Source organism: Streptomyces sp. NPDC044044, from assembly GCF_056434405.1.
In genome coordinates this window covers 568,358-626,028 of record NZ_JBWKFG010000007.1, presented here as the reverse complement: position 1 = coordinate 626,028, position 57,671 = coordinate 568,358, and the positions used below count along the sequence as shown (strand labels likewise).

The window sequence follows — 57,671 nt, the reverse complement described above, 5'->3', positions numbered from 1 at the left end:
CGGCTACCAGCAATTAACTTGCACGTGTGGCGGCGATCGGCGGCAGGAAGTGGGATGGACCGCAAGTGAACCTGCGCTAGCCTGGCCGAATGAGCAGCCGCCCTGTCAGACGCCCCCGGGACCGCAGGGAGACGATCATCAGGAAGGCGGCTGAGCTCTTTCACGAGAAGGGCTTCCACGGCGTCTCCCTGGCGGAGATCGCCTCCGCGGTCGGCATCTCGGCGCCCGCCCTGTACCGGCACTTCAGCGGCAAGCCCGATCTCCTCGCCAAGGTGCTCTCGGACACCTACGACCGCCTCCAGGTCGTGGTGGGCGCCGCGGACAGCGCGGAGGACGCGATGCGCGGCCTGGCCGAAGTCGTGGCCGAACGCAGGGAACTCGCCGTGCTGTGGCAGCGAGAGGCGCGCCATCTCCCCGAGGACCGCAAGGGCGAGACCCGGCAGCAGATGCGCGACCTCGGCGACAGCATCGCCCTTCTCCTCCGCCGGGACCGGCCGGAGCTCTCCGAGGCGGGTGCCGACGTGCTGACCTGGGCAGCGCTCAGTGTGTCCGCCAGCCCCGGCCATCACGGCGTGGTCTGCTCCACCGGCCGGCTTCAGGAGCGGATCGCGGAGCTGTCGGTCACGTTGCTCCGCCACGGCGTCGTGCACGACGACGAGCCCGCCGCGCCGGCGCCCGGCACGGGTGGCGGCCTTGCGCTGGCCTCACGCAGAGAGACCCTGGTCGGCGCGGCCACCAAGCTGTTCGGCACCAGGGGCTTCCATCAGGTCAGCCTCAACGACATCGGCGCGGCCGCCGGGATCGCGGGGCCGAGCGTCTACAAGCACTTCTCCAGCAAGGGCGAGATCCTCTTCGAAATGCTGAACCGGGGTGCGGCGGTGCTGCAGCTCGGGGTGGCCAGGGCGATGTCCACCGCACGCACGCCGGAGGAGGCGCTCGACGGGCTCGCGCGCGGCTACGTGGAGATGTGCAGCGCGCACACCGACCTGATCGCCGCCCTCGTCACCGAGGTGCTCCACCTACCCGACGACCAGCGCCACACGATCCGCCGCATCCAGCACGAGTTCGTGGCCGAGTGGGTCGAGCTCCTCTCCAAGGTCCGCCCGGAACTGGACCAGACGGACGCCCAGCTGACCGTGCACGGCGTGCTGGGCATGATCAACGACGTACTCAGAATCCCACGCTTCCGTACCCGGCCCGGCCTGGAGGAAGAACTGACCGGCCTGTCCCACCTGCTTCTGATCGGCCGCTGACACACGCCGGGGCGCGGGCTCACCAGGAAACGGGCAGCGTCTTCACCCCGTACACAATGCTCCCCGTGCTGAACTCGATCTCCTCCTCCGGCACCGCGAGGCGCAGTCCGGGCAGTCGGCGCAGCAGCGTCTCCACGATGATGCGCAACTCGGCGCGCGCCAGCGGCTGTCCGAGGCACTGATGGACACCGAAGCCGAAGGCGAGATGGCGGCGTGCGTCGCGCGTGAGGTCGAGCTGTGAGGGGTGGGCGCAGCCCTCAGCGCCGAACAGGGCCTCGTCCCGGTTGGCGGTGGACAGCATGCAGATCACCGCGTCGCCTGCGGCCAAGGACGTCCCCGCGATCTCCACGGGCTCCTTGGCCACCCGGGCAAGACCCAGATGGATGATCGTGAGGTGGCGGAGCAACTCCTCGACGGCCGCCGGGATCAGCTCCGGGCGCTCGCGCAGCAGCGTGGCCTGCTTCGGGTCGCGCAGCAGCGCCAGGGTGCACATGGCGCTCATGTTGGCCGTGCTCTCGTGGCCGGTGACCAGGAGCAGGAAGCCCAGGGATGCGGTCTCCTGCGGGGTGAGGTCGTCGCGTGCCACCAGCCGGCTGAGGATGTCGTCACCGGGCTTTCGCTGCTTGTCGGCGGCGAGTTGAGCCAGGTAGGACATGAGCTCGTGGTGGGCGCGGGCGGCCTGTGCGTGGGTGGTGCTGTTGTCGAGGAGGGTCCGGCTCAGGGACTGGAAGAGGTCGTGGTCCTGGTACGGGACGCCGAGCATCAGGCAGATGACCAGGGACGGGACCGGCAGCGCGAAGTCGCCGACCAGGTCGGCAGGCGCGCCCTTCGCAACCATGCGGTCGATGGCCTCGTCGACGATGCGCTGGATGCCGGGCCGCAGTGCCTCGATGCGCTTCACCAGGAAGTCCTTGGTGACCATGCGCCGCAGTCGGGCGTGCTCGGGGTCGTCCATGCGGATGAAGCTCGGTCTGGCGGTGGCCAGTTCACGCTGGCCCGGGGAGAGGAAGGGGAAGCCGGGGGTGCGGGCGTCGGCGCTGAAGCGGGCGTCGGCCAGGACGGAACGCACTTCCTGGTATCCGGTGATCAGCCAGCACGGCGAGCCGTCCGGCAGCACGGTGCGGGTGAGGGGCCGTTCCGCCGCCGCCTCCAGGTAGGCGGGCGGTGGGTCATAGGGGCAACTGCCGTATGCCGCCGGGAGGGTGAGGGCGGGTGCCGTGGAGGTGAGTGACATGGGGCAGGGCTCTCCGTGGGTGGGGGAGGGGTGAGGGCTTACGACTTGGGCGTGAGGGTGATCGCCCCACCGGGACACAGCGCGGCGGCAAGCCGGAGGCTGTGCTGCGCCGCCGATGCCCGGTCCCGATGTCCGGGGCGCAGCATGACGAGGCCGTCGTCGTCGTTCTGCTCGAAGACATCGGGCGCGGTGATGACGCACTGGCCCGAGCTGCAGCACAGCTCGCGGTCGACGCGTACGTCGAAGACCTGGTCCTCCGGCGCCGCGTGGGCGTGAGCGTGAGCGTCGGTGTGGGTGTGGGCGTGGTCCGGCAGTTCGGTGGTGGCCCCGCGGCTGTCGAGAGCGGCTTCCGCACGGCCGGGAGCTGCGCCGGGGCCGTCGGGCGGCGTACGCAGGGTGCGCAGAGTCATGCACATCATGGCCGACTGCCCTGCCAGGACCAGGAGTTCGACCAGCTGGTCGGAGCGCAGCCGCCGGGCGAGGCGCTCCCATGCGGCATCCGGTACGTCGGCGCGGTCGGCCAGTGCGTCGACGGCCTGGAGCAGCGCCAGGTCGTCGGGGTCCCAGGCGTGGGTCTCCAGTGGTGCGGCGGTGGCGGCCGTCTCCTCGGCGCACAGTCCCGCGTGCCCGGCCTGGGGCGTGTGGCGGTCGTGGACGAACCCGGAGTCGAGGCGGTGTGCGGTGCGCAGGATGGTCAGTTCGCGATCGCGCGCGGACAGGGTGCCGTCGTGGGTGAGGATCCGGGCGAGCGCCAACCAGGCCTCGGCCAGCGGCAGATGATGGGCCAGGGTGCCGAACAGGTTGATCCGGCCGGGACCGTCCTTGCTGGACGCGTCCAGTACCGCGTGCAGGGCGGGCGGCCACTCCTCCGGAGGTACGGGGGCGATGCGGGGCTGCCTGTCGGAAGGGTCCCCGGGCGTGTCGGCGGCGAGGGTCCGGGTCCGAGCGGGGGAGGAGAGAGTCATCGTGGGGCTCCGTACAGAGGGCGGGTCGGTCGGCACGAGGCGCGCGGCGGTTTCACCATTCGCACAGGACCAGGCCGCTGCTCGCGCCACTGGCGAAGCCGAACAGGCCCACCAGGTCGCCGCGTCGCAGCCTGCCTGCCTGGAGAGCGGTGGCCAGCTGGAGGGGAATGGTGTTGGTGGCGACGTTGCCGTGGGTGGGGAAGGTGGTCAGGATCTGCCCGGGATCCACGCCGACCCAGTCGCAGGCGACCTTGGTGAAGGCCACCGAAGGCTGGTGGATGCAGGCGAGGTCCAGGTCGCCTGCCTTCACCCCGAGGTCGTGCAGGGCGCCGCGCACCTTCTCGGGCATGCCCTCGAAGGACGCCACCAACGCGGCGGAGTCGATGCGCAGATGGCCCAGGGTGCGGTGCTGGGCGTAGGGATTGGGCAGTGTCGCGGCCTGCCAGCCCCAGGAGTTGGCGAAGAACCGGCTGCCGAGGATGCCGGGCCGCTCGGCGGCCTCGACCAGGACGGCGGACCCCATGTCGCCGGTGCTCAGGCTCGGCAGCGCGTGCAGGACGTCGGCGGCGTCATCCACCGACCAGCGGCTCTCGCGGGTGCTGACCTCGCCGGTGGTGACGAGGACGCGGCGGTACCGGCCGGTCCTGATGAACGCGTCGGCGACCTCCAGGGCGTTGAGCACGCCGTTGCAGGCGTTCTTCAGATCGAAGACGGGACAGCCGAGGCCCAGCTTGGCGGCGACGACATGGGCCGTGGCCGGTTCCTCCATGTCGGCGAGGATGCCGGCGAACAGCAACAGGTCGATGTCACCCGGTTCGGTGCCGTGCTCGTCGAACAGGGTGCGGGCGGCGTGTGCGGCGAGGTCGGAGGGCTGCTCGTCGGCGGGCGCGACGCAGCGGCTCTGGAGCCCGTACATGTGCCGCAGGACGCCGGGGGACAGGGTGATGCCGGGGTTGTGGGCCCGGAAGCGGTCCTCGGCCTCGGCCACGGTCTGCCGGCCGGGAGGAATGTGGACGCTGGCGTGGGCGAGCGCGCTGTACACGGTCACAGGGGAGGTGACTTTCTGAGGGTGGAGAGGTAGGTGCGGGGAGGTGGCGCGGGGTCAGGGCGCGCGCAGGACGAGCACCACGTTGTGCCCGCCGAATCCGAAGGAATGGCTGGCCGCGGCCCGTACGGTCTGCCGGCGGGGCCGGTCAAGGACGCAGTCCAGGGGGAACGCGAGCGTGTCGGTCGTGAGGTTGGCGACGGGCGGGACGGCGGAGTCGCGGATCGTGAGGGCCGTCAGGGCCGCCTCGACGGCGCCGGCCGCGCCGAGGCTGTGCCCGAGGACGCCCTTGGCGGAGGTCACGGTGGGCCCGTGGGGCAGGACACGCGCGATGACATCGGCCTCGGTCCGGTCGTTCAACGGGGTCGATGTGCCATGGGCGTTGACATGATCGACGTCCCCCGGCGCGAGCCCGGCCTCACCGATGGCGGTGCGCAGCGCCGCCTCCGCCATCGCGCCGCCGGGCGCGGGTGCCGTGGGGTGGTGGGCGTCCGAGCTCAGTCCGACGCCGGCGAGCTGGGCGTACTGTTGCTGCCCGCGTGCTCTCGCGTCCTCGGTGCGTTCGAGTACGAGGACGGCAGCGGCCTCGGAGATGACGAAGCCGTCACGGTCGGCGGCGAACGGCCTGGAGGCCTTCGAGGGATCGTCCGTACGGGAGGAGAGAGCGCCCATCCGCTGGAAGCCGGCGGTCACGACCGGGCTGATCGCGGCCTCGGTGCCGCCGGCCACCGCGATGTCGCAGGCACCCGAGAGCAACAGGTCACGGGCGACGGCCAGGGCGCTGGCCCCCGAGGCGCAGGCGGTTTCCGTGGCCAGGGAAGGCCCGCGTGCGCCCAGGTCGAGCAGGACCTCGCCGGCGGCCATGTTCGAGATCAGCATCGGGATCAGGACGGGGGACACCAGGTCGGGGCCCGCCTGCATGCGCAGGGTCTGCTCCTCCAGGTGGGCCGCGCCGGCGAGACCCGAACCGATGACGACGGCAACCCGCGCGCCGTCCCAGTGGGCCGGATCCAGGCCCGCGTCGGCCACCGCCTCACGCGCCGCGAGCACGGCGAGCTGGGAGAACCGGCCCATCCGCCACGCCTTGCCGCCGCCGATCCTGGCCTGCTCCGGGGTCATCTCCGGGATGCGGCAGGAGAAGTCGACCGGAAGTGCCTTGAGCTGGGGATCGCGGGCTGCCGTGGACTCACCGCGCAGTACGCCCGTCCAGGTCGCCTCGCGGCCTACACCGGCCGGGGTGATGAGCCCCAGGCCGGTGATGGCGACCGCACGGTTGTCAGCCGTCACAGCGCGCCTGCCGCGGTGCTCTTGGCGGCCAGGGTGGCGGTGAGCTCGGCGACCGTGGTGCTCTTGGTCGCCTCGTGCTCCTGCACCTCGACGGCCAGCTCTTCCTGCAGAGCCAGGGCGAGTTCGGCGAGGGCCAAGGAGTCCAGGTCGAGGCTCTCCAGCGTGGCCTCGGGGAGGATGAGGTCCTGGGGGACCTCGAACTTTCCGGTCAGTACGGAGTGGATCGCGGTGTCGATCGAAGACATGGCTGTGCCCTTCAGATGATGGAACGGGTTACAGGGAGCGGGAAACATGGGAGGGGGAGAGCAGCGGAGCGCTAAGTGCCGGAAGGACGGAAAGTGCGGGAGGCGCGGGAGAACTGCCGCTCAGGCGGAGCGCATTGAGCCACCGACGCCGTGGACCGACGGAACCGGGGCGAGGCGGGGCCACAGCAGGGCGGCGGAGCCCCAGGTGAGCCCGGCTCCGAACGAGGTGAGCAGGACGCGTTCCCCGGTATGGAGGCGGCCGTCTCCGGCTGCGTCGGCCAGTGCCAGCGGAATGGAGGCGGCCCCGGTGTTGCCGACGCGGTCGATGTTGGCGATCTGCCGGCCGGCGGGCAGCGGGATGCGGTCGGCCACGGCGCTCAGGATGCGTGCGTTGGCCTGATGCGCCACGAACCGGTCGACGTCGTCCACCGACCAGCCGACGTTCTTCAGCAGCACCTGTGAGGAGAGCGTCATGCGGGTGACGGCATGTTGGAACACGTCACGTCCTCGCATCCGGAAGTGCAGGTCCGCCGGGGTGTAGCGGTCGGGCGCCGAGCGGGCGAGCGCGCCACCGCCCGGCACTTCGATCAGGTCATGGCCTGCGCCGTCACTGCCCAGGTCGAAGCCGAGGATGCTGCCCGGCTCGCCCAGTTCGCCGCGGCGCAGCACCACCGCTCCCGCCCCGTCCGCGAAGACGACCCCGGCACCACGGTCGTCCGGGGCGATCAGCGTCGAGTACACCTCGGCCGCGACGACCAGGACCCGGTGGGCGATCCCTGCCCCGATCACACCGGCGGCGGTGGCGAGCGCGTAGACGAATCCGCTGCACGCGGCGGCCACGTCCCAGGCCGCGACCTGGCCGAGGCCGAGCCGGTGCGCCAGTTGCGGCGCCATGGCGGGCATCGGCCGGTCGGGGGTGGACGTGGCCACGATGACCGCGTCGACGGGGTGAGGGTTGACCGCGTCGAGCCCGTGGAGGGGCGCGGCGGCGGCCACATCGAGTGCGCGGACCGCGGCCTGGAGTGCGAGGTCACCGGTCGACACTCCGGGGGCGACCCAGTGGCGTGTTCCGATGCCGGTGCGACGGCGCACCCAGGCGTCGTCGGTCTCCCAGGCGGGGGGCAGCTCGTTGTTGTGCACCGCTCGCGGCGGCACGACACCGGCGAGGCCCTCGAGCACAGCCGTTCGCCGGCTCCGCCAAGGAGCATCGCTGAGCCTCAACTCGCCTGTAGAGCACAAGAGTTCGCCAGACACCCACACCTCACCCGGGATCGCGTCCTGCTGGAATCGGCATGACCTTATGGGCGCAAAGGATCTTGGGAAGAATGACGTGGTCTTCGAACGAAAGACCTAGGCGCGGGAATTGCCGGTGATTGCGCAGCTCACACGGGCCGATGCAGGAACGTTACGGCCGCTGCGCCGAACGGGAGTCACGCCAAGGGGTGAAGATTTGCCGCTATTGCGGTGCAGGCATGACGCCGAGGGGAGCCGAGGGGAGCGGCAAAGCAGGAGGGCAGGAGACGCCTGGGGCGTCCTCGTCCCGGTCAGTCAACGACCGGCCCGGCCTGCGATGCCGACGCCGGTACCGGGATGTTGTTGAACGTGTTGAATTCGGTGGGCGGGAAGTCGGCGCCCGCCTGTGGCGAGGAGCCCTGACCAGGTGCTGAGCCGCCATGACGGGCAGGACGTCCGCGGACGGCGTCCGCCTCGGTGGTGCTCGGCCGGGACGGACCGTGAACGGCGAGGAGCTGCGCGACAAGCAAGGGATCGTTCATGTCTCCATGCTCGACGACGCGTTCGGCGCGCGCATGTCGTGGCGTCGCACGGCGCGCCGCTCAAGCCGGTTGCGCCGAGCGGATGCGGGCGATCTCCCGGGCGGCCCTGACCGAGGCGATGGTGGCGTTCATCTCCGCGGCGGCATCCGCGGCAGCCGACATCGCCTCGCTGTGGCCCTCGGCGTGGTGCAGCCAGCCTCTGGCGAGCAGCGTGAGCAGGACCGCGCGCGCTTCCTGCACGGGCCGCGCTTCGAGCGACGCGGTGAGCGCCGCGTGGGCCTCACCTGGTTCACCGAGGCGATGCAGCACGGCGGCCTCCTGATAGTGCAGGGCCGCCGCCGAGTAGACCGCGAAGGGATCCTCGCCGCCGGCGTCGTGCGGCAGTAACCGGGACGCGGTCTCCAGCCAGTTCAGCGCGGCCGGCCGCTCCCCGGTCGCCGCGTACACCCGGGCCGCCTGCGCGGCGACGTAGGCGCGCACCGGGCTCGACGTGTGGCGGGAGACCTCCAGGGCGCGGTTCAGATATCCCGTCGCGAGGGCGGTCCCGCCCTGCAGCAGGGCGCTCTCGCTCAACTGCCGCAGTGCGATGGCCTGGACGGCCTTGTCCTCCGCATGGTCGGCGAGCGCTTCGGCGGCGGTCAGCGCACCCTGCGCCTCCTGGGTGCGGCATGCGTCGGTGTAGCTGCCGGCCAGCAGAACGGCGGTGCGTGCGACATGCACGAGGCCCGCCCTCGACTCCGCCCCCATGAACGGGGCGCCGCCCCCGGGGCCGAAGGCGGACTGCAGGTAGGCGAGCAGCACCGGCCCGGTGTGTCTTCCGCCCAGAGCGGCTGTCTGCCCCACGAAGAACCGCTCGGCCCCTCGCCAGAGCTGCTCGTGCCAGGCGGGAACGCTGCGGTCCTCGCTGTCGGGACGGGGACGCTGTTCGGGTACGCGGGTGCGGGGTGCCCCGTCGCCGCTTTCGGGCTCCTGGCCGCTGTTCGTGTCGAGGCCGGGGATGGCGGCGATGAGTGCGGCCGCGCCTTTGAGTGCCGGTGGCCGCCTGTCGGCAAACCCCAACTCCACCGGCGTGATCAGACGCCCGAGCCGTTGTGTGAAGAGCCCGCACAGCAGCTCGGGCACCGGACTGCGAGGGCGGGAGCCGCGCACCCAGTGCGCCACCGTCGTCCGGTCGTAGGTGGTCCCCAGATCGCGTCGGCACGCGTCCGAGTTGACGCGGCGGGCCAGCGCTTCGTACGTCCAGCCGGCTTCTCGGATCAGGCTCAGCAGGGAGTCGTTCGGCGTAACCATGGACTCACTCCGTCACTACGAGGGCGGGAGAGCGGGAGGAACCTCTCCCCGGCTCTATGAACCTCCCCCGGCCCAACGGGCCCGTCGGCGTACGGTTTCGCGCCTCCCGGATCCCTGCACGACAGTTCCACGACCGTGGTCGAGGGCAGCGGTACCGGACCGGTCAGCCGGCGAACGCTGCCCGGAAGTACGGGCGTGTGAGGTGAAGCACAGTGATCACGCGTGGGCCCGAAACGGTCAGAAGACGGAGCGTGAGCAGAGCGAAACGGGCACGGCCGCCCCGTGGTGCTCCGCGCCTCGGACACGGAGTGTGGTGCGTCAGATACTCAGGAGTCAGATGTCGCGGTCGCGAACTGCGGCGATTGATGCCAGGTGGCGGAGGCGTCGGGCATTCGCGGAGGCATATACATCGGCGCGTTTACCGCACCGGGTAAGGCGCCCCGAGCGCCACTTGTGAAGTGTGGTTCTGCTTCCGCTTGCCACAAAAAGAGAGTCTGGTGCGGGCTACACCCGCTCGGTTACTGTTGGCCGGGCGAGGGGCCAGGGGTATCGCGTTTGATCCGGCCGTGCCCCCTCGTCCGCACACTGAATCGGTCTTCTCGGAGCGCCGCTCCTGTGGTCCTCCGTATCGATCCCGGCGACTGCTCGGGGCCTATATATAGGAGGGATGAGCATGCGCCGGTCGCGACGTAAGGCCCGGCACTCGCAGGCGTGTCGCCTTGGCTAACATGTGAAGACCAAAGGGTGCCGTTCCTGCACCCGAACGCAATTCACTGTGTTCCTGAACGGGTTATGTCGCTGAGCACCTCTCGACTGATGCGTGGCGAACCCTGACCAACGCGGAAATCGAACCCGGCCTGCGCCTCGTGGAGTCGGCCGGGGGTTAGTGCGCCGCTCTTCGTGCGCCCCGCGCCCGTATCCGCGCCCGTCCCCTCACCAGCGTTGCGCACCACTCGGCCGATGGAGTCTTGAGCGGTGCGACAGGCGTCGCCCCTGCGGGACGGCGCGACCACCCCCCCTTTGGCCAGGGCTTCCCTGGCTCCACCCCCACACCCTGGCTCCGCTCCAGGCATACCACCGGTGTTCCCGTGCAGGCCCAAGAGCTCCCACGGCGCGGTCGACGCACTCGTTTCAGCCCCCTATTCATGCGGCGCGTCAGCGTGGTGACGCATGAGGGGCTGGATTTTAACGGGATCCGTATGGCCGGAACGTGACGGTCGAATGGCGAGTTATTGATGAACGGGTGCTGCCGCAATTCCGTCCGCCCGCATGCGAGCCACCCCTGCGCGATGGGGCAAAAGGCGCTGCACGATAGGGCAGGAGCCGCTTGGGGACAGGACGGCAGGCGAGCCCGCCGCTCTCCTGGGCGCGCCGATAGCCAGGTAAATTTTGGAAGTCCGTACGGTAAATCGCGCGAGCGGGCACGGCTCTGACCCGCGCTTACGCGGCTCCTACGAGCGTTTTCCGCCTGTGACAGACCGAAAATAGACCGCAGTTGACAATTTCTGGATATCTGGCTTTGACTTGCGCTCGTTGTCGCGGCAAGTGGCCGAGAAAGTATCGAGCTCATTCAGGCCAACGATGCATGTATCCAGTTCCAGTTGGATGACCGACGAAGGCAGAGGCTGCCATGCGCTTATCAGAAGGGCTGCACACCGGCACTGTCGCCGTCATCGGGGTCGCGTCCGCGGCACCGGTGCGGGCGGAGCGCGATCACGGTGTACTTGTCGAGCTGACCGGTGTGCCGCTGCCCGCGGGCCGGACGGACGAACTGGAGTCGGCGTGGACGGCCTGCGAGGACGCGGGCATCGGCGCGGACGACCGCGCAGGCGTCGGCGTCCATCTGGCCGCCGGCACCGATGGCGCGGACGACGCGGGCGAGCTGGCACGCGTGCTCGGCCTGCACGGCCCCTGCCGGACCGGACACGACCCTCTCGCCGATGCCGTCGCCGCCCTGAGTTCCGGTGAGTGCGACCTGGCGCTGGTCGGGACGGACGGTGCTTTCGCCGTGCTCACGCGAGGGGACAGCGCACGGACCGCGACCTTCGCCTACCGGCTCGACACCGACCACGCATGGTCCGACGGCGTTCCCGCGCTGGTCGAGGCCGCGTTGCGCTCGGGAAGGGCCGAGCCCGGCCGCGCCGCGCCGGACGGACCCGCCGTCCCGATCACCTTGTCGGCGCACAACCAGGATGCGCTGCGGGCGCGGGCCGCTGACCTGCACTCGCTGATCGAGGCCGAGCCGACCCTGCCGCTCGTCGACCTCGCCTTCTCGCTCGCCACCACCCGCCCCGCTCTCGCCCACCGCGCCGTGCTGGTCGGCGGGGACCGTACCCGGCTCGCCGATGAGCTGCTCGCCGTCAGCGAGGGGCGAATACCGGTGCCGGGGCTCGCGGCCGGAGGACCGGCGCGTGCCGCGGCAGACGACGTCGCCTTTGTGTTCCCCGGTCACGGGCCGCAGTGGCTGGGCATGGCCGACGAACTCCTCGCCACGTCGCCGGTGTTCGCCGAGCAACTGCATGCCTGTGCGGAAGCCCTCACGCCGTTCGTGGACTGGCCCGTCATCGACGTGCTGCGCGGCAGGACGGACACGCCTTCCCTCGACCGCCCGGACGTGGCGCAGCCCGCACTCTGGGCGATGATGGTGTCCCTGTCCGCGCTGTGGCGCTCATGGGGAGTGCAGCCGGGTGCCGTGATCGGCTCCAGCGTCGGCGAGATCCCGGCCGCGACGGTCGCGGGCGCGCTGTCCGTCGAGGACGGCGCGCGGGCCGTGGCCCTGTTCAGCCAGGCGCAGGTGCACCTCCTCGAACGCGGGGTGATGCTCTCCGTACTGGCGTCCGCCGACGAGGTACGTGAGCGGCTCACCCGGTACGAGGGCCTCGACCTGGCCGCCGTGCACGCGCCCACGTCGGTCCTGGTCTCCGGCGACGAGGACGCGGCCACCCAACTCCTCGCCGACCTGGCCGCGGACGGGATCAGGGCCAGAGGCATCGCGATCCGTCTCGCGGCCCACGGCCGCCAGGTCGACTCCGTGCTCGACATGCTGCGCGCCGACCTCGCCCCCATCACCCCCCGCCCGACGGACGTACCGATCTACACGGCCACCACGGGCGCGAGGGTCGACCCGCTGACGCTCACCGCGGACCACTGGTGCCGCAACGTGCGCGGCACCGCTGACTTCCAGAGCGCCACACGCGCCGTCCTGGCCGCCGGGCACCGACTGCTGCTCGAGCCGAGCCCCCACCCCGTGCTCACCCGGGCCGTGCAGGAGACCGCCGAGGACGCCGCCGTGGAGGCCGCCGTCGTCGGCACCCTGCGCAGGGACCGTGGCGGCGCCGACCAGATGACCGCCGCGCTCGCCGAACTGCACACGCACGGCGTGCTCCCCGACTGGAACGCGGTGTTCGCGGGCCTGGACGCACGCGCGGTGCCGCTGCCCGCCTACCCGCTGCACGCGGCGCCCGGTGCCGTCCCCGCCCCGTCCTTCGACGACCGGCTCGCGGACGCCCCCGACCGCGCCGACTTCCTGCTCGACCTGGTCCGCGCGCAGGTGGCCGCCGTCGTCGGGCACACCGGGCCCGCCCCCGACGCGGACGCGCCGCTCCTCGAACTGGGCGTCGACTCGGCGGGCGCGGTGCGGCTGCGCAACCTGCTGAACGCGGCCACCGGCCTGAACCTGCCCGTGTCGGCGGTGTTCGACACACCGACGTGCCGTGGCCTCGCCGAGCGCATCGACCGGGCCCTGCTCGGTGCACCGGCCGATGACGACCAGCCGTCCGCCTTCGCGGTGGCCGGGGACGACGAGCCGATCGCCGTCGTCGCGATGAGCTGCCGCCTGCCCGGCGGAGTGCGCAGCCCCGAGGACCTGTGGGAGCTGCTGTCCACGGGCGGCGACGGCATCACCGCGTTCCCCACCGACCGGGGCTGGGACCTGGACGGGCGCTACGACGAGGACGCCGAGCGGGCCGGCGGCTACTACCAGCGCGAGGCCGGATTCCTGCACGACGTCGACAAGTTCGACCCGGAGTTCTTCGGGATATCGCCGCGCGAGGCACTGGCGATGGACCCGCAGCAGCGGCTTCTCCTCGAAATCGGCTGGGAGGCGATCGAGCGCGCGGGCATCGAGCCGACGGGCCTGAGGGGCAGTCAGGCAGGCGTGTTCGTGGGCGCGATGACGATGGACTACGGGCCGAGGCTGCACGAGGCCCCCGCTGACCTCGAGGGCTATCTGCTCACCGGCAACACCGCGAGCGTCGCGTCCGGCAGGCTCTCCTACTCGTTCGGGTTCAACGGACCCGCCGTCACCCTCGACACGGCATGCTCCTCGTCGCTGGCCGCCCTGCACCTGGCCGTCCAGTCGCTGCGGCGCGGCGAGTGCCCCATCGCCCTCGCGGGCGGCGTCACGGTCATGCCGTCGCCGGGCATGTTCGTGGAGTTCAGCAGGCAGCGCGCGCTCGCCCCCGACGGTCGCTGCAAGGCCTTCTCGGCGAGTGCCGACGGGTTCGGCCTCGCCGAGGGCGCCACCATGGTGCTTCTGGAGCGCCTTTCCGACGCGCGCCGCAACGGACACCCCGTACTCGCGCTGATCAAGGGCACCGCGATCAACCAGGACGGCGCGTCCAACGGACTCACCGCCCCCAGCGGCCCCGCGCAGCGCAGGGTCATCCGGCAGGCGCTCGCCGACGCGGGCGTCACGGCCGCCGAGGTCGACGCCGTCGAGGCGCACGGCACCGGCACCCGCCTCGGCGACCCGATCGAGGCGGACGCCCTTCTCGCCACCTACGGCCGTGAGCGCCCCGTGGACCGGCCGCTGCTGCTCGGCTCGGTGAAGTCCAACATCGGTCACACGCAGGCGGCTTCGGGCGTCGCGGGCCTGATCAAGATGGTGCTCGCGCTGCGGCACGGCGTACTGCCCGAAAGCCTGCACATCACCGAACCCACCCCGCACGTGGACTGGGCATCGGGCGCCGTGTCGCTGGTCACCGAGACCACGCCGTGGCCCGACGCCGGGCGCCCCCGTCGGGCCGCCGTTTCCTCGTTCGGCATCAGCGGCACCAACGCCCACGCCGTGCTCGAACAGGCGCCGGAAGAGACTCCGGTCGACCCGCTGCCGACCTCCGGCCCTGTCCCTCTGGTGTTCTCCGCGCGCACGGAGGAAGCCCTCCGCGCCCACGCCGCCCAACTTGCCCCCGCTGTAGAGGGGTTGGAGTCGGCAGATGTGGCGGATGCCTTGCTGTCGCGGTCGGTGTTCGATCACCGGGCCGTGGTGGTTTCGGGTGGTGCCGATGCGTTGGCGGCGGTTGCCGGTGGTTCGGAGTCGGCTCGTGTGGCGATCGGTGTGGCGCGGCCTGCGGGCAAGGTGGCGTTCGTGTTCCCGGGTCAGGGTTCGCAGTGGCTGGGCATGGGTGCGGAGCTGGCGGAGTCGTCGCCGGTGTTCCGCGCTTCCCTTGACGCGTGCGCTGATGCGCTCGCCCCGTATGTGGACTGGTCGTTGCACGAGGTGCTGAATGATGGCGCCGCGTTGGAGCGGGTGGATGTCGTGCAGCCCGCTTTGTGGGCGGTGATGGTGTCGCTGGCGGCGTTGTGGCGTTCGTACGGTGTGGAGCCGGACGCGGTGGTGGGCCACAGCCAGGGCGAGATCGCCGCCGCGCATGTGGCGGGGGCGCTGTCGCTGGAGGATGCGGCCAAGGTGGTCGCGCTGCGCAGCAAGGCGATCCTGGCGCTCTCGGGTCAGGGCGGGATGGTGTCCCTTTCGGTGACGGCTGATGCCGCGCGTGAGCGGATCGCGCGGTGGGACGGACGCATATCGCTCGCCGCCGTCAACGGCCCGGGTTCGGTGGTCGTGGCGGGTGATGCCGACGCCCTGGACGAGCTGATGGAGTCCTGCGCCGCCGACGAGATCCGGGCACGTCGTATCCCCGTCGACTACGCGTCCCACTCGCCGCACGTGGAGCGCATCCAGGACGAACTGGCCGCTGTACTGGCCGGGATTGAGCCGATGGCCGCGAGCGTGCCGATGCTCTCCACGGTGACGGGGGAGTGGCTGACCGGAACCGAGGTCGGCGCCGACTACTGGTACCAGAACCTGCGGAACACCGTGCGGTTCGAAGAGGCCACCCGCGGCCTGCTCGACCGGGGCATCGGCGCGTTCGTCGAGTGCAGCCCGCACCCCGTGCTCACCTTCGGGGTGCGCGAGACGCTGGACGCGACCGACGCCGACGCCGTCGTCGTGGGCACGCTGCGCCGGACCGACGGCGGCCTCGACCGCTTCCTGCTCTCCGCCGCCGAGGCATACGTGGAGGGCCTGCCGTTCGACTGGCGTGCCGTGGTGCCCGCGGGGCGGCCCGTCGACCTGCCCACCTACCCCTTCCAGCGCAGGCGGTTCTGGCTCGACGAGACCGCCCGCCCGTCCACGGCAGGCGATCCCGCCCTTGAGGAGTTCTGGTCCTCGGTGGAGCGGGGCGACCTCGCCACGACGCTGGACGTGCCCGCCGACGCGCCGCTCTCCGACGTGCTGGCAAGCCTGGGCGACTGGCGCCGCCGCAGGCAGGAGCGCTCCACCGTCGACGCGTGGCGCTACCGGGTCACTTGGGAGGCGCTCGGCACCGCCGCCACCCCGGCCCTGTCCGGCACCTGGCTCGTGATCGGCTCGCCGTCCGAGGCGGAGCACCCGTGGCATACGGCGGCCGTCGACGCGCTGCGCGCCCACGGCGCCGACGTCCTGGAGGTCGAAGGATCGGCGGATTCGCTGCGCGCCGTGGACGTCGTACCCAGCGGTGTGCTCTCCCTCCTGGCCTTCGACGAACGGCCCGACCCCGCGGCGCCTACCGTCCCGAGGGGACTGTCCGGCACGCTGGAGCTGGTACGGGCACTCGGTGACGCCGGGATCGGCGCACCGCTGTGGATGGCGACGACGGGCGCGGTGTCCGTCGGCCGGTCCGACCCGCTGACCCACCCGACACAGAGCCAGGTGTGGGGCCTTGGCCTCGCCTTCGGCCTGGAACAGCCGGGCCGCTGGGGCGGCATCGTCGACCTGCCCGTGACCCCCGACACCAGGACCGCGACGCGTCTCGCCGCCGCCCTGGCCGGACTCGCGGACGAGGACCAGCTGGCCATCCGCGCCTCCGGGTTGTCGGCGCGACGGCTGACCCCTGCCCCCGCCCCGGCCGCGGCACCCGCCTGGCACGCCACGGGCACCGTACTGATCACCGGCGGCACCGGCGCCATCGGCGGCCACGTGGCCCGCTGGCTCGCGGGCAACGGCGCCGAGCACATCGTCCTGACCAGCCGCAGTGGCGCCGACGCCCCCGGCGCGCAGGAGCTGGAGGCCGAGCTGACCGGACTCGGCGTCCGGACCACCATCGCCGCGTGCGACGCCGCCGACCGTGCCGCGCTCGCCGACCTGTTCGCCCGGCTCGACGCCGAAGGCACCCCGATCCGCTCGGTCTTCCACGCGGCGGGCACCGTTCCGTCCCTGCCGCTGGCCGAGACGGAGACCTCGGATCTCGCGTACGCCCTGGAGGCGAAGGCCGTCGGCGCGGCCCACCTCGACGAGCTGTGCGCAGGACGCGAGCTCGACGCGTTCGTGCTGTTCTCCTCCGGGTCCGCGGTGTGGGGCAGCGGCGAACTGGGCGCCTATGGCGCCGCCAACGCCTTCCTCGACGGCCTCGCGCAGCGCCGCCACGCCGAAGGCCTGCCCGCCACCTCGGTCTCCTGGGGCATGTGGGCCGGCGGCGGCATGGTGACCGGCGACCTCGACGACCAGCTGCGCCGCAGGGGCATGCGTCCCATGCGGCCGGAACTCGCGGTCGGCGCGCTCGCCGCCGCCCTCACGGCGGGCGAGACGACCGTGACGGTCGCCGACGTCGACTGGGCCCGCTTCACCCCCGGCTTCACGGCGGCCCGTTCACGCCCCCTGATCAGCGAGATACCCGACGTCGTCGCCCTCGCCGCGCAGGACGCGGCGGAACAGCCTGCCTCCGGCGGTGCGCTCGCCGACCGCCTGACCGGGCTCGCCGAGGCCGACCAGCACCGGCTCCTGCTCGACCTGGTCCGCGGCCACGCGGCGACGGTGCTCGGCCACGAAGGACCCGACACCGTCACGCCGGACCGCGCCTTCCGCGAGCTGGGCTTCGACTCCCTCACCGCCATCGAGCTCCGCAAGCGCCTCAACACCGCCACCGGCGTACGTCTGCCCGCGACCGTCGTCTTCGACCACCCGACGCCGGACGCGCTGGCCGACCACCTGTACTCCGTGGTCCTGGGCGAGCGGCAGTCCGCCGCCCCGGCCCCGGCCGCCGCCCGCGCCGCCGACGATCCGATCGCGGTGGTGGCGATGAGCTGCCGCTTCCCCGGCGGCGTACGCGGCCCCGAGGACCTGTGGTCGCTCGTCCTGGGCGGACATGACGCCGTCGGCCCGTTCCCCGACGACCGTGGCTGGGACCCCGACCGGCTGTACCCGGCCGACGCGGAGGCACAGGGCCGCAGCCGTACGTTCGAGGGTGCCTTCATGGACGACGCGGGCGGGTTCGACGCGGGCTTCTTCGGCATCGCCCCGCGCGAGGCCCTCGCGATGGACCCGCAGCAGCGGCAGGTGCTCGAACTGGCCTGGGAGGCCTTCGAGCGGGCGGGCATCGACCCGTCCTCCGTACGCGACAGCCTCACCGGCGTGTTCGTCGGCGCCTCACCGCAGAGCTACGCGGGCACCCTGGAACAGGCCACGCCCGAGATGGACGGCTACCGGCTCACCGGCGACGCGCTGAGCGTCGTGTCCGGCCGCATCGCCTACTCGCTCGGCCTGCGCGGGCCCGCCGTCACCGTGGACACCGCGTGCTCGTCCTCGCTGGTCGCCCTGCACCTCGCGGTGCAGGCGCTGCGGTCGGGGGAGTGCTCGATGGCCCTGGCGGGCGGCACGGCGATCATGGTGACGCCGACGCCCTTCGCCGAGTTCAGCCTGCAGGGCGGCCTGGCCCCCGACGGCCGGTGCAAGCCCTTCGCCGATGCCGCCGACGGCGTCGGCTGGGGCGAGGGCGCGGGCCTGATCCTCCTCGAACGGCTCTCCGACGCACGGGCCAACGGCCACGAAGTACTCGCTGTCGTCCGGGGTTCCGCCACCAACCAGGACGGCGCGTCGAACGGCCTTTCCGCACCGAACGGGCCCGCGCAGCAGCAGGTCATCCGCGCGGCGCTCGCGAACGCGGGCCTGTCCACCGCGGACGTGGACGCCGTCGAGGGCCACGGCACGGGCACCAAGCTGGGCGACCCCATCGAGGCACAGGCGCTCCTCGCCACCTACGGCCAGGACCGTCCCGCCGACCGGCCGCTGCTGCTCGGCGCCCTGAAGTCCAACATCGGCCACACCCAGGCGGCTTCGGGCATCGCGGGCGTCATCAAGATGGTGCAGGCGATGCGGCACGGCGTACTGCCCCGCACCCTCCACCTCGACCGCCCATCCGACCACGTGGACTGGACGACCGGCGCCGTGGAACTCCTCGCCGACCAGCGGCCGTGGCCCGAGGCCGGCCGGCCCAGGCGCGCAGCCGTCTCCGCGTTCGGCGTCAGCGGCACCAACGGCCACGTCATCCTCGAACAGGGCGAACCCGCCCCCGAGGCCCCGGCCACGGCCCTCGCCGACGAACCCGGCGGCCGCACCCTGGCGTGGGCGCTGTCCGCCCGCGACACCGCCGCGCTGCGCGAGCAGGCCGTCCGCCTGGCGGCCACCGTGGACGCACGGCCCGAACTGTCGCCGGTGGACGTCGCCGCGACGCTCACGACCGGGCGAGCCGCACTCGACCACCGCGCGGTCGTACTCGGCACGGGAACACCCGAACTGCGCGCCGGTCTCGACGCGCTGGCCGAAGGCGCCGACGCCCCGGGCGTGGTGCGCGGGGCCCCCGACGGCGGCAGGCTCGCCGTGCTGTTCTCCGGCCAGGGCTCCCAGCGCATCGGCATGGGCCGCGGCCTGTACGAGGCGCACCCCGCGTTCGCCGACGCGCTCGACGAGGCGTTCGCCCACCTCGACCCGCACCTCGACGTGCCGCTGCGCGACGTGGTGTTCGGCGACGACCAGGCCCTGCTCGACCGCACCGAGTACGCCCAGCCCGCGCTGTTCGCCGTAGAGGTCGCGCTGTACCGGCTGTGGGAGTCCTGGGGCCTCAAGCCCGACGCGCTCGCAGGACACTCGATCGGCGAACTGGCCGCCGCGCACGTGGCGGGCGTCTTCTCGCTGGCCGACGCCTGCACGATCGTCGCCGCCCGCGGCGCGCTCATGCAGGCGCTGCCCGCCGGAGGCGTCATGGTCGCCGTACAGGCCACCGAGGCGGAGATCGCACCGGAGTGCTCCGAGCACGTCGGCATCGCCGCCATCAACGGCCCGGACTCACTGGTCCTTTCCGGCAGCGAACCCGAGGTGCGCGAGCTCGCCGACCGCCTCAAGGCGCAGGGGCGCAAGGTCACCGGACTGCGGGTCAGCCACGCGTTCCACTCACCGCTGATGGAGCCGATGCTCGCGGAGTTCCGCCGCGTCGTGGCGGGCGCGACCGCCAACCCGCCCACGCTGCCGATCGTCTCCACCCTCACCGGCGCGCCGGTCGACGCCGATGAACTCGCCGCACCGGACCACTGGGTCCAGCACGTGCGCCGGCCCGTACGGTTCGCCGACGGCGTCACCACCCTCGTCGCGCAGGGCGTGACCACGATGGTGGAGGTCGGACCCGGCAGCGTGCTCACCGCGATGGGCCAGGACAGCGCACCCTCCGCCGTGTTCGTGCCCACGCTGCGCTCCGACAGGCCCGAACCGGACACACTGGCGCTCGCCGCCGCGCAGCTCCACGTCCGGGGCGCACGCCTCGACCTGGCCGCCGCGCTCGGCGGCCGGGGCACCCGCGTCGACCTGCCCACCTACGCCTTCCAGCACGACCGTTACTGGCTGACCGCGGCCGTCGCCCCCGCGGGCGACGGGGCGACCGCGGCACTCGGTGTCGCCACCGGCGACCACCCGCTGCTGCGCGCCGCGGTCGCGCTGCCCGACTCCGACGGCGTCGTGTTCACCGGCAGGCTGTCCACGCGGACCCAGCCGTGGCTCGCCGACCACGGCGTCGGCGACCAGGTGCTGTTCCCCGGCACGGGCTTCCTCGACCTCGCCCTGCACGCCGCGGGCCACTGCGGTCTCGACACCGTGGAGGAACTGACCCTGCAGGCCCCGCTGGCCCTGCCCGAGCGAGGCGCCCGCGTCCTGCGGGTCACGGTCGGCGCGGAGAGCGACGACAGGCGGAGCGTCCGGGTGCACTCACGGGCCGAGGACGCCGACCGGGACGCGCCGTGGACCGAACACGCCACCGGCACGCTCACCACGAGCGACGCCCCGGCGACCGAGCTCGCCGTGTGGCCGCCGCAGGGCGCGACACCGATGGACGCCGACGACGTCTACGACCGCCTCACCGAACTCGGCTACGGCTACGGCCCGGTGTTCCGTGCGCTGCGCGCGGCCTGGCGCCTCGGCTCCGACGTGTACGTAGAGGTGTCCCTGCCCGACGGGACCGGCGGCGAGGGCTTCAGCGTGCACCCCGCCCTGCTCGACGCAGCCCTGCACGCGCCGGTGCTGCGCGCTCTGGAGGAGACCGGCGGCGGCCCCCGGCTGCCGTTCGCCTTCACCGGGGTGCGGCTGCACGCCGTCGGCGCCTCGACGCTGCGGGTGCGCTGGTCGCCCAAGGGACAGGACGGGCAGAACGAGATGTCGCTGGCCGTCGCGGACCCGTCCGGCAGGCCCGTCGCGACCGTCGACTCGCTCGTGATGCGACCGGTGGAGCTCCACAAGGCCGCATCACGCACCGCCGACGCCCTGTTCGCACTGGAGTGGACGCCTGCCGACGGAGCGACAGGGGAGAGGCCGGTCAGGCTCGCCGCGCTCGAAACTCACCTCGGCCCGGACGGCCTCACCGCGGGAGACCTCGGCATCGACGTGCCGACCGTGCCCGACTTCGGCGCCCTCGACGTCGTGACCGACCTGCTCGCGCTCTGCCCCCGAGCCTCCGGCCTGAACGGGCCGGACGGAACGGACGGACCGGCGGCGCGGGATGCGGTGTCCTGGGCGCTGGAGCTGGCCCAGAACTGGATCGCCGACGAGCGGACGGCGGACACCCGCCTGGTGTTCGTGACCCGTGGCGCGGTCGACAACGAAACGCCCGACCCGGCGCAGGCCGCCGTGTGGGGGCTCGTGCGGTCGGCGCAGACCGAGAACCCCGGCCGATTCGCGCTGATCGACCTCGACGACGCAGAGGAGTCCGCCCTCGCACTGCCGGCCGCGCTGGCCACCGGTGAGCCCCAGTCGGCGGTGCGGGCCGGCCTGGTGACCGTGCCCCGGCTCGCCCGTGCCACCTCGGGCAACCTGCTCGCTCCGCCCACCGACGGCCCGTGGCGCCTCGACGTCACGGCGCGCGGCTCGCTGGACGGCCTCGCCCTGATGCCGCACCCCGAAGCAACCGCACCCCTCGCGCCCGGCGACGTACGCATCGCCGTCCGCGCCGCGGGCCTGGACTTCCGGGACGTCCTTGCCGCCCTCGACGCACACCACGGAACGGGCGAACCCAGCAGCGAGATCGCGGGCGTCGTGACCGAGGTCGGCGCGGCCGTGACCGACCTGGCCGTGGGCGACCGCGTCCTTGCCATGGCCACCAAGGGCTTCGGGTCGCTCGCGGTCACCGACCGCAGGCTGGTCGCACCCGTGCCCGCCGGATGGTCCTTCGCACGGGCGGCATCCGTGCCCCCGGCGTTCCTCACGGCCTACTACGCCCTGCACGACCTGGCACATCTGCGCCGGGGCGAGTCCGTCCTCGTGCACGACGCGGCGAGCGATGTCGGCACGGCGGCGGTGCAGCTCGCGCGGCACTGGGGCGCGAAGGTCTTCGCGACCGCGCGTCCCGCCGAGTGGGGCGCCGTACGGGCGGCGGGCGTGCCCCAGGCACACCTGGCGTCCTGCCTCGACACCGGATTCGCGGCGCACTTCGCCGCCGAGACCGGCGGACGCGGCGTGGAAGTGGTCCTGAACTCGTCGGTACGGGAGTTGGTGGACACCTCACTGCAGCAGCCGGAGCCCACGGACGGCTCCCCGCGACTGCCGGAGTTCACCGACGACTCCCCGGAAATGCGGGAGTTCGTGCAGGCCTCCCTGGAACTGCTGTCCGACGGCGGGCGGTTCATCGAGCTGGGCAAGGGCGACGTACCCGAACCCGATGACCTGCCGCCCGGCGTCAAGTACGCCACCCTCGACCAGACACAGCCGGACCCCGACCGCCTCCAGGACATGCTGGCCGAAGTGCTCGCGCTGTCCGCCGCGGGCGTGCTGAACCCCCTGCCCGTACGAGCCCGGGACGTCCGCCGCGCACCCGAGGCGCTGCGCCACCACAGCGAGAACCGGCACATCGGCAAGGTCGTCCTGACCGCGCCCGCCCCGCTCGACCCGGACCGCCCGGTCCTGGTCACCGGCGGCCTCGGCACGCTCGGCGCACTGGTCGCCCGCCACCTGGTCGCCGACCGGGGCGCCCGCAACCTCGTCCTCGCGGGACGCAAGGGCCTGGCGACCGACGGCGCACAGGAACTGCGCGACGAACTGACGGCACTGGGCGCCCAGGTGTCCGTGGCGGCATGCGACGTGGCAGACCGCGACGCCGTGGCCGCACTCCTCGCCTCCCTCGACCGGCCGCTCGGCGCGGTCGTGCACGCCGCCGGAGTCGTCGACGACGGCGTCATCGAGTCGCTGACGCCCGAGCGGGTCGACCGCGTCTTCGGGCCGAAGGTCGACGGCCTGCTGCACCTGGACGAGCTGACCCGGGACGCCGACCTGTCCGCGTTCGTCGTGTTCTCCTCCGCGGCCGGGATCATCGGCAGCGCGGGCCAGGCGAGCTACGCGGCCGCCAACGCGGCGCTCGACGCACTCGTGCGCCGCCGCCACGCCCTCGGCCTGCCCGGCGTCTCGCTCGCGTGGGGCATGTGGGCGGCCGCGAGCGGCATGACGGCAGGTCTTGACGCTGACGACCGGGCCCGGCTCGGCCGCTCCGGCATCCTCGAACTGCCCACCGAGGACGCCCTCGCGCTGTTCGACACCGCGGCGCAGGACGACCGCGCCGCACTCGTGCCCGTCCTGCTCGACACCGCGACACTGCGCGGACAGGCGGCGGACGGCACGCTGCCCCCGATCCTGCGGGGCCTGGTCCGTGCCCCCGCCCGCCGCGTCACGGCGGAGACGACCACCACGGGCGCGACGTTCACCGACACCATCGCGGGCCAGTCCGCCGCGGACCGCGAGCAGACGGTCATCGACCTGGTCTGCGCACAGGTCGCCGCGGTGCTCGGCCACGCGGCGGGCACCCAGGTCGACGCCAGCCGTGGGCTGCAGGACCTCGGGTTCGACTCACTGACCTCGGTGGAACTGCGCAACCGGCTCACCGCGGCCACCGGGCTCCGACTGCCGTCGACGCTCGTGTTCGACCACCCCTCGGCCGCCGCGATCGCCCGGCACATCCTCACGCTGCTCCCGCGCACCGAGCCCGAGCACGGGACCGGCGTACTGGACCAACTCGACCAGCTGGAAAGCGCGCTGCTCGCCCTCACCGACGACGGCACCGCCACCAAGGCGGACCTGCGGCTGCGGGCCCTGCTCGCCAAGTGGAGCGACGCGCGGGCCGACGACGTCGACGAGGACGTCGAGTCCGACCTCACATCGGCCACCGACGACGAACTCTTCGGCTACCTCGACGACGAACTCGAGACCTCGTGACCGAGCCGGACCGCAACGATCTCCCCCGCACCGCTGTAAGGAGCACACGCCAGATGCAGAACGAGGACAAGCTCCGCGATTACCTCAAGCGGGCGACCACCGATCTGCGCACCGCACGCCGACGCCTGCGCGAGGTCGAGGAGCGGGAGAACGAGCCCATCGCGATCATCGGGATGAGCTGCCGCTACCCCGGTGGTGTCGAGTCCCCGGAAGACCTGTGGCAGTTGGTGTCCGAGGGCCGCGACGCCGTGGTCGAGTTCCCCGCCGACCGCGGCTGGGACGTCGAATCCCTCTACGACCCCGACCCGGAGCACGCGGGCACCTCGATCACCCGCCACGGCGGCTTCCTGCAGGGTGCCGCGGGCTTCGACCCGGCGTTCTTCGGGGTCAGCCCGCGCGAGGCCGCCGCCATGGACCCGCAGCAGCGGCTGCTCCTGGAGACGTCGTGGGAGGCCTTCGAGCGCGCCGGCATCGACCCGGCGCAGGCCAGGGACAGCAGGACCGGCGTGTTCGCGGGCGTCATGTACAACGACTACGCGACCCGCCTGCCGCAGGCGCCCGAAGGGTTCGAGGGCTTCCTCGCCAACGGCAGCGCGGGCAGCATCGCCTCCGGCCGGATCGCCTACACCCTCGGCCTCGTCGGGCCCGCCGTGACGGTGGACACGGCATGCTCGTCGTCGCTGGTGGCACTGCACCTCGCGATGGTGGCGCTGCGCCGCGACGAGTGCTCCCTCGCGCTCGCGGGCGGAGCCACCTTCATGTCCACACCGCGTACGTTCGTCGAGTACAGCAGGCAGCGCGCCCTCTCCGTGGACGGCCGCTGCAAGGCGTTCTCCGACAGCGCCGACGGCACCGGCTGGGGCGAGGGCGTCGGCATGCTCCTGGTGGAGCGTCTCTCCGACGCCCAGCGCAACGGACACCCCATCCTCGCGGTCGTCCGTGGCTCGGCGGTGAACCAGGACGGCGCATCCCACGGCCTGACCGCGCCGAACGGCCCGTCCCAGCAGACCGTGATCAACCAGGCCCTTGCCAGCGCGCGGCTCACCCCTGCGCAGGTGGACGCGGTCGAGGCGCACGGCACCGGCACCACGCTCGGCGACCCGATCGAGGCCCAGGCCCTCATCGCGACCTACGGCGCGGAGCGGGAGGCCGAGCGGCCGCTGCTCCTGGGATCGCTCAAGTCGAACATCGGCCACTCCCAGGCGGCGGCCGGAGCCGGCGGCATCATCAAGATGGTCATGGCGATGCGGCACGGCGTGCTGCCCAAGACTCTGCACGTCGACGAGCCGAGCAGCCACGTCGACTGGTCGGCGGGCACCGTGGAACTCCTGACCGAGGGCCGGCCGTGGCCGGAGTCCGGCGAACCGCGCCGCGCAGGTGTGTCCTCCTTCGGCGTGAGCGGCACGAACGCCCACGTCATCCTGGAGGAGGCGCCCACCCCCGAACCGGCACCCACGGCGGACGCCGAAGCCCCGGAGCCCACAGCGGCCGCCGAGCTGCCGGCCCCCACCGTCACGCCGTGGGTGCTGTCCGCCCGCACCCCCGACGCACTGCGCGCGCAGGCCGACCGTCTCCGGTCCGCCGTGGAGGCTTCAGCGGACTTCGACCCTGCGGGCATCGGCTTCTCGCTGGCCACGACACGGTCCCTGTTCGAGCACCGCGCCGTACTCCTCGCCGAGGACCGGACCACCACCACCGACCGGCTCACCGCGCTCGCCGAGGGGCGTGGTGGTGCGGGTGTGGTGGTGGGTGAGTCGGTGTCGCACCGGTTGGGTTTTCTGTTCTCGGGTCAGGGTTCGCAGCGGCTGGGGATGGGTCGTGAACTGGCGGCTCGTTTCCCGGTGTTCGCCGAGTCCCTTGACGCTGTATTGGGTGAATTCGACCCGGCGGTTCGTGAGGTGTTGTTCGGTGAGGATGCCGATGCGCTGAACGAGACGGGGGTGACGCAGCCTGCGTTGTTCGCGGTTGAGGTGGCGCTGTTCAGGCTGCTGCAGTCGTGGGGTGTGCGGCCCGACGTCCTGGCGGGACATTCGATCGGTGAGCTGGCCGCGGCCCACGTGGCCGGTGTCTGGTCCCTTGGCGATGCCGTCAAGGTGGTGTCGGCGCGGAGCGCGCTCATGCAGGCGCTCCCCTCCGGTGGCGCGATGGTGGCGATCCAGGCCACCGAGGCCGAGGTCGCGTCGGACCTGTCGGAGACCGTCGGGATTGCCGCGGTCAACGGCCCGTCTTCAGTGGTGATTTCGGGTGTCGCCGCTGATGTGGAGGCGGTTGCTGAGCGGTGGCGTGAGGCGGGGCGCAAGGTGTCCCGGCTGCGGGTGAGTCATGCGTTCCACTCGCCGTTGATGGACCCGATGCTCGATGACTTCCGCCGGGTGCTCGAAGGCGTGTCGTACGAGGCGCCCGCGATCCCGATCGTGTCCACGCTGACCGGCGCCCACACGACGGCCGAGGAGTTGGGCTCGGCGGAGTACTGGGTGCGGCACGTACGTGAGTCCGTGCGGTTCCATGGCGCGGTCCTGGGGCTGCGTGAGCAAGGCGTCGACGTCTTCCTGGAGGTCGGTCCCGGCGGCGTACTTTCCGGTCTCGGGCAGCTCAGCGCCCCGGAGGCCGCCTTCGTACCCGCCCTGCGTGGTGACCGCTCCGAACTCGTCGCACTGACCACCGCCATCGGCCAACTGCACGTACGCGGTGTCCCGGTGGACCTGACCGCCCTCTTCGACGGCAGCGGCGCCACCCGGGTCGACCTGCCGACGTACGCGTTCCAGCGCGAGCACTACTGGCTGGACGCGCCGGCCGCGGAGGAGAACTCCGAGCGGGTATCGCCGGTGGAGGCGCGGTTCTGGGAGGCCGTGGAGGAGGGTGATCCCGCGGACCTCGCCCGCACGCTGGGCGTGTCGTCCGACGACCCCTTGAGTGCGGTGCTGCCCCGCCTGTCCGCGTGGCGGCGGAAGCAGCGGGAGCGGTCGACCGCCGATGGCTGGCGGTATCGGGTCGAGTGGCGGCAGGTGGCCGCCGGTGCTCGGAAGTTGGACGGTGCCTGGCTGGTCGTCGCACCGGCCGGTGAGGGGCGCGCCGAGTGGGTGCGTGAGTCGCTGACGCGCAATGGCGCGGACGACGTGCACGTCCTGTACGTGGACTTGGCGGACGTCGTCGACTGGACGGAGCAGTTTGCCGGTCTGTCGGCTCTGAGTGGTGTGGTCTCGCTGTTGGGTCTCGCCGATGCGGGCGCATCGTCCGTGCCAGCGGGCGTCGCGGCCACGATCGGGCTCTTACGGGCGCTCGGTGACGCGGACGTGTCCGCACCGCTGTGGTGCCTGACCTCGGGCGCGGTCTCGGTGGGCGAGAGCGAGAGCGTTACCGGGTTCGAGCAGTCGATGCTGTGGGGACTCGGCCGGGCTGCCGCGCTGGAACACCCCAGCCGCTGGGGCGGGTTGGTCGACCTGCCCGAGACGCAGGGCAAGACGCAGGGCAAGACGCAGGGCAAGACGCAGGACGAGAAGACCGGAGACCTCCTGGCCTCCGCCCTCGCCGAACCGACTGGCCTCGCCGAGAAGTCCGGTCCTGCCGAGACGACCGGCGAAGACCAGATCGCCCTGCGCGGCAACGAGATCCTCGGCCGCAGACTGGTGCCCGCCCCGCTGGGCGACGCCTCCGGCGAGAACTGGACGCCGCGTGGCACGGTCCTCGTCACCGGCGGCACCGGCGCCCTGGGTGGCCACGTGGCGCGCTGGCTGGCGGCACACGGAGCCGAGCACATCGTGCTGGCCGCCCGTCGCGGCCGCGCCGCCCAAGGAGCGGAGGACCTTGAGGCCGAGCTCGTCGAGCTGGGCGCACGCGTCACGTTCGCCACCTGTGACGTGGCCGACCGGGACGCCGTCGCGGCGCTGCTCGAGAGCGTCCCGGCGCTCACCGCCGTCGTGCACACGGCAGGCGTCGAGCGCTCGGCCGCTCTCGCCGACCTCGACCCGGACGACCTCACCGGATTCGCCGAGGTCCTGGCGGCGAAGGTCGACGGCGCGCGCAACCTGCACGAGCTCCTTGCCGACACGCAGCTGGACGCGTTCGTGCTGTTCTCGTCCATCGCCGGAGTGTGGGGCAGCGGCGGCCAGGCAGCCTACGGGGCGGCCAACGCCTATCTGGACGCCCTCGTCGACCACCGCAGGGCTGCGGGTCTGCCCGCCACGGCCGTCGCATGGGGCCCGTGGGGCGGCGGCGGCATGGTCGAGGACTCCGGTCAGGCCACCCACCTCCAGCGCCTCGGCCTGGCCACGATGGACCCCGAGGCGGCGCTCGCCGGTCTTGGCGCGGCCATCGAACACGGCGACGGCAAGGTCACCGTCGCCGACGTCGACTGGACCCGGTTCGCCGCCACCTTCATGGCACAGCGCCCGAGCGCGCTCCTGAGCGAACTCCCCGAGGTGCGCGCCGCGTTCGACTCCGCTTCCGCCACCGCTTCTGCTGCGCAGGGCGGCACGTCGGCTCTCGCGCAGCGGCTCGCGGGCCTCGATGAGGCCGAGCAGGAGCGGCAGCTCACCGAGCTGGTCCGGTCCGAAGCGGCCGCGGTGCTCGGCCATGCGACCGCTGACGCGTTCTCCGCGACGCGTGCGTTCAGGGAGCTCGGCTTCGACTCGCTGACGGCCGTGGAACTGCGCGCCCGGCTCAGCGAGGCCACCGGCATCGCCCTGCCCGCTTCCGTGGTGTTCGACTACCCGACAGCCGCTGCCCTGGCCGCCTATCTGCGCGTGGAACTGTCCGGAGCCGCGCCCACCGCCTCCGCCCCCAGCGCTGTGTCCGGTGTGACCGATGAGCCCATCGCGATCGTGTCGATGGCATGCCGGTTCCCGGGCGGTGTGGCGAGCCCGGAGGACCTGTGGCAGGTCCTGCTGTCGGGCGGCGACGCGGTGACGGAGTTCCCCACCGACCGCGGCTGGGACGTCGAGGCGCTGTACAACCCCGACCCGGACGCGGCCAGCGTCGGCACCTCGTACTCCCGCAGGGGCGCCTTCCTCGACCACGTGGCGGACTTCGACCCGACGTTCTTCGGGATCTCGCCCCGTGAGGCCCTGGCGATGGACCCGCAGCAGCGACTGCTCCTGGAAACCTCCTGGGAGGCGTTCGAGCGGGCGGGCATCGACCCCAACTCGCTGCGCGGCAGCAGCTCGGGTGTGTTCGTCGGCACCAACGGCCAGGACTACACGACGCTGATGATGGCCGCGCCGGACAGCGTCGACGGCTACTTCGGCACCGGCAGCGCGGCGAGCGTCATCTCCGGCCGTCTGTCGTACACGTTCGGCCTCGAAGGCCCCGCGGTGACGGTGGACACGGCGTGCTCCTCGTCCCTGGTCGCCCTGCACCTGGCGGTACAGGCCCTGCAGAAGGGCGAGTGCGAGCTGGCGCTCGCGGGCGGCGTGACGGTGATGTCCACGCCCGCCGCGTTCGTGGAGTTCAGCCGCCAGCGCGGGCTTTCCGTCGACGGCCGGTGCAAGGCCTTCGGGGCGGACGCGGACGGCACGGGCTGGGGCGAGGGCATCGGCATGCTGCTCGTCGAGCGGCTCTCGGACGCCCGGCGCAATGGCCACCAAGTCCTCGCTGTCGTACGGGGATCCGCCGTCAACCAGGACGGTGCGTCCAACGGCCTGACCGCCCCGAACGGCCCCTCGCAGCAGCGGGTCATCCGGGCCGCGCTGGAGGCGACAGGCCTGACCCCGTCCGATGTGGACGCGGTCGAGGCGCACGGCACCGGTACGAAGCTGGGCGACCCGATCGAGGCGCAGGCGCTCCTAGCGACGTACGGCCAGGACCGCCCCGCCGACCGGCCGCTGTTGCTCGGTTCGATCAAGTCGAACATCGGCCACACCCAGGCCGCCGCCGGTGTCGCGGGTGTCATCAAGATGGTCATGGCGATGCGGCACGGCGTACTGCCGCGCACCCTGCACGCGGACGAGCCGTCACCGCACGTGGACTGGTCCGCGGGTGCGGTGGAACTCCTGACCGAGTCCCGGCCGTGGCCGGAGACGGGTCAGCCCTGGCGGGCAGGTGTGTCGTCGTTCGGCTTCAGTGGCACGAACGCCCACGCCATCATCGAGCAGGCCCCGCAGGTTCCTGAGATCGAGCGGGAAGAGCTCCCGGAGCCGCTGCCGGCGGGCACGGCCGTCCCGTGGACGCTGTCGGCCAACACCCCCGAGGCGCTGCGGGAGCAGGCCGCACGGCTCAAGTCCTTCGTGGACGAATCGCCGGACCTGGCCGTGGCGGACGTGGCCCGTGCGCTGGCGTTCTCGCGGGCCGTCCTCGACCACCGCGCGGTGGTGGTCGCAGCGGAGCCCGCAGAGTTCCAGACGGCTCTGAGCGCGCTTGCCGAGGGGCGTGGTGGTGCGGGTGTCGTGGTGGGTGAGGCGGTGCCGCACCGACTTGGTTTCTTGTTCTCGGGTCAGGGTTCGCAGCGGCTGGGGATGGGTCGTGAACTGGCGGACCGTTTCCCGGTGTTCGCCGAGTCACTGGACGCTGTACTGGGTGAATTCGACCCGGCGGTTCGTGAGGTGTTGTTCGGTGAGGATGCCGATGCGCTGAACGAGACGGGGGTGACGCAGCCCGCGCTGTTCGCGGTCGAGGTGGCGCTGTTCAGGCTGCTGCAGTCGTGGGGTGTGCGGCCCGACGCGCTTGCTGGGCATTCGATCGGTGAGCTGGCTGCCGCGCATGTGGCGGGCGTGTGGTCGCTGGCGGACGCGGTCAAGGTGGTGTCGGCGCGTGGTGCGCTGATGCAGGCGCTGCCCTCCGGTGGCGCGATGGTGGCGATACAGGCCTCTGAGTCCGAGGTCGCATCGGATCTGCCGGAGACCGTCGGTATCGCTGCGGTCAACGGCCCTGCCTCGGTGGTCATTTCCGGTATCACCGCTGATGTCGAGGCGGTGGCTGAGCGTTGGCGTGAGGCGGGCCGGAAGGTGTCTCGCCTGAAGGTCAGCCACGCCTTCCACTCGCCGCTGATGGACCCGATGCTTGACGACTTCCGCCGGGTTCTGGAGAGCGTGTCGTACGAGGCTCCCGCGATCCCGATCGTGTCCACGCTGACGGGCTGCCCGGCAACCCCCGAGGAACTCGCTTCCCCGGAGTACTGGGTGCGGCACGTACGCGAGTCCGTGCGCTTTGCCGACGCCGTGAGCGCGTTGCGGGACGAGGGTGTGACCACGTTCGTCGAGGTCGGACCCGGCGGGACGCTGTCCGCGCTCGGCCAGGAGTCCGCGCCGGAAGCGGCCTTCGTACCGACGCTGCGCGGCGACCGCCCGGAGGCGGTGGCCGCCACCACGGCTGTCGGGCAGTTGCACGTACGCGGTGTCGAGGTGGACTGGGAGGCGTTCCTCGCCGGTCGTGGCGCGCTGCGGGTGGACCTGCCGACGTACGCGTTCCAGCGTGAGCGCTTCTGGCTGGACACTCCGGACGTCACCGCCAAGGGCGCCGAGCGGGTATCGCCGGTGGAGGCGCGGTTCTGGGAGGTCGTGGAGGAGGGCGACATCGCGGATCTCGCTCACACGCTGGGCGTGTCGTCCGACGACCCGTTGAGTGCGGTGCTGCCGCGTCTGTCCGCGTGGCGGCGGAAGCAGCGGGAGCGGTCCACCGCCGATGGCTGGCGGTATCGGGTCGAGTGGCGGCAGGTGGCCGCCGGTGGTCGGCAGTTGGACGGTGCCTGGCTGGTCGTCGCGCCCGCCGGTGAGGAGCGCGCCGAGTGGGTCGGCGACGCGTTGACCCGCAACGGTGCGGACGATGTGTATGTCCTGCACGTGGACGCGGCAGCGGTGGACTGGGACCAGCAGTTGGCCGGTCTGTCGGCTCTGAGCGGCGTGGTGTCGCTGCTTGGGCTCGCTGATGCGGGCGACTCGGCTGTGCCCGCGGGTGTCGCGGCCACGGTGGGTCTGTTGCAGGCGTTGGGTGAGGCGGACGTGCCGCTGTGGTGCCTGACGTCGGGTGCGGTGTCGGCGGGTGCGGACGATGTGGTTGCCGGGTTCGAGCAGTCGTTGCTGTGGGGTCTTGGCCGGGTGGCCGCGCTGGAGCAGCCCGGCGGCTGGGGCGGTCTCGTTGATCTGCCCGAGGCGCAGGACGACGGGGCCGGTGATCTGCTGGCTTCCGTGCTCGCCGGGACCAGTGGCGAGGACCAGGTCGCGCTGCGCGGTGGCAGGATCCTCAGCCGCAGGCTGGTCACCGCTCCGGTGGGCAAGGCTTCCGGGGATGGTTGGTCGCCGCGTGGCACGGTTCTTGTCACCGGTGGTACCGGCGCCTTGGGCGGCCACGTGGCGCGCTGGCTGGCGACGCATGGGGCCGAGCACCTGCTGCTGACCAGCAGGCGCGGACTGGACGCCGACGGCGCGGAGGAACTGCGCGCTGAGCTGACCGAGTTGGGTGCCCGGGTCACGATCGCGGCCTGCGACGCGGCCGATCGCGCTGCGCTCGCGGACGTCCTTGCGTCCGTCCCCGCCGAGTTCCCGCTCACCGCGGTCGTCCACGCGGCGGGCATCGAGCGTTCGGCGACCCTCGCCGATCTCGACCTTGGTGACCTCGCTGAGTTCGCGGACGTACTGACGGCAAAGGTCGACGGCGCGCGGAACCTGCACGAGCTCCTTGCCGACACGCAGTTGGACGCGTTCGTGCTGTTCTCGTCCATCGCCGGAGTGTGGGGCAGCAGCGGGCAGGGCGCGTATGCGGCTGCCAACGCATACCTCGATGCCCTCGCCGGCCATCGCAGGGCCGCGGGTCTGCCCGCAACGGCCGTCGCATGGGGCCCGTGGGGCGGCGGCGGCATGGTCGCGACCACCGAGCAGGCCACGCAGCTGCACCGCTGGGGCCTGGCGACGATGGATCCGGACGTGGCTGTCGCCGGTCTGGCCACGGCCCTGGAGCGCGGGGACGGGAACATCGTCGTCGCCGACGTCGACTGGACCCGGTTCGCGGGGACGTTCATGGCGCAGCGCCCGAGCGCCCTGCTCGGTGAACTGCCCGATGTGCGGGCCGCGTTCGATGCCGCTCCGGCAGAGCAGGGCGGCACGTCGGCTCTCGCGCAGCGGCTCGCGGGCCTCGATGAGGCCGAGCAGGAGCGGCAGCTCACCGAGCTGGTCCGGTACGAAGCTGCCGCGGTGCTGGGTCACGTGTCCGGTGACGCCCTCTCCCCGACCCGTGCGTTCAAGGAGCTCGGCTTCGACTCGCTGACGGCCGTGGAGCTGCGCACCCGGCTCCGCGAGGCCACCGGCATCGCCCTGCCCGCGACCCTGGTGTTCGACTACCCGACGGCCGCGGCTCTGGCGGCCTACCTGCGCGTGGAACTGTCCGGAGCGGACGCAACGCACGCCCCCTCCAACCCTGTTGCCGTCTCCGGCGTGACCGACGAGCCGATCGCGATCGTGTCGATGGCGTGCCGGTTCCCGGGCGGTGTCGCGAGCCCGGAGGACCTGTGGGACGTCCTGCTGTCCGGCGGGGACGCGGTGACGGAGTTCCCCACCGACCGTGGCTGGGACGTCGAGGCGTTGTACGACCCCGACCCCGACTCGGTGGGGACCACGTACCTGCGCTCCGGCGCGTTCATGTCGGACGTGAGCGGGTTCGACGCGGGCTTCTTCGGGATCTCGCCGCGTGAGGCTCTGGCGATGGACCCGCAGCAGCGGCTGCTGCTCGAGACCTCATGGGAGCTGCTCGAGCGGGCCGGGGTCGACTCGGCGTCGCTGCGCGGTGAGCGCGTCGGCGTGTTCGTCGGCTCGAATGCCCAGGACTACGGCCTTGTGCTCGGCGGCGCGGCCGAGGACGTGGGCGGCTATGTGGCGACCGGCAACGCGGCCAGCGTGGCGTCGGGGCGCCTGTCCTACACGTTCGGCTTCGAGGGCCCCGCGGTGACGGTGGACACGGCGTGCTCGTCGTCGCTGGTGGCCCTGCACCTCGCGGTGCAGGCGCTGCGGTCCGGTGAGTGCTCGTCGGCGCTGGCCGGTGGTGTGACGGTGATGTCGACGCCGGGTGCGTTCATCGAGTTCAGCCGTCAGCGAGGACTGTCGTTGGACGGCCGCTGCAAGGCGTTCGGAGCAGGCGCCGACGGCACCAGCTGGGGCGAAGGCGTCGGCATGCTGCTCGTCGAGCGCCTGTCGGACGCCCGGCGCAACGGGCATCCGGTGCTGGCGGTCATCCGTGGTTCCGCGGTCAACCAGGACGGTGCGTCCAACGGCCTGACCGCCCCGAACGGTCCGTCGCAGCAGCGGGTCATCCGCCAGGCACTCGCCGGCGCAGGGCTCACTCCGTCGGACGTGGATGCGGTCGAGGCGCACGGCACGGGCACCAAGCTGGGCGACCCGATCGAGGCGCAGGCGCTCCTGGCGACGTACGGCCAGGACCGTCCCGCCGACCGGCCGCTGTGGCTGGGCTCGGTGAAGTCCAACATCGGTCACACGCAGGCGGCTGCGGGCGTCGCGGGCGTGATCAAGATGGTCATGGCGATGCGGCACGGCGTGCTGCCGCGCACCCTGCACGCGGACGAGCCGTCACCGCACGTCGACTGGTCGGCGGGCGCCGTGGAACTGCTCAGCGACCAGCGCGAGTGGCCTGCATCGGACCGGCCGTGGCGCGCCGGTGTCTCGTCGTTCGGCTTCAGCGGCACGAACGCGCACGCCATCATCGAGCAGGCCCCGGCGGTCGAGCCGACGAACCCGGTGGACCCGGCAGAGGCTCCGCAGCCGGTGCGTGACGGCGGCCTGGTGCCGTGGGTCCTTTCGGCGGGCGACGAAGGTGCGTTGCGTGGCCAGGCCGAGCGCCTGCTGTCCCTGGTGGACGAGCACACACCGGTCGACATCGGCTATTCGCTCGCCACGTCACGGTCGGTGCTGGACCACCGTGCCGTGGTGGTGGCCGCCGACCGGTCCGAGTTCCTGGCGGCCTTGACGGCCGTGGCCGATGGCCGGACGACCGGCGCGGTGGTCGGTGGAGTCGCGGGCGAGCCCGGCCGACTGGCCTTCTTGTTCTCGGGTCAGGGGTCGCAGCGGCTGGGGATGGGTCGTGAACTGGCGGCTCGTTTCCCGGTGTTCGCCGAGGCGCTCGACGCCGTACTGGGTGAATTCGACCCGGCAGTTCGTGAGGTGTTGTTCGGTGAGGATGCCGATGCGCTGAACGAGACGGGGGTGACGCAGCCTGCGTTGTTCGCGGTTGAGGTCGCTCTCTTCCGGCTCCTGCAGTCGTGGGGTGTGCGCCCTGATGTGCTTGCCGGGCACTCGATCGGCGAGCTGGCCGCGGCTCATGTGGCGGGCGTGTGGTCGCTGGCGGACGCGGTCAAGGTGGTGTCGGCGCGTGGTGCGCTGATGCAGGCGCTGCCGTCCGGTGGCGCGATGGTGGCGATCCAGGCGTCCGAGGCCGAGGTCGCAGCGGATTTGCCGGAGACGGTGGGTATCGCTGCCGTCAACGGCCCCGCCTCGGTGGTCATTTCCGGCGTCGCCGCTGACGTGGAAGCGGTTGCGGAGCGGTGGCGGTCCGAGGACCGGAAGGTGACGCGGCTCCGTGTCAGCCATGCGTTCCACTCGCCGTTGATGGACCCGATGCTGGACGACTTCCGTGGGGTCCTTGAAGAGGTGTCGTACGAGGCGCCCGCGATCCCGATCGTGTCGACGCTGACGGGCCGTTTGGCGACTGCTGAGGAGTTGACCTCGGCGGAGTACTGGGTGCGGCACGTGCGTGGATCCGTGCGGTTCCATGACGCGGTTGTGGCGCTGCGTGAGCAGGGTGCCGAGGTGTTCGTCGAGGTCGGTCCGGGTGGGACGTTGTCCGCTCTGGGTCTTGGGAGTGCGCCCGATGCGGTGTTCCTGCCCGCGTTGCGTGCGGACAGGGCCGAGGAGACTGCGCTGGTGACCACGGTCGCCGCGCTGCACACGCGGGGTGTGAGGGTTGATTGGGCCGCGTACTTCGCGGGCAGTAGCGCCCGGCGCGTGGATCTGCCGACGTACGCCTTCCAGCACCAGCGCTACTGGATGGACGCTCCGACCGTCGCCGCCGAGGCAGCGCCGAACGCGGACGAGGCACGGTTCTGGGCAGCAGTGGACAGCGAGGAGGCGTCCGCGCTCGCGTCGTCCCTGGGCATCACCGACGACGGGGCGACCGACTCGCTCCGCGCCGTGCTGCCGTTCCTGACGTCGTGGCGACGCCGGAGCCACGAGAAGTCCACGTGGGACAAGTGGCGTTACACCGTCGGCTGGAAGTCCCTCGGTGTCCCGGCGACGACGCCCCCCTCGGGCACGTGGCTGGTCGTGGCGCACGCCGGTGACGAGCGCGCCGCCGCGCTGAGCGAACTGCTCGCGGACAGCGGCCTGTCGCTCGTCGTGGTCGAGCCCGAAGGACCGGACTCAACGGATTCAGTGGACCCCGATTCCGCCGAGGCCGCCGAGGCCCCCGCGCACCCTGCGTACTCCGTGCACCCTGCGTACTCCGCGGACCGCACGGCCCTTGCCCAAGCGCTGCGCTCCGGCGCCGCGCAGGTTCTCACGCGGGGAGAAGAAGTCGGCGGAGTCCTGTCGCTGCTGGCGTTCGACGAGTCGCCGCACCCCGACCACCCCGCCGTGCCGACCGGTGTGGCAGCCACCCTCGCGCTGGTCCAGGCGCTCGGCGAGGCCGACGTACAGGCCCCGCTGTGGTGCGTGACGTCGGGTGCCGTGGCGGCGGCCGCGGGTGACACGGTCGCAGGCTTCGCGCAGTCCATGGTGTGGGGTCTCGGCCGGGCCGCGGCCCTGGAACTCCCCGCCCGGTGGGGCGGGTCGGCCGATCTGCCGGAGAACATGGACCAGCGGGTGGCCGCACGGCTGTGCGGGCTGCTCGGTGGGGCGGAGGACCAGGTCGCCGTACGCGGGACCGGTGTCTTCGCACGTCGCCTCCGCCGGGCCGACCCGACCGACCCGGCCGATCCGGCCGCCCCGGAATCCGGCTGGACGCCGCGCGGGACGGTTCTGGTGACCGGCGGTCTCGGAGCCCTGGGTGCCAGGGTCGCCCGGTGGTCGGCGGCGCACGGCGCCGAGCACCTCGTGCTGGTGAGCCGACGCGGCACAGAAGCCGATGGCGCCGCCGAGTTGGAGGCCGAGCTCGTCGAGCTGGGCGCACGCGTCACGATCGCCGCCGTCGACATCGCCGACCGGGACGGGCTCGCCGCCCTGCTCGACGGCCTGGCGGCCGCCGGAGACCAGGTCGACGCCGTCGTGCACACCGCCGGACTCAACGACAGCGCACCTGTCGACGAGACCGACCTCGCGCGCTTCGCCGACGTGGTCGGCGCCAAGGTGGCGGGCGCCGCGCACCTGCACGAGCTGCTCGCCGACACGCCGCTCGACGCGTTCCTCTGCTACTCCTCGATCGCCGGCATCTGGGGCAGCGGCGGCCAGGTCGGCTACAGCGCGGCCAACGCCTACCTCGACGCGCTCGCCGAGCACCGCACCGCGAACGGCCTGCCGGGCACGGCCGTGGCCTGGGGTCCCTGGGGCGGCGGCGGGATGGCCGACGACGAGGCGCAGCGGCAACTCTCCCGGCGCGGCCTCCTGGCGCTGCCGCCCGAACTCGCGGTGGGCGCCATCTCCGACGCCGTCGGCCGCGCCACGGCCGGCACGGTCGTGGTGGACGTCGACTGGGAGCGGTTCGCGCCCGCGTTCACCATCGGCAGGCCGAGCCCGCTCTTCGCCGACCTGGCCGAGGCACGCGACGCGATCGCGGGCCGGACCGCCGGAGCCGACGGTGCTGACGGGCCGGACGGATCAGGCCGGGACGGAGCCGAGTTGCGGGACCGGCTCACCGGCCTGGACACGGCGAAGCGGGACGAACTGGTGCGCGGCCTGGTGGTGGCGCAGGCAGCCGCCGTCCTGGGACACACCACGGCCGGCGCCGTCGACCCCGACCGGGCCTTCCGCGACCTGGGCTTCGACTCGCTGACCGCCGTGGAACTGCGCAACGGTCTCGCGGCCGCATCCGGCCTGACCCTGCCCGCGACCGTGGTCTTCGACTACCCCACCCCCGCGGCGCTCGCCGACCACCTGCTGTCCGCGGTCCTTGAACCGCACGGCGAGTCGCCCCTGACGCCGGACACCGCGCGGCCGGTCATGACCGACGAGCCGATCGCGATCGTGGCGATGACGTGCCGGTATCCCGGCGGCGTCACAAGCCCAGAAGACCTGTGGCAGGTGCTCCTGTCGGGCGGGGACGCGGTCACCGACTTCCCGGCCGACCGTGGCTGGGACCTGGAGGCGCTGTACGACCCGGACCCCGCGGGCATCGGCACGACGTACTCCCGCAGGGGCGCCTTCCTCGACCAGGTGGCGGACTTCGACGCGACCTTCTTCGGGACCTCGCCCCGTGAGGCCCTCGCCATGGACCCGCAGCAGCGACTGCTCCTGGAAACCTCCTGGGAGGCGTTCGAGCGGGCCGGCATCGACCCGAACTCGGTCCGCGGCGAGCGCGTCGGCGTGTTCGTCGGCTCGAACGTGCAGGACTACGGGCTCGTCCTCGGCGAGGCCGTCGAGGACGTGGGCGGGCACGTGGCGACCGGCAGCGCGGCGAGCGTCATGTCCGGCCGCCTGTCGTACACGTTCGGCCTCGAAGGCCCCGCGGTGACGGTGGACACGGCATGCTCGTCGTCCCTGGTCGCCCTGCACCTGGCGGCGCAGGCGCTGCGGTCGGGTGAGTGCGAACTGGCCCTTGCGGGTGGTGTGACGGTGATGTCGACACCGGGCGCGTTCATCGAGTTCAGCCGTCAGCGCGGGCTGTCCGTGGACGGCCGCTGCAAGGCGTTCTCCGACAGCGCCGACGGCACGGGCTGGGGCGAGGGCGTCGGCATGCTGATCGTCGAGCGTCTGTCCGACGCACAGCGCAACGGCCACGAAGTGCTCGCCGTCGTCCGGGGATCCGCCGTCAACCAGGACGGCGCGTCCAACGGCCTCACCGCCCCGAACGGGCCCTCGCAGCAGCGGGTCATCCGCCAGGCACTCGCCGGAGCGGGCCTGGCACCGTCCGACGTGGACGCGGTCGAGGCACACGGCACCGGCACCACCCTCGGCGACCCGATCGAGGCGCAGGCGCTCCTTGCCACCTACGGCCAGGGCCGTCCCGCTGACCGGCCGCTGTTGCTCGGGTCGGTGAAGTCCAACATCGGTCACACGCAGGCCGCCGCGGGCGTCGCGGGCGTGATCAAGATGGTCATGGCGATGCGGCACGGCGTACTGCCGCGCACCCTGCACGTCACCGAACCGTCGTCGCACGTGGACTGGTCGGCAGGAGCGATGGAACTGCTCACCGACCGGCGCGAGTGGCCTGCCGTGGACCGGCCGTGGCGCGCCGGTGTGTCGTCGTTCGGCTTCAGCGGCACGAACGCGCACACCATCATCGAGCAGGCTCCCGAGACGCCTTCCCCCGAAATCGAATCGGGGGAGCCGGCTGAACCGACCGTCGTGCCGTGGGTCCTCTCGGCGCGAACCGCCGAAGCCCTGCGGGAGCAGGCCGCCCGCCTCGGCGAGGAGTTCGAGCGCGCCGACTCGGCCGTGTCGGTCGCCGACATCGCCCACTCACTGCGGTCCCGCTCGGTGTTCGACCACAGGGCCGTCGTGGTGGGCATCGACCGGCAGGAGTTCCTCGCCGGTCTCACCGCCCTGGCCGACGGCCGCGAGGCGCCGAACGTAGTGACCGGCGCGGCCGAGAACCGCGGCACCGGCACGGTGTTCGTGTTCCCCGGCCACGGCACGCAGTGGGTCGGCATGGCCCAGGAACTCCTCGAATCCTCGCCGGAGTTCCGTACGCGGATGGAGGAGTGCGCCGAGGCACTTGACGAGTACGTCGACTGGTCGCTCCTCGACGCGATCCAGGACCCCGGCCTGATGGAACGTCTTGACGTCGTACAGCCCGCCCTGTTCGCGGTGATGGTGTCCCTTGCCGCCACCTGGCGTTCCTGGGGCGTCGAGCCGAGCGCCGTACTGGGGCACTCACAGGGCGAGATCGCCGCGGCGTGCGTCGCGGGCGCCCTGTCCCTGCGGGACGCCACGCGTCTCGCCGTCCTGCGGAGCAAGGCGCTGACCGCCTTGTCCGGCCAGGGCGGCATGGTCTCGGTCGCGCTCGGCGTGGACGACGTACGGGAACTCATCGCGCGGTGGGACGGACAGCTCGCCGTCGGCGTGGTGAACGGCCCCGCGTCCGTCGTCGTCTCCGGTGACGCCGCCGCGCTCGACGAACTGATGGAGGTCTGCGCCGAGCAGGGGACATGGGCGCGGCGGGTTCAGGCGGACTACGCCCCGCACTCCCACCACGTCGAGCAGGTCGAGACAGAAATCCTGGAAGGCCTCGCGGACGTGACGCCGCGCTCCGGCGACGTGCCGTACTACTCGCCGCTGACCGGCGGCTGGCTGGACACCCGTGACCTGGACGCCTCCTACTGGTACCGCAGCCTGCGGCAGACGGTGGAGTTCGCGGACTCCGTGTCCACCCTGGTGGCGGAGGGCTTCACCACCTTCGTCGAGGTCAGCCCGCACCCCGTCCTGGTGGCCGGACTCGGCGAACTGGCAGGCCCCGACGGCCTGGTGGTCGGCTCGCTGCGGCGCGGCGACGGCGGCAAGGACCGGCTCCTGAACTCGGCAGGCAACCTGTTCGTGCGCGGCGGCCGGGTGGCCCTGCCGCTCCCCGACGCGCGGCGCGTGGACCTTCCCACCTACCCCTTCCAGCGCAGCCGCTTCTGGCCCACGACGGCACACGCCGCGTCCGGCGACGTGACCTCGGCCGGCCTCGGGCGGGTGGACCACCCCCTGCTCGTCGCCGTCACCGAACTCGCGGACTCCGAGGGCCTCGTGTTCAGCGGCAGGCTGTCCCTGCGCACCCACCCCTGGCTCACCGACTACCGACTCCTGGACACCGCCGTGCTCCCCGGCGCGGCCTACGTGGACCTCGCGCTGCGCGCCGGCGACCACGTCGGCTGCGCGTCCCTCGACGACCTGGTCATCGAAGCGCCCCTGGTGCTGCCCGAACGGGACGGCGTCCAGATACGGCTCAGCCTCGACGGCCCTGACGCGTCCGGCGGACGGGCATTCACGGTGGACTCCCGAGGGGACGAGGGCGGCGACTGGACCCGCCACGCCACCGGCACCCTGACGGCCGACGCACCCCCCGTCACCGACGACCTCGTCGTCTGGCCCCCGAGCGAGGCCGAACCGCTCGACGTCGACAGCCACTACGCCACCGTCGCCGCCTCCGGCCTCGACCACGGCCCCGCCTTCCAGGGCCTGCGCGCCGCCTGGCGCAAGGGCGACGAGGTCTTCGCCGAAGTGGCGCTGCCGGACGGCCTCGCCGACGAGAGCTTCGGCCTGCACCCGGCTCTCCTGGACGCCGCTCTGCACGCCGTCGGGCTCGGGGTGAGCTCGGACGGGCTCCCGTTCTCCTGGACCGGGGCGCGGCTCCTCGCCACCGGTGCGACGGAGCTGCGGGTCCGGCTGACGCCGGTCGGCGTGGACGCCGTGGCGGTGCTCGTCGCCGACGGCTCAGGCGAGGCGGTCGCCGCCGTGGACGAACTGATCCTGCGCCCCTTCTCCGCCGACCAGCTCAACGCCGCACGCTCCGCCCACCGCGACTCGCTGTTCGAGGTGACGTGGGTGCCGATGCCGGACGCCGCTCCCGAGAGCGGCGCCTGGGCGGTCATCGGCAGCGACACCGCCCGCATCGCCCACGCGCTCACCGCGGCCGGCGAACCGGTCGACGAGCACGCCGACCTGGCCGCACTCCTCGCCGCCACCGACGCGGGCGCGCCCGTGCCCCGGTACGTGGCCGTGACGCCGGGCGAGGGCGCGACGAGCCCCCGCGAGGCGACCCACCACACCCTCGACCTGCTCCAGAAGTGGCTCGCGGACGACCGGTTCGCCGCGACGCAGCTCGTGTTCCTGACGAGCAGCGCGGTACCGGCAGGGCGGCCGGACGAGGACGTGACGGACCTGGTGCGGGCTCCCGCATGGGGCCTGGTGCGGTCGGCACAGTCGGAGCACCCGGCGCGCTTCGTGCTCGTCGACGTGGACGCGAACGAGAAGTCGCTGCGCAGGCTGCCCGCCGCCGTGGCGACCGGTGAACCGCAGATCGCCGTCAGGAACGGCACCGCCACGGTGGCCAGGCTGGCACGGCTCACCACTCCGGCCGACGCTCCCGAGCAGACGGCGTTCACCCCCGACAGCACCGTGCTGATCACCGGTGGACTCGGCGTGCTCGGCGGCGTGACCGCACGGCACCTCGTCACCCGCCACGGAGTCCGGGACCTCGTACTCACCGGCAGGCGCGGCCCGGCCACACCGGGCGCGGACGACCTGCGCCGGGAACTGGCCGAACTGGGCGCACGCGTCACGGTCGTCCGATGCGACGTCGGCGACCGCGCCGCGGTCGCCGCGCTCCTCGCCGAGCACCCCGTGACCGCCGTCGTCCACACGGCGGGCGTCCTGGACGACAGCGTGATCGAGTCCCTGACCCCGGACCACGTCGACGCGGTGTTCGGACCCAAGGCCGACGCCGCGCTCCACCTGCACGAGCTGACCCGGGAGAAGGACCTCACGGCGTTCGTACTGTTCTCCGCCGCAGCCGGTGTCTTCGGCGGCCCCGGCCAGGGCAACTACGCGGCCGCCAACGCGTTCCTCGACGCGCTCGCACAGCACCGCAGGGCCGCCGGGCTGCCCGCGACCTCGCTGGCCTGGGGCCTGTGGGCCGAGGCGAGCGGCATCACAGGGCACCTCGACGACGCCGACGTGCAGCGGATGGCGAGGGGCGGCATGACCCCGCTGTCCTCCGCCGACGGCATGGCGCTGTTCGACGCGGCGCACACGACGGGCACCGCGACCGCGGTGCCCGCCGCGATCGACCTGGCCGCGCTGCGGGCCCACCCGGAACAGGTACGGCCGCTGCTGCGCGGCCTGGTTCCGACGCCCACCCGCCGGTCCGCACGGTCCGGCGACGGCGGCCCCGGCGCGGTCCCGCTCGCGCAGCGGCTGGCTGGACTCACCGAAGCGGAGCAGGACCGGGCCCTCGTACAGCTCGTCCGCACCCACACCGCGGCCGTGCTCGGCTTCTCCGGACCGGAGGCCGTCGAGGCGGACCGTGCCTTCAAGGAACTCGGCTTCGACTCGCTCACGGCCGTGGAACTGCGCAACAGGCTCGACGCCGAGGTCGACTCACGGCTGCCCGCCACCCTGGTGTTCGACCATCCGAACCCGGCGGCCCTCGCCGCCCACCTGCGCACGACGGTGCTCGCCGGCGACGGCACACCCGCCGCCGCGGTGCTCAGCGAGCTGAACAAGCTGACGGTCACCATCTCCAAGCTCGACCCGAACGACGTCCTGGCCGGGGACATCCGGCTGCGGCTCCGGTCGCTCCTGTCCACGTGGGACGAGGGCGAACCCGAGGCCGCGGCGGACGACTTGACCGCGGCAACGCTCGACGACGTCTTCTCCATCATCGACGACGAACTCGGAAAGTCCTGACCAGCGGTTACGGACTCTGACCAACCTGACCAGCCGGTACGGACTCTCATCAACACGGGGTACGGGCTCTCACCCAGAGGGGTATCAAGCACATGTCGAACGACGACAAGGTCCTCGACTATCTGAAGCGCCTGACCGCGGACCTGCGGCAGACCAAGCAACGTCTCCGCGAGGTCGAGGAGAAGGACAGCGAGCCGATCGCGATCGTCGGTATGAGCTGCCGCTTCCCCGGCGGGGTCGAGTCGCCCGAGGACCTGTGGCGTCTTGTCGAGTCCGGTGCGGACGCGGTGGCCGGGTTCCCCGCCGACCGCGGCTGGGACCTGGAGTCGCTGTACGACGAGGACCCCGACCACACGGGCACCACCTACGCCCGCGAAGGCGGATTCCTGTACGGCGCGACGGAGTTCGACCCCGGCTTCTTCGGGATCTCGCCGCGTGAGGCCGCGGCGATGGACCCGCAGCAGCGACTGCTCCTCGAAACCTCCTGGGAGGCGTTCGAGCGGGCGGGCATCGACCCGAACTCCCTGCGCGGCAGCCGTTCCGGTGTCTTCGTGGGCACCAACGGCCAGGACTACGCGGCGCTGCTGATGGCCGCGCAGGAGGAAGTCGAGGGCTACGCGGGCACGGGCATCTCGGCGAGCGTCATCTCCGGCCGCCTGTCGTACACGTTCGGTCTTGAGGGCCCGGCGCTGACGGTCGACACGGCGTGCTCGTCGTCGCTGGTGGCCCTGCACCTCGCGGTGCAGGCCTTACACAAGGGCGAGTGCGAGCTGGCACTGGTCGGCGGTGTGACCGTGATGTCGACGCCGGGCTCCTTCATCGAGTTCAGCCGCCAGCGCGGCCTCGCCCCGGACGGCCGCGTCAAGGCGTTCGCCGACGCCGCCGACGGCACGGGCTGGGGCGAGGGCGTCGGCATGCTGCTCGTCGAGCGCCTGTCGGATGCCCGGCGCAACGGCCACCGGGTGCTCGCGGTGGTCCGCGGCTCTGCGGTGAACCAGGACGGCGCGTCGAACGGCCTGACTGCCCCGAACGGCCCCTCGCAGCAGCGCGTCATCCGCCAGGCACTGGCAAGCGCGGGCCTGACTCCGGCCGACGTGGACGCCATGGAGGCGCACGGCACCGGCACGAAGCTGGGCGACCCGATCGAGGCCCAGGCGCTCCTCGCGACGTACGGCCAGGACCGCCCCGCCGACCGGCCGCTGTGGCTGGGCTCGGTGAAGTCCAACATCGGTCACACGCAGGCCGCCGCGGGCGTCGCGGGCGTGATCAAGATGGTCATGTCGATGCGGCACGGCGTGCTGCCGAAGACGCTGCACGTGGACGAGCCGTCGTCGCAGGTGGATTGGTCCGCGGGCGCGGTGGAGCTCCTGACGGAGACCCGGTCGTGGCCTGAGACGGGTCAGCCGTGGCGGGCGGGTGTGTCGTCGTTCGGCGTGAGTGGCACGAACGCGCACACCATCATCGAGCAGGCACCGGAGGCTGAGCAGTCCCCCGAAGCCGACCAGTCCTCGGGAACCGAGGAGTCGACACCCGCTGGGGCGTCCGCTCCGGTCGAACTGGCGCCGTGGGTCCTTTCGGCGCGCAGTGCCGATGCGCTGCGGGAGCAGGCCGCACGGCTGCTCTCGGGTGTGCTCGGTCTGGACCCCGTGGACGTCGGCTTCTCCCTCGCGACGACGCGGGCGTCGCTGGAGCAGCGTGCGGTCGTCATCGCGGACGACGCGGAGACCCGGCTTACGGCTCTGACCGCGCTGGCCGAGGGCAGGCAGGTGGCGGGAGTGGTGACGGGTTCCGTTGCGGGAGGCCTGCTGGGTTTTCTGTTTTCGGGGCAGGGGGCGCAGCGGCTCGGTATGGGGCGTGAGTTGTCCGGGCGTTTCCCGGTGTTCGCCGATGCCCTGGGTGCTGTGCTTGCGGAGTTCGGGCCTGAGGTCCGTGAGGTGTTGTTCGGTGAGGATGCCGATGCGCTGAATGAGACGGGCGTGACGCAGCCTGCTCTGTTCGCGGTTGAGGTGGCGTTGTTCCGGCTGCTTGAGTCGTGGGGTGTGCGGCCGGATGTGCTGGCGGGGCATTCGATCGGTGAGTTGGCTGCCGCCCATGTGGCGGGTGTGTGGTCGCTGTCTGATGCCGCCACTGTGGTGTCGGCCCGTGCCGGGCTGATGCAGGCGCTGCCGACGGGCGGCGCGATGGTCGCGGTCCAGGCCTCCGAGGCCGAGGTCGCGTCCGGCCTGCCGGAGACCGTCGGTGTTGCCGCGGTCAACGGCCCTAACTCGGTGGTCATTTCTGGTGTCGCCGCTGACGTGGAGGCGGTGGCTGAGCGTTGGCGTGAGGCGGGCCGGAAGGTGTCTCGCCTGAAGGTCAGCCACGCCTTCCATTCGCCGCTGATGGATCCGATGCTCGACGACTTCCGCCGGGTGCTTGAGGGAGTGTCGTACGAGGCTCCCGCGATCCCCGTCGTGTCGACGCTGACGGGCCGACTGGCCACCGCCGGAGAGCTCGCCTCGCCGGAGTACTGGGTGCGGCATGTACGTGAGTCGGTGCGGTTCGCCGACGCCGTCGGCGCTCTGGTTGCCGAGGGTGTGGGTACGTTCGTCGAGGTCGGCCCGGGTGGCACGCTGTCGGCGCTTGGGCAGGAGACCGCGCCGGACGCCGGGTTCGTGCCGGTACTGCGGAACGACCGTCCGGAGCCGACGGCACTGATCTCCGCGATCGCGGAAGCGCACGTACGCGGCGTTCGCGTGGACTGGGCCGCCTACTTCGAGGGCAGCGGGGCTCAGCGCGTCGATCTGCCGACGTACGCGTTCCAGCGCGAGCGCTTCTGGTTGGACGCGCTGCCCGGGGTCGGCGATGTCACGGCGGCCGGACTGGGTTCGGCGGACCATCCGTTGTTGGGTGCTGCTGTCACGGTGGGTGGCACGGATGGTGTGCTGCTGACTGGACGGTTGTCGGTTCAGTCGCATGCGTGGCTGGCTGATTATGTGGTGCAGGGTTCGGTGTTGTTGCCGGGTGCTGCGTTTGTTGAGTTGGCGGTGCGTGCGGGGGACCAGGTCGGGTGTGACCTGGTCGAGGAGCTGACGCTGGAGGCGCCGCTTGTTCTGCCCGAGCAGGGTTCGGTGCGGGTTCAGGTGTGGGTCGGTGCGGCGGACGAGTCGGGTCGGCGTGAGCTGAGTTTCCACTCCAGTGTGGGTGACGCTGATGACGGTCGTGCGTGGACCCGTCATGCCACTGGTGTGTTGTGTGAGGGTGGCCGCCCTGGTGGGGTTTCGCTGGTGGAGTGGCCGCCGGCTGGTGCGGGGGCCGTGGACCTGGAGGGGTTCTACGGCGGGTTGGCGGAGCTGGGCTTGGGTTATGGCCCGGTGTTCCAGGGGCTGCGGTCGGCCTGGCGCAAGGGGGAGGAGCTGTTCGCCGAGGTTGCGCTGCCGGAGGGTGTGAAGGCTGAGGGGTTTGGTCTGCACCCGGCGTTGTTGGATGCGGCGTTGCACACGGTTGGTCTGACTGATGGTGATGCCGATGGCTTGCCGTTCTCGTGGTCGGGTGTGCGGCTGCATGCCTCGGGCGCGACGGCGCTGCGGGTGAGGCTGTCGCCTGCGGGGTCCGACGGAGTGTCGTTGGTCGTGGCGGATGGGGCGGGGGCCCCGGTCGCGAGCGTGGACTCGTTGGTGCTGCGTCCGGTGGCGCTTGAAGAGTTCACCGGTGACGGTCATGACGATGCGCTGTTCGGTGTCGACTGGGTGTCGGTGCCCGTGGTCGGGGACGATGTTCCGGCGGTCGAGTGGACCGACTTGGAGGCGCTTGCGGGGGCGGCGGAGCTGCCAGATTTCGTTGTTCTGTCGTGCCCGGTCACTTCGGGGTCCGACCCGGTGTCTGGTGCGCATGAGGTGGCGCACTGGGCGCTGAATGCGGTCCAGTCCTGGCTGGCGGACGGGCGGTTCGACGCGTCGCGCCTGGTCATCGCGACCAACGGCGCGATCGCCGCCGCAGCCGATGACGACGTACGAGATGTGGCTCAGGCGGCGGTGTGGGGTCTGGTGCGCTCCGCTCAGTCGGAGAACCCGGACCGGATCGTCCTGGTCGACCTGGACGACGAGGCGTCCTCGCTCGATGTGCTGCCGTCCGCGCTGGCCACCGGTGAGCCGCAGCTGACTGTCCGGTCCGGCGACGTTCGCGTGCCTCGCCTGGCCAGGGTGCGGCAGGCCGCAGCGGACGACCCCGGCTTTGGTTCCGGTGCGGTGCTGATCACTGGCGCGACGGGCACGCTGGGTGGTCTTGTGGCCCGGCATCTGGTCGCCGAGCGGGGTGTGCGCAACCTGCTGCTGGTGAGCAGGCGCGGTTCCGCTGCCGAGGGTGCCGAGGAACTGCGTGGTGAACTCACCGTGCAGGGCGCCGAGGTGGCGTTCGCGGCGTGTGACGTCTCGGATCGGGATGCGGTGGCAGCGCTGCTCGCCGAGCACGAGATATCCGCGGTGGTGCACACGGCGGGTGTGCTGGATGACGGCACGATCGGCTCGCTGACGGCCGAGCGGATCGACGGCGTCTTCCGGCCGAAGGTCGACGCGGCCTGGCACCTTCATGAGCTGACCCGGGACTTGGACCTGTCGGCGTTCGTGCTGTTCTCGTCCGCTGCTGGTGTGTTCGGTGGTGCGGGGCAGGGCAACTATGCGGCGGCCAACGCGTTCCTGGACGCGCTCGCCCAGCACCGTCGGGTGGCCGGACTGTCCGCCACGTCGCTGGCGTGGGGCCTGTGGGCTGATGCGGATGGCATGGCCGGCAGCCTCGATGAGACTGATGTGCGGCGGATAACCAGTGGCGGCGCGATACCGATCGGCGCGGCCGAGGGGCTTGCGCTGTTTGACGCGGCGGGTTCCACGGGGCGTGCCGCGCTCGTGCCGATTCCCCTCGACCTGGCTGTGTTGCGGCGGCAGGCGCGTTCCCAGCCTGTGCCGCACCTCATGCGCGGACTGGTGCGGGGCAGCGCGCGCAGGGCGGTTGAGTCCGGCCTTGTTGTTGCCGGGTCGGCGCTGGGGCAGTCGCTGGCGGTGCTGCCCGCGGCGGAGCGGGAGAAGGTGCTGCTGGACCTCGTGCTCGGGCACGTGGCGATGGTGCTCGGCCACAGCTCGGCGCAGGCCATCGCGCCTGAGCGGGCGTTCAAGGAGCTCGGCTTTGATTCGCTCAGCTCTGTCGAGCTGCGGAATCGGTTGAATGCGGCGACCGAGTTGGCGTTGCCGGCCACGCTGGTCTTCGATTACCCGACTCCTGCCGCGCTCGCGGCGCATCTGGGCGCCGAGTTGTTGGGTGGTGTGGTCGATGTGGTGACCAACGAGCCCGTTGCGATGGTGGCGGATGAGCCGATCGTGATCGTCGGCATGAGCTGCCGTTTCCCCGGCGGGGTCGAGTCACCGGAGGACCTGTGGCGCTTGGTGGCCGGGGGAGGGGACGCGGTGTCGCCGTTCCCGACGGACCGCGGCTGGGACATCGACTCGCTCTACGACCCCGACCCCGATCAGTCGGGCACCACGTACAGCCGCATGGGCGCCTTCCTGGACGGCATGGCCGACTTCGACCCGGCGTTCTTCGGGATCTCGCCGCGTGAGGCCGCGGCGATGGACCCGCAGCAGCGGCTGCTTCTCGAAACCTCCTGGGAGGCGTTCGAGCGGGCGGGCATCGACCCGAACTCGCTGCGTGGCGGTCGTTCCGGTGTCTTCGTCGGAACGAACGGACAGGACTACGCCGCGCTGCTGATGGCCGCGCAGAAGGAAGTCGAGGGTTACGCGGGCACCGGCATCTCGGCGAGCGTCATCTCCGGCCGCCTGTCGTACACGTACGGCTTCGAGGGCCCTGCGGTGACGGTGGACACGGCGTGCTCGTCATCGTTGGTGGCGCTGCACCTGGCGGTCAACGCGCTGCACAAGGGCGAGTGCGAACTGGCGCTGGTCGGTGGCGTGTCGGTGATGTCGACGCCAGGCTCCTTCATCGAGTTCAGCCGTCAGCGCGGCCTCGCCGCGGACGGCCGCGTCAAGGCGTTCGCCGACGCCGCCGACGGCACTGGCTGGGGTGAAGGTGTCGGCATGCTGCTCGTCGAGCGCCTGTCGGATGCGCAGCGCAACGGCCACCAGGTGCTCGCGGTGGTCCGCGGCTCTGCGGTCAATCAGGACGGTGCGTCCAATGGCCTGACTGCCCCGAACGGCCCGTCGCAGCAGCGGGTCATCCGCCAGGCGCTGGCGAGTGCGGGTCTGGAGTCGGCCGACGTGGACGCCATGGAGGCGCACGGCACCGGCACCACGCTCGGTGACCCGATCGAGGCCCAGGCGCTCCTTGCGACGTATGGCCAGGACCGCACTGCCGACCGGCCGCTGTGGCTCGGTTCGGTGAAGTCCAACATCGGTCACACGCAGGCGGCTGCCGGTGTGGCGGGCGTGATCAAGATGGTCATGGCGATGCAGCACGGGATGCTGCCGCAGACGTTGCACGTGGACGAGCCGACCTCACAGGTCGACTGGTCGGCCGGTGACGTCGAGCTTCTCACCGAGGCCCGCCCCTGGCCTGAGACCGACCGGCCGCGCCGGTTCGGTGTGTCGTCGTTCGGCTTCAGCGGCACGAACGCGCATACCATCATCGAGATGGCCCCGGCGGTCGATGAGTCGACTCCCGCTGTGGCTTCTGTGCCGGTCGGCCTGGTGCCGTGGGTGCTGTCGGCTCGGAGTACCGAGGCGCTGCGCGAGCAGGCGGAACGGCTGGTCTCGGGCACGATTGACCTGAACCCTGTGGACGTCGGCTTCTCCCTCGCGACGACGCGGGCGTCGCTGGAGCAGCGTGCGGTCGTCATCGCGGACGACGCGGAGACCCGGCTTACGGCTCTGACCGCGCTGGCCGAGGGCAGGCAGACGGCGGGAGTGGTGACGGGTTCCGCTGTCACCGGCCTGCTGGGATTCTTGTTCTCGGGTCAGGGTTCGCAGCGGCTGGGGATGGGTCGTGAACTGGCGGCTCGTTTCCCGGTGTTCGCCGAGGCGCTCGACGCCGTACTGGGTGAATTCGACCCGGCGGTTCGTGAGGTGTTGTTCGGTGAGGATGCCGATGCGCTGAATGAGACCGGGGTGACGCAGCCTGCGTTGTTCGCGGTTGAGGTGGCGCTGTTCAGGCTGCTGCAGTCGTGGGGTGTGCGGCCCGACGTCCTGGCGGGGCATTCGATCGGCGAGCTGGCCGCGGCCCACGTGGCGGGTGTCTGGTCGCTGTCCGACGCGGTCAAGGTGGTGTCGGCGCGTGGTGCGCTGATGCAGGCGCTGCCCTCCGGTGGCGCGATGGTGGCGATCCAGGCGTCCGAGGCCGAGGTCGCAGCGGATTTGCCGGAGACGGTGGGTATCGCTGCCGTCAACGGCCCCGCCTCGGTGGTCATTTCCGGCGTCGCCGCTGACGTGGAAGCGGTTGCGGAGCGGTGGCGGTCCGAGGACCGGAAGGTGACGCGGCTCCGTGTCAGCCATGCGTTCCACTCGCCGTTGATGGACCCGATGCTGGATGAGTTCCGCCGGGTGCTGGAGGGCGTGTCGTACGAGGCGCCCGCGATCCCGATCGTGTCGACGCTGACGGGCCGGTTGGCGACTGCTGAGGAGCTGACCTCGGCGGAGTACTGGGTGCGGCACGTGCGTGGATCCGTGCGGTTCCATGACGCGGTTGTGGCGCTGCGTGAGCAGGGTGCCGAGGTGTTCGTCGAGATCGGTCCGGGTGGGACGTTGTCCGCTCTGGGTCTTGGGTGTGCGCCCGATGCGGTGTTCCTGCCCGCGTTGCGTGTGGACAGGGCCGAGGAGACCGCGCTGGTGACCACGGTCGCCGCGCTGCACACGCGGGGTGTGACGGTTGACTGGGCCGCGTACTTCGCGGGCAGCGGCGCCCGGCGTGTGGATCTGCCGACGTACGCCTTCCAGCACCAGCGCTACTGGCTGGATGTATCGCCCGAGGATCGCAGCCAGGGGCTGTCGCCGGCGGAGACGCGGTTCTGGGAGGTCGTCGAAGACGGTGACCTCGCTGACGTCGCTCGTACGTTGGATGTGTCGTCGGATGCTCCGCTGAGTGCGGTGCTGCCGAGGCTTTCCGCCTGGCGCAAGGAGCAGTTGGGGCGCTCCACGGTGGAGGGCTGGCGGTATCGGGTCGAGTGGCGGTCGGTGGCCGCCGGTGGTCGGGAGTTGGGCGGTGCCTGGCTGGTTGTCGCTCCGACTGGTGAGGAGTGCGCCGGGTGGGTCGGCGACGCGCTGACCCGGAATGGCGCGGACGATGTGTACGTCCTGCACGTGGATGCGGAAGCGGTGGACTGGGAACGGCAGTTGGCCGGTCTGTCGGATCTGAACGGCGTGGTGTCGCTGCTGGGGTTCGCTGATGCGGGCGATTCGGCTGTGCCTGCGGGTGTCGCGGCCACGGTGGGTCTGTTGCAGGCGCTCGGTGACGTGGACGTGTCCGCCCCGTTGTGGTGCCTGACGTCGGGCGCGGTCTCGGTGGGCGAGGGCGAGAGCGTTGCCGGGTTCGAGCAGTCGATGCTGTGGGGCCTGGGCCGGGTGGCCGCGCTGGAGCAGCCCGGCCGCTGGGGCGGATTGATCGACCTGCCCGAGGCGCAGGACGACAAGGCCGGTGATCTGCTGGCTTCGGTGCTCGCCGGGACCAGTGGCGAGGACCAGGTCGCGCTGCGCAGTGACGAGGTTCTGGGGCGCAGGCTGGTGCCCGCACCGCTGGACAAGGCCTCCGGGGCTGGCTGGTCGCCGCGCGGGACGGTCCTGGTCACAGGTGGTACTGGTGCGCTCGGCGCGCACGTCGCCAGGTGGCTGGTGGCGAAGGGCGCCGAGCACCTGCTGTTGACCAACAGGCGTGGACTGGACGCCGACGGCGCGCAGGAGCTGTGCGCGGAGCTGACCGAGTTGGGCGCCCGTGTCACGATCGCGGCCTGCGACGTCGCTGACCGAAACGCCCTGGCGGATGTGCTGGCGTCGGTTCCTGCCGAGTTCCCGCTCACTGCGGTCGTGCATGCGGCTGGTATCGAGCATTCGGGTGTTCTCGCCGACCTTGATCCGGCTGATCTGGGTGAGTTCGCTGATGTGATGTCGGCGAAGGTGGACGGTGCGCGCAACCTCCACGAGCTGCTGGGTGACCGGCAGTTGGACGCGTTCGTGCTGTTCTCGTCCATCGCCGGTGTGTGGGGAAGTGGTGGCCAGGCTGCGTATGCGGCTGCCAACGCCTATCTGGACTCCCTCGCTGATCACCGTAGGGCAGCGGGTTTGCCTGCGACGGCGGTTGCGTGGGGTCCTTGGGGTGGTGGCGGCATGGTCGCCGGTGCCGGTGGCGATGCGGCGGCGCAGTTGCGGCGCAGGGGTCTGCCGACGATGTCTCCCGCGGTGGCGATCGCCGGTCTGGCCACGGCTCTGGAGCGCGGTGACGGGAACGTCGTCGTCGCCGACGTGGACTGGGAGCGGTTCGCGGGCACGTTCATGGCGCAGCGGCCCAGCCCGCTGCTGGGTGAACTGCCCGAGGTGCGTGCGGCGTTCGAGACGACCTCGGCGGCCGATGGTATGTCGGAGCTGGCGCAGCGTCTGTCGGGTCTGGACGAGGCTGAGCAGGAGCGGCAGCTCACGGAGTTGGTGCGGTATGAGGCTGCCGCGGTGCTCGGTCATGTGTCGGGCGATGCGTTCTCTGCGTCTCGCGCGTTCAGGGAGCTGGGTTTTGACTCGCTGACGGCGGTGGAGCTGCGCGCCCGGCTGAGTGAGGCCACGGGTGTCGCGCTGCCCGCGACGTTGGTCTACGACTACCCGAACGCGGCGGTCCTTGCCGCGTACCTGCGCACTGAACTGTCCGGCGCGGACGTTGTCGTCCCCTCCGCTCCCACCGCAGTCTCAGGTGTGATCGACGAGCCGGTCGCGATCGTGGCGATGGCTTGCCGGTACCCCGGTGGCGTGTCTAGCCCCGAGGACCTGTGGCAGGTGTTGCTGTCCGGTGGGGACGCGGTGTCGGACTTCCCGACGGATCGTGGTTGGGACTTGGAAGCGCTGTACGACCCCGACCCGGATGGGGTGGGAACCTCGTATTCGCGTTCCGGTGCCTTCCTGTCAGATGTAGGCGGGTTCGACGCGGACTTCTTCGGGATCTCGCCGCGCGAGGCCCTGGCGATGGACCCGCAGCAGCGACTGCTCCTTGAGACCTCGTGGGAGGCGTTCGAGCGGGCCGGGGTCGACCCGGCGTCGCTGCGCGGTGAGCGCGTCGGCGTGTTCGTGGGCTCGAACGTGCAGGACTACGGGCTGGTGCTGGGCGCGGCCGCTGAGGATGTCGGCGGCTATGTGGCGACCGGCAATGCGGCCAGCGTGGCCTCGGGCCGGCTGTCCTACACTTTCGGCTTCGAGGGCCCGGCCGTCACGGTGGACACGGCGTGCTCGTCGTCGCTGGTGGCCCTGCACCTGGCGGTGCAGGCACTGCGGTCCGGCGAGTGCGAACTGGCCCTTGCGGGTGGCGTCACCGTGATGTCGACGCCGGGTGCGTTCGTCGAGTTCAGCCGCCAGCGTGGCCTTGCTGAGGACGGTCGGTGCAAGGCGTTCGCCGCCGGTGCCGACGGCACCGGCTGGGGCGAGGGCGTCGGCATGCTGTTCGTCGAGCGGCTCTCGGACGCGCAGCGCAACGGCCACCAGGTCCTTGCGGTCGTGCGGGGCTCTGCGGTGAACCAGGACGGTGCGTCGAACGGCCTGACCGCCCCGAACGGCCCCTCGCAGCAGCGCGTGATCCGCCAGGCACTGGCAAGCGCGGGCCTGGCCCCCGCCGACGTGGATGTGGTCGAGGCGCACGGCACCGGTACCAAGCTGGGTGACCCCATCGAGGCCCAGGCCCTTCTCGCCACCTACGGCCAGGACCGCAGCGGTGAGCCGCTGTTGCTGGGTTCGGTGAAGTCCAACATCGGTCACACGCAGGCGGCTGCCGGTGTGGCGGGTGTGATCAAGATGGTTATGTCGATGCAGCACGGAGTACTTCCGCAGACGCTGCACGTGGACGAGCCGTCGCCCCACGTTGACTGGTCCGCGGGCGCCGTGGAACTGCTGGCGGAGGCACGCCCCTGGCCGGAGACCGGTCAGCCGTTGCGCGCAGGTGTGTCGTCGTTCGGGTTCAGCGGCACCAACGCGCACACCATCATCGAGCAGGCCCCCGCCGTCGAGCAGGAGGAGCAGGCGGAGGCACCGGAGCCGGTGCGCGACGCCGGCGTAGTGCCGTGGGTGCTTTCGGCGGGCGACGAGGGTGCGTTGCGCGGTCAGGCCGAGCGGCTGATGGCCGTGGTGGACGACCACGCGCTCGCTGATGTCGGCTTCTCGCTCACCACGACGCGGTCGGCGTTGGACCACCGGGCGGTGCTCGTGGCCGCTGACCGGTCCGAGTTCCTGGCCGGTCTGGCGGCCGTGGCCGAGGGCCGGGCGACCGGTGCCGTGGTCACGGGTGTCGCTGATGAGCCTGGCCGGGTGGGTTTCCTGTTCTCGGGTCAGGGTTCGCAGCGGCTGGGGATGGGTCGTGAACTGGCGGACCGTTTCCCGGTGTTCGCCGAGTCACTGGACGTCGTACTGGGTGAATTCGACCCGGCGGTTCGTGAGGTGTTGTTCGGCGAGGATGCCGATGCGCTGAATGAGACGGGGGCGACGCAGCCCGCTCTGTTCGCGGTCGAGGTGGCGTTGTTCCGCCTCCTTGAGTCGTGGGGTGTGCGGCCGGATGTGCTGGCCGGGCATTCGATCGGTGAGCTGGCTGCCGCCCATGTGGCCGGTGTCTGGTCGCTGGCCGATGCCGTGAAGGTGGTGTCCGCGCGTGGCGCGCTGATGCAGGCACTGCCCGAGGGCGGTGCGATGGTGGCGATCCAGGCGTCCGAGGCCGAAGTTGGGTCCGATCTGCCGGAGACCGTGGGTATCGCTGCGGTCAACGGGCCGACGTCGGTGGTCATTTCCGGTGTCGACACCGACGTGGAAGCAGTGGCTGAGCGGTGGCGTGAGGCGGGTCGGAAGGTGTCTCGCCTGAAGGTGAGCCACGCGTTCCACTCGCCGTTGATGGACCCGATGCTCGATGACTTCCGCCGAGTGCTTGAAGAGGTGTCGTTCGAGGCGCCGTCGATTCCCATCGTGTCGACGCTGACTGGTGTCCGCGTTTCCGCCGAGGAGTTGGCCTCGCCGGAGTACTGGGTGCGGCATGTGCGTGAGTCGGTGCGGTTCGCCGATGCCGTCGGCGCTCTGGTCGCTGAGGGTGTGGGTTCGTTCGTCGAGGTCGGCCCGGGTGGCACGCTGTCGGCGCTTGGCCGTGAGTCCGCGCCGGAGGCGACCTTCCTACCGGTGCTGCGTGGCGACCGCCCGGAGGCGGTTGCCGCCACGACCGCCGCAGGACAGCTGCACGTGCGCGGTGTGCAGGTGGCTTGGGAAGCGTTCTTCGCCGGTCGCGGCGCACGCCGAATTGATCTGCCGACGTACGCGTTCCAGCGCGAGCACTTCTGGCCCGATGTACTGCCCGCGATCGGCAATGTCGCAGCGGCCGGCCTCGGTGCGGCCGAGCACCCGTTGCTTGGCGCGACCGTCACTCTCGGCGGCACGGATGGTGTGCTGCTGACTGGACGGTTGTCGCTTCAGTCGCATCCGTGGCTGGCTGATTATGTGGTGCAGGGTTCGGTGTTGTTGCCGGGTGCTGCGTTTGTCGAGTTGGCGGTACGTGCCGGTGACCAGGTCGGGTGCGACCTGGTCGAGGAGTTGACCCTGGAGGCGCCGCTTGTTCTGCCCGAGCAAGGCTCGGTGCGGGTTCAGGTGTGGGTCGGCGCCGAGGACTCGTCGGGCCGACGTGAGCTGAGTTTCCACTCCAGCGTGGGTGACAGTGACGACGACGGCCGTGCGTGGACTCGGCACGCCACTGGTGTGCTCGGGGCAGGCAGCCGTTCCGGTGGGGTTTCGCTGGTGGAGTGGCCGCCGGCTGGTGCGGGGGCCGTGGACCTGGAGGGGTTCTACGGCGGGTTGGCGGAGCTGGGCTTGGGTTATGGCCCGGTGTTCCAGGGGCTGCGGTCGGCCTGGCGCAAGGGGGAGGAGCTGTTCGCCGAGGTTGCGCTGCCTGAGGGTGTGAAGGCTGAGGGGTTTGGTCTGCACCCGGCGTTGCTTGACTCGGCGTTGCACACGGTTGGCCTGACTGACGGCGATGCCGATGGCTTGCCGTTCTCGTGGTCGGGTGTGCAGCTGCATGCCTCGGGCGCGACGGCATTGCGCGTGCGGCTGTCGCCCACCGGCGCGGACGGAGTGGCGCTGACGGTCGCGGACGGCTCCGGCGCACCGGTGGCCACGATCGACTCGCTTGTACTGCGTCCGGTGTCGCTGGATCAGCTCAGCGGCGACGGTCAGGACGATGCGCTGTTCGGTGTCGACTGGGTGTCGGTGCCCCTGGCCGGGGACGATGTCCCGACGGTCGAGTGGACCGACCTGGAGGCACTGGCTGGGGCGGCGGAGCTGCCCGACTTCATCGTTCTGCCGTGCCCGGTCACTTCCGGGTCCGACCCGGTGGCCGGTGCGCATGAGGCGGCGCACTGGGCACTGAGCACAGTCCAATCCTGGTTGGCGGACGGGCGGTTCGACGGGTCGCGTCTGGTCGTCGTGACTCGTGGCGCGATTGCCGCCACGGCTGATGACGACGTACGAGATGTGGCTCAGGCGGCGGTGTGGGGTCTGGTGCGCTCCGCTCAGTCGGAGAACCCGGACCGGATCGTGCTGGTCGACCTCGATGACGAGGCGTCCTCGCTCGATGTGCTGCCGTCCGCGCTGGCCACCGGTGAGCCGCAGCTGGCGCTGCGGTCCGGCGAGGTCCGCGTGCCTCGCCTGGCCAGGGTGCGGCAGGTCGCAGCGGATGACCCCGGCTTTGGTTCCGGTGCGGTGCTGGTCACTGGCGCGACGGGCACGCTGGGTGGTCTTGTGGCCCGGCACCTGGTCGCCGAGCGAGGGGTGCGCAATCTCCTCCTGGTGAGCAGGCGTGGCGCTGCCGCCGAGGGCGCCGAGGAACTGCGCGATGAACTCACCGCGCAGGGAGCCGAAGTGACGTACGCGGCATGCGACGTCGCCGACCGCGAAGCCCTCAAGGAACTGCTCGCCGACCACGACGACATCTCCGCCGTGATCCACACCGCAGGCGTGCTGGACGACGGCACGATCGGCTCACTGACCGCCGAGCGGATCGACGGCGTCTTCCGGCCGAAGGTCGACGCGGCCTGGCACCTGCACGAGCTGACCCGCGACCTCGACCTGTCCGCCTTCGTGCTGTTCTCCTCGGTGGCGGGCATCCTCGGTGGACCTGGCCAGGGCAACTACGCCGCCGCCAACACCTT

12 protein-coding genes (1 of these 12 cut by a window edge) are annotated in these 57,671 nt (G+C 71.8%); 4 read left to right on the top strand and 8 right to left on the bottom strand.

Annotation, left to right across the window (positions count from 1 at the left end; all coding sequences use genetic code 11):
- Positions 1-89: 89 nt before the first annotated feature.
- Positions 90-1,253 carry a TetR/AcrR family transcriptional regulator gene (locus tag AC07AG_RS28000; protein WP_478758725.1) on the top strand — a complete coding sequence of 388 codons (1,164 nt, stop codon included), beginning with the start codon at positions 90-92 and terminating at the stop codon, positions 1,251-1,253.
- 19 nt (positions 1,254-1,272) lie between these two features.
- Here the strand turns inward: AC07AG_RS28000 and AC07AG_RS27995 are convergent, their stop codons facing one another.
- The 8 genes from AC07AG_RS27995 to AC07AG_RS27960 form a co-directional block, all read right to left on the bottom strand.
- Positions 1,273-2,487 carry a cytochrome P450 gene (locus AC07AG_RS27995; RefSeq protein WP_478758724.1) on the bottom strand — a complete coding sequence of 405 codons (1,215 nt, stop codon included), beginning with the start codon at positions 2,485-2,487 and terminating at the stop codon, positions 1,273-1,275.
- Between the two features lie 38 nt (positions 2,488-2,525).
- Complete coding sequence (locus tag AC07AG_RS27990) at positions 2,526-3,452, bottom strand: 4Fe-4S domain-containing protein (RefSeq protein WP_478758722.1); 927 nt, start codon at positions 3,450-3,452, stop codon at positions 2,526-2,528.
- Between the two features lie 52 nt (positions 3,453-3,504).
- Complete coding sequence (locus tag AC07AG_RS27985; protein ID WP_478758720.1) at positions 3,505-4,500, bottom strand: 3-oxoacyl-ACP synthase III family protein; 996 nt, start codon at positions 4,498-4,500, stop codon at positions 3,505-3,507.
- Positions 4,501-4,554: 54 nt separating this feature from the next.
- Entirely contained in the window at positions 4,555-5,784 is a 1,230-nt protein-coding gene (locus AC07AG_RS27980; RefSeq protein ID WP_478758718.1) for a beta-ketoacyl-[acyl-carrier-protein] synthase family protein, read from the bottom strand.
- On the bottom strand, positions 5,781-6,029 hold the full coding sequence (locus tag AC07AG_RS27975) for a phosphopantetheine-binding protein (protein WP_478758716.1): 249 nt from the start codon (positions 6,027-6,029) through the stop codon (positions 5,781-5,783). The genes AC07AG_RS27980 and AC07AG_RS27975 overlap by 4 nt, the downstream gene beginning before the upstream one ends.
- 120 nt (positions 6,030-6,149) lie before the next feature.
- Positions 6,150-7,208, bottom strand: coding sequence for a beta-ketoacyl-ACP synthase III (locus tag AC07AG_RS27970; protein WP_478758714.1), 1,059 nt, complete (start codon positions 7,206-7,208; stop codon positions 6,150-6,152).
- 365 nt (positions 7,209-7,573) lie between these two features.
- Entirely contained in the window at positions 7,574-7,804 is a 231-nt protein-coding gene (locus tag AC07AG_RS27965; protein WP_478758713.1) for a hypothetical protein, read from the bottom strand.
- Between the two features lie 60 nt (positions 7,805-7,864).
- Positions 7,865-9,094 (bottom strand): hypothetical protein, encoded by a 1,230-nt coding sequence (locus tag AC07AG_RS27960; protein ID WP_478758712.1) that lies wholly within the window; start codon positions 9,092-9,094, stop codon positions 7,865-7,867.
- Positions 9,095-10,724: 1,630 nt separating this feature from the next.
- Here AC07AG_RS27960 and AC07AG_RS27955 point away from each other — a divergent pair.
- From AC07AG_RS27955 to AC07AG_RS27945, 3 genes are all read left to right on the top strand, one after another.
- Positions 10,725-23,867, top strand: coding sequence for a type I polyketide synthase (locus tag AC07AG_RS27955; RefSeq protein ID WP_478758710.1), 13,143 nt, complete (start codon positions 10,725-10,727; stop codon positions 23,865-23,867).
- Positions 23,868-23,920: 53 nt separating this feature from the next.
- On the top strand, positions 23,921-43,339 hold the full coding sequence (locus tag AC07AG_RS27950; protein WP_478758708.1) for a type I polyketide synthase: 19,419 nt from the start codon (positions 23,921-23,923) through the stop codon (positions 43,337-43,339).
- Between the two features lie 92 nt (positions 43,340-43,431).
- On the top strand, positions 43,432-57,671 hold the 5' portion of the coding sequence (locus AC07AG_RS27945; RefSeq protein WP_478758707.1) for a type I polyketide synthase. Its footprint extends 10,564 nt past the window's final position; 14,240 of the gene's 24,804 nt are visible here — the first part of the coding sequence; its start codon is at positions 43,432-43,434; its stop codon lies beyond the right edge, outside the window.

Excerpts from the sequence above, each read along its gene's own strand:
- AC07AG_RS27965 (WP_478758713.1), bottom strand. The coding sequence starts at position 7,804 with ATGAACGATCCCTTGCTTGTCGCGCAGCTCCTCGCCGTTCACGGTCCG.
- AC07AG_RS27975 (WP_478758716.1), bottom strand. The coding sequence starts at position 6,029 with ATGTCTTCGATCGACACCGCGATCCACTCCGTACTGACCGGAAAGTTC.
- AC07AG_RS27995 (WP_478758724.1), bottom strand. The coding sequence starts at position 2,487 with ATGTCACTCACCTCCACGGCACCCGCCCTCACCCTCCCGGCGGCATAC.
- AC07AG_RS28000 (WP_478758725.1), top strand. The coding sequence starts at position 90 with ATGAGCAGCCGCCCTGTCAGACGCCCCCGGGACCGCAGGGAGACGATC.
- AC07AG_RS27960 (WP_478758712.1), bottom strand. The coding sequence starts at position 9,094 with ATGGTTACGCCGAACGACTCCCTGCTGAGCCTGATCCGAGAAGCCGGC.
- AC07AG_RS27990 (WP_478758722.1), bottom strand. The coding sequence starts at position 3,452 with ATGACTCTCTCCTCCCCCGCTCGGACCCGGACCCTCGCCGCCGACACG.
- AC07AG_RS27950 (WP_478758708.1), top strand. The coding sequence starts at position 23,921 with ATGCAGAACGAGGACAAGCTCCGCGATTACCTCAAGCGGGCGACCACC.
- AC07AG_RS27955 (WP_478758710.1), top strand. The coding sequence starts at position 10,725 with ATGCGCTTATCAGAAGGGCTGCACACCGGCACTGTCGCCGTCATCGGG.